This is a genomic window from Dietzia sp. KRD202 (assembly GCF_017168155.1).
Classification (GTDB): Bacteria; Actinomycetota; Actinomycetes; order Mycobacteriales; family Mycobacteriaceae; genus Dietzia; species Dietzia kunjamensis.
Window position 1 is genome coordinate 121,692 of record NZ_JABFAN010000019.1, and the last position, 57,671, is coordinate 179,362.

The window sequence follows — 57,671 nt, forward strand, 5'->3', positions numbered from 1 at the left end:
GGTGGGTCGGGGTGGTGACGACTTCGACGACGACGGCGAGGTCATCCGCGGCGGAAGCGACGCTCTATCCCGGTCCACGACGAGTCGTAGTCGGGTTGACGGTGGCCGGCGACCATGGCGGAGTCGGTCACCGCCAGGGCCAACCTGGTCTCGAACATGAAGGGCAGCGAGCCGGTGAGCTTCTGCGGCACCAGGTCCGCCTCGCCGGCCATCTCGAAGATCTCGCGGTCGGCACCGTGCGCGGACCACTGGTTGTGCAGTGACGCCCCGCCCGGGACGAATCCCTCGGCCTTGGAGTCGTGGGAGCCGCGGACCAGCCCCATGAACTCGGACATCTGGTTGCGGTGGAAGTGCGGAGGCCGGTAGGTGTCCTCGGCCACGACCCAGCGGTCGCCGAACACCGCGAAGTCGGCATTCGCCTGCCCCTCGAACGGACCCGGTGAGGTCAGGACCGTGAACACGGACGGGTCCGGGTGATCCCACAGCGCGGTGTTGAGGGGGCAGAAGTCGTCGAGGTCGAACACGTACGCGGCGTGGTTGCCGTGCCAGGCCACCACGTCGAGCGGGGAGTGGTCCAGCTCGACCGACCACCAGCGACCCCCGAACCGCTGCCACAGCTCGACGGGGTCCTCACGGTCCTCGTACCAGGCGGTGGGGTAGCGGAAGTGGCGGGCGTCGGCCAGGCCGTTCGCGCCGATCGGGCCGAGTTCGGGCAGGGTCAGTGCGGCACCGTAGTTCTCCAGCACGTAACCCGAGGCGGTCTCACCGAGCAGGTCGACGCGGAACCGCACGCCCCGGCAGATCACGGCGAACTCGCCGGGGGAGACCACGAGCCGTCCGAACTCGGTGAGCAGCATGATCGGCCCGGCCTGCGGCACGATGAGCAGCTCGCCGTCGGCATCGACCATGTAGCGGTCGGTCATCGACGCCGAGGCCGCGTACCAGTGGATGCCCACGCCGGTGCGCTGTCCGACGTCGCCGCAGGTCCCGTAGGTCTGGATCCCGTCGAGGAAGTCGACCCCCGGGGCGGGCACCGGCGGCGGGTTCCAGCGCAGCCGGTTGGGGGAGGCGATCCCCGCGGCCGAGGGTGCGGCCTGCCAGCCGTCGAGCCCGGCGCGCCGGCGGAAGGCGGTGTGGGCGACCGACGGCCGGATGCGGTAGCTCCAGGTGCGGCGCGTGACCGCCCGCGGCTCTGTGAAGGCGGTGCCGGAGTGCTGCTCCGCGTAGAGGCCGAGGGGGGCGCGCTGCGGCGAGTTCTGGCGACGTGGCAGCGCGCCCGGTTCGGCCTCCGTCTGGTGGTGGCCGGCGAAACCGTGCAGGTAGTCGAGTCGCGGGACGCCCGAGGCTGAGGTGCTGTCGGGGCTCACGACAGCGCGACCATCTCGTGGAGGGTCTGTCCGGTGTGGGTCTCCTGCCTACCGTCGATGGTCACGGTGAGGTCGAAGTCGGAGCGGAACCGGAAGTATCCCGGGTGCCCGACGGCCTTCTTGACCAGCTTGTTCAGTGGCGGGCGACCCACCACCGGAACATCGGAGAGCAGATCGTGTGCGTGGACGATCTCCCGCACGGTGAGGGTGAGGTCGATCTTCCCCGGGACCTCGAGGCGCAGGAACGACGGGTACGAGCGGTCGGCGACGGCGTCGAACACCGCCGGCCCCTCGGTGATGTCCACCTCGCCCTCGGACAGCACGACCTCGCGCCCCCGGGCCACCATGATCGGCTGGGACCAGTGGGAGCCGTAGCGCCCGGTGGTCTGCACCATGGCGTAGACCAGAGAGATCTCGTCGGTGTAGAGGCGCCCCCAGTACCACTTGGAGATGATGCGCTTCATGTCCCCGACGCCCCAGTTGTGGTCGTGGTACCCGCGGCCGCTCACCTGCTCGGCACGGCCGTCGACGCTGACGGTGCCCTCGACCCGGGCCCGGGGCGCGCCCACGCACCAGGCGAAGTACTCCCGGTCCGTGTAACTGGTGCGGCCGCGACCGGGCATCCACGGCGGCACCTCCGCATGGAAGGTCAGGTCCACGCCGATGCCGTCCTGCTCGGCCTTCACCCGGTAGACGGGCAGACCGTCCACCTCGTCGACCAGGACCGCACTGTGGTGGGCGATCGCGACGTCGACCTTCTCGGTGGAGACGCTGAGCTCGGCGTCGGAGTGGTGTCGGTTGGACTCCCTCCGCTGACCGTCCGGGGAGTAGAGGTGGATCTCCACACCGGGTCGGCGCCGGACGAGCTCGCGGCTCTGCAGCATGACCACCACGATCCGGCCGTCGTCGAGGTGGGCGTCGAAGTACCAGTGCTCGAACGCCTGCTTGTCGGAGTCGAGGTGGGCGGCATTGTCCGCGGGCACCACGTCCGTGAGGTGACCGTCCCGGCGACCGGGACCGTTCCACGCCTCGACGATGTTCAGGGACGGGCCTTGCAGGAGGGTCATGGGGATCTCTCTCGGTCGGGGAGCAGGGGAGCAGGGGAATCGGTGGGCCGGGGCCGGCACCGGGGCCGGTTCGGGTCCGGTCGGCACCGGGCCACGGGATCAGCGCCGCAGGGCGCCGGAGGCATCGAATGCGGCCTCGCGGCCGGCCATCTGTGCGCGGTACCAGTTCTCGCGGTGCCAGCACATGACGCGCTCGTGCACCCGGCCGACGGGAGGCACCCGCCGGGCGATCTCGACGGCGGTGATGAGCGGGAACCGGGCCACCGGGATGAGCGCCCACGGCAGCGCGGCGGGCATCCGGTACTTCCGGCGTGTGCCCGGGGCCATGAACATCGCCGAGTAGACCGAATTGATCCGGAAGTTGTAGTGCTCACGGAGGCGTTGCAGGCCGGTGTGGCCCTCGCGGGGTGCGAACGCCTGCGGGTAGGACTCGATGAGTTCGCGCCCGTGTCCCCCCGAGTCGTGGGAACGGGAGAGCATCGCCATCAGCAGCATGCGGACGCTGTCGGCGATGGTCTCCGGGTACCACCGCATACGCACCCCGAGCAGGTGGCCCATGTACTTCTGGAAGTGGATCAGGGCCCGGATCTCGCGCAGGCTGGTCTGGTAGCCGAGCGTCCAGAGACCGAACCCCGGGGTGACGGAGCCGGCGATGAGCGTGAGCACCATGTAGGACTGGCTGATCGGCAGCCCCCACTTCTCGATGTCCCACTCCCCGTGCGAGGCGACCCGTGAGCGGACCGAGACGTGCATGACCCGGACCTTCATCGCCGTGGCCCGACCCTGCGAGCCGGGTCGGAGCAGCGCCCCCGGTTCGGACACGTCGATCCAGAACCGGCAGGTCTCGAGGAAGCGCCGTAGGGCGTTGTCCCCGGCGTACCCGCCCGCCAACGACAAGGGGGTGGCCACCGCCGACTCCGTGTAGATCTCCAGGGTCTCGGCGCCGGCGAAGCTGAACAGCATGGTCCCCCAGCGCCGCCAGATCCTGGCGCCCTCCTCGATCAGGGCCGGGTCGACCCAGTCCGGGACGGTCTCGAACTCCGCGAACAGCTCCCGCATGGAGTCCGGCACGTCGTCGAGCGAGTCGATGCCGTCCGCGAGGGCCCGGTCGAGCATCCGCCTGGTCTCCTCGGGCCCCGTCTCGCCGTGGTACACCTCGTCGACGAACCGCTCTGCGACGGGATCGCCGGAGAACAGGTCCTCGCAGACGGCGGCCGCCTGCTCGTCGGTGGGCAGGAGGTCGAACCCGGTCACCCTGAGTATCGCGGAGCGCAGGCGACGGAACGCGGGGTTCTCGCGGCCCTCCCAGTAGGCGAACCGGGTGGGGCAGCGGACGCCGTCGGGCACGGCGGCCCGGTCGGAGTGGATGCCGACCTCGTCGCCCACGTCGATGGTCACGGAGTCGTGGCTGGTTCTGGTCATGACAGTCCTTCCTCGTCCTGCGCGGTGTGGGGTGCGGGTGAGCGACCGAGCCTTCCGTCCATCCACCCGAGGAGCCCGGCGATGACACGGTCGAGGCCGTCCGGCTGGTCGACCAGGTAGTGGTTGAGGTGGCGCATCTCCACCAACTCGACCTCGGGGTCCGCCGAACAGGCGGCCATGAGCCGGGAGTCCTCGGCGAACGCGGCCTGGTCGCCGAGCAGACTCACGACGAGGGTCGGTTCCGTGATGCGGGGCAGGTCGGAGAGGGCGTCGGCGGCGGTGTGTTCCGGGCTCCAGGTACTCAGCCAGCTGCGGGCGGTGACGAAGCGGGCGAGCCCGCCGGCCGCGGTGTTGGCCGCCTTCGGATCGCCGTACATCGATCCCGCCTCGCGATCGCTGGGATCCAGGGTGAGGTCGAGGAAGCGGGGGTCGGCAGTGGTCCGGTGGACCACGAACCCGCGGTCGGATCCGCCGTCCTTCTCGAGACGCGCGAGGGCCTCGACGGCCCGTCGGTCGATCCGGCGCATCCGCTCCGCCTGCGCCGCGCGGTAGCGCGCCACCCACTCCGGGTCGAACGGCGCGGTGCGGCCGGGGGCGAACAGGTCCAGCTCCGGGTCCACCGACCAGGGGTCGTCCTCATCGGTCACCGCCGGGTCGATCCAGTGACTCAGGACCCGTGCCCGGCCGGGGTGCGCACCGACCAGCATCAGCGCGTCGGCGGCCTCGACGCCGTCGGCGCGCGACTGGTGGAACGTCGCCAGTGAGCCCCCGCCGGAGAAGCCCAAGAGGACGATCTCCTCGAAACCCAGCTCCTCACGCATCCACCGGATGCCGGTGCCCAGGTCCGCCGCCGCCCGCTCCATGAGCAGTGCGGGTTCGTTGTTGGCGTACCGGGTGTTGAGGCCCATCGCGGGCTGGCCCGCCCGTGCGAGGGCGGCGAGCAGGAAATGGCTGAGGAAGTTCGACGCCGGGTGGCACATGATGACTCCGCGGCGACGGGAGGATCCCGGGAGCTCCACGAGGTTGGCGTGCAGTGTCGGGTAGTGGCGCGACAGTCCGGAGTGCATCTCGATCCGGCCGTCGGTGGCCGGTTGATAGGGGATCCGTTGGAAGTGGTCGACGGGCCGGCTCTGGCTCTCGGTGGGAGTGGTCTCGGCTGGCATCAGGTCACCGTCCTGTAGCGGAGCATCATGTCGTGGTCCTCGTGGTCGAGGATGTGGCAGTGCCAGACGTATCCCTGCAGCGTGTCCTTGCGGTGGTGGGCTGCCGGGGGAGCGACGGACCCGATGTAATCGCCTCCGAGGCGGTCAACCCGCGGTTCCGCTCCGTGGGCGTGCACGTTTCCGTGTCCCCCGGCCTCGTGTCCGCCGAGGGACACCGCTGCCGGGAAGGTCGCGTCGGGGTCGAATCCGAGGTCGTCGGCGGTCGGGAAGTGGACCAGGACCCTGGTCACGGAGTTGGGGTCGGCGATGACGGTGTCCTTCATCCCCGTCTCCCACGGCTCGGGCGCACGGACGGGTCCCACCACGAAGGGATCGGGGTCCGGTGTCCACTTGATCCCGGTGGGAGGTTGGGGCTGCCGCAGACACATCGCGATGGTGTCGACCGCCTGGCGGGACAGCACCCGGAAGTGCACCAGGTGGATATGGATCGGGTGCGGATCCGGGGTGGCGTTGACGATGTTCCACATCTCCACCGACCCCTGGCGTGGCATCTCGATCTGCTCACTGGACCACCGCAGGTTGTTCAGACTCATCATCGACGGTGGAATCCGAATGTCGCTGGGCTGGCTCAGAGAGACGTTGCGCACCGCCGGTGCGCGGGTGACCGGCGCGAGTGCCGGGGGCTGGCCGGTGCCGCCGCGCAGGGTCGACGGGACGGGTCCCGTGTGGCCCCTGGCGTTCGTGGCCCGGAACCGCATGAGACTCCCGAGCTTCACCGCTCCGATCTGGGCGGCCTGGGGAGCGGCCTCCTCCGAATTGAGCAGCTCCACGGTCTCGCCTGGCGCGAGACCCGAGAAATCGACGAGCACGTCCGCCCGTTCACCCGGGCCCAGCCGGAATCCGTCCACCCTGGCGGGCGCGGCGAGCAGGCCGCCCTCCATCCCGATCACCCACATGGCCAGCGGCCGGGACAGGTGCAGCATCCAGTTGCTGAACGATGCGGCGTTGACCATGCGCAGCCGGTAGAGCCCGCGGGCGACCTCCGCACTCGGCCAGATCACCCCGTTGACCAGTCCGACGTCGCCCACCGCCCCGCCTTCCCAGTGCCCTTCCGGGACGATCGGGGTGGAGCGCATGGACGCCGCGCCGTCCGGGCGGACGATCTTCTCCTGCAGGACGAGCGGGATCTCGAACTCGCCGGCGGGCAGTCCCAGCGGATTGTCGGGACGTCCGGTGTCGAACCGGTCGCGTAGGAGGTAGCCGCCCGCGAGACCGCCGTAGACGTTGAGGCGGGTGATGGCCATGGCGTGGTCGTGGTACCAGAGCCCGGCCGCCTCCTGCCGGTTGTCGAAGTGGTGGACGTGGCCCTGCCCGGGGAGGGACGACTGCTCCGGGTGGCCATCGCTGGCGGGCTCGGTGACCCCGCCGTGCAGGTGTAGCGACGTGGGTACCCGGGTACGCACCGACTCCGACAGTCCGTGCAGGCTCGCGTCGATGTCCGCGGCGTGTGGGTGGGCTGAGATCTCATTGCGGTAGGTCAGCGTCGTCCGCACTCCGGCGTGTGCCTCGATCACCGGACCCAGGTAACCGGCCGCGCCGTAACCCAGGGTCATCGTCGGCGGGAGATCCCGGTGGAACCGGTGGGTGCCCGTCCGTGCGGCGAGCTCCAACGACTCACCCCGCAGGACATCCGGGCGTGGGAGCTCGTCCACGTAGGCCTCGAGGGCGGGCGAGTGGAACAACAGCGGGCTCGGGCCGCGCGAACCCGCGCCGAGCGAACCCGGGCCGACCTGCGCGCGGGTGGCGGATGCGCCGACCAGTCCCGTGCCCGCCACCCCGGCTGCGGTGCCGAGTAATCGCCGCCGCGTCACCACGGGCCCCCGAGCGCCGCCACCGAACCCGACCATGAGACCTCCCGTTGCTATGACGCGAGTCACAGTACCCTACGGTATGGTTTGGAGGTGGGGTTCACCGAGCGACCGGGGGAGAGATGGCCCGACGGGACATGAGCCGACTCCTGAGGGTGATAACCGTGTGCGTGGCACTGCTTCACGCGGGGTCACCACCGGCGACGGCGGACACGGCGACAATGGGGCGCCGGGCGTGCACGGGCCCCGAGGTGCTACTGGTCCACGACCTGGCGGGGACAGCAGGGGACTGGGACCTGCTCGCCGATGACCTCCGGTCGGCCGGGTGGTGCCCCGTCGCCGTCGACTGGGGACGCCCCCGGCCGGGTGACGTCCCGCTCCCCGTCGGAGGTCTGACCGGCGTGGACGCGGCAGCGGTCGACCTCGCCCGCGACAGGGGTTGGATATCCGCGAGCGCCGATGCGGATGCTGGCGCGGCCGTGCCCGTTCCCGGGATCGCCACCGCGCCGTCGCAGGAGCCTGTGGCGGTGGTGGCCAAGGGGGTCGGCGGACTCGTGGCCCAGCGCGCCGTCCAACTCGCCGTCGGACGCACCGGCCGGGCCGAGCCGCCGATCAGTGCCCTGGTCACGGTGGGGCCGGTGTGGAACGGAACCAACGTGCTGGGGATCGCCGACGTCGAGAACCTCAGCCGCGCACTGGGGACCTACGACGCGGTCCTCGCCTGGGAACGCACCTGGATGGACCCGATCTGCGAGGGGTGTCGGGAGGCCGTACGTGGCTCGGACCTGCTGGTCCGGCTCCACGCGGACGGCCTCCGGACGCGCGGGGTGGTCTATACCGACATCGTCTCGACGGTCGACCTGCTCGTGCACCCACCGCTGGAACAGTCCCCGCCCGGCACGGAGGTGCGGGTCGTCCGGCCGTTCGCGGGCGGCCGGCCCGTGTGGCACGGCGAGCTCGGGCGGGACCCGGACTCACGCGGTCTGGTCGTGGAGGCTCTGGGTCCGACGTAGGCTGACGACGATGACGACACGACACGGTGCGGCGGGCCGATGACCCAGGGGTCGACGTGGTCCGCCCGGCCGACCGGTCCGCGCACGGGGCGCCTCTCGGCGGAGGACTGGGCCCGCGCCGGGTTGGACCTGCTCATGACCGAGGGCAGGTCCGCGGTCAAGATCAGCAGACTGTGCGCCGACTTCGGCGTCACGAAGGGTAGCTTCTACTGGCATTTCGCCGACTTCGACGCGCTCATGGCCGCCATCGCCAGGCTCTACTTCTCGCAGGAGATGGACGCCGCCCGTGGTCTGGTCACCATGGAGGAGATGCCACCCGACGCACGGCTGGAGACCATGAGCGCGATGCTCGTGGAATCCCGCGCCTGGGAGGGGGAGGCCGCGATCCGCGAATGGGCCAGGGCGGACGAGACCGTCGCCGAGGCGGTTGCCGAACTGGACCAACGCATCCTGCGGGTGGTCCACGACGCGTTCGTCGAACTCGGGTTCTCCGAACGGGGGGCGAGGATCCGCGCCGGCGTCTTGGTGTACGCCGGCATCGGGTTCGTCTACGGGCGCTCAGCGCTGCCCGTGCCCACCGTGGAGGAGATCCACGACGTGCTGGCGCTGCTGGTGAAGCCCGAGACCTGACCTCCGGGGCCAGGTCGGGGAGCGCGGGTCAGACCGCCACCCGGACCGTGAGCCCCCTCCGCTTGATCCGCGCCGAGAACTCGGTCACGGTGCCGCAGTCCTCGCCGTCGATCTGGAACGCGGCCGGTTTCTCCAACACGCGGGCGGTGATCCTCACGCCCTGGCGGAAATCCAGTGGCCGGGTCCGATGCTCTTCTTTCCCGCTCTCCGGGGTGGAGTTCCTCCGCAGTATCGGCTTGAGCCGGTGCTGGAACGTGTGATGGGCCAGCACCGCACCCGCCTGCGCCCACCCGAGAGGGCCCTTGGCGCGCAGAGCGAGAACGTCCAGGAGTCCGTCGTCGATGACGGCGTCGGGCAACAGCACCATCCCCGCCTGCAGCATCCCGCAGTTGGCCACCAGGAGGGTGCGCGCGCGGGTCTGGATCGGCGATCCGTCGTCGAGGGCGTACTCGACCCGGATCCGGTGGCCGCGCAACAGCGTGTTGGCGAACGCGCCGACGTACGCGAGCCAGCCCACCCGTGCCTTCAGTTTGTCGTCGGTGCCCGCGATCATGTCGGCGTCCATCCCGGCGCCGAGCATCACGAGGAACACGTCATCGTGGGACACGCCGTCGCCGTCGGTGTAGTGGACCTCGCCGAGGTCGATCGCGCGGCTCCGACCGCTCATGGCGACACGCAACGCACGGTCGACATCGTCCAACGGGACGTCGAGGTTGCGGGCGAGCAGGTTCCCGGTTCCCAGGGGGACGACTCCCATCGGCACCGAGGTGCCGAGCAGGCCCTGCGCCACCGACCGTACGGTGCCGTCGCCGCCGCACGCGATCACCAGTCCGACACCGTCGGCGGCCGCCCGTGCCGCCTGACCGGTGCCCGGGTCCTCCTCGGTGGTCTCGTAGAAGACGGGATCCGTCCACCCGTGCCTGGACGCCCGCTCCTCGGCGAGGCGGCGGACCTCGTCGATTCCGACCTTGGTGGGGTTGTAGACGACGGCGAGGCGAGACGGGGCTGGGGACACCGCACCAATGTGTCAGAAAGCCGACCGGCCCGCCATTCGTCGCCCCCGGGCGGATTTGGTATGCGACGGCGGCCGCCTATATCCTTGGGTCCGAAGTTTGAACGCCTGGGAGCTCTGCTCTCGGGCACCTGATCAAGTTTCACCGAAGACCGCAGGTCGCCGCTCCCGCCGGGGGTGGTCGAAGGGTCCGGGAGCGCCCGGACGGCCCGCGCAGGAGAACACCGGTCAGCGTCGGATGTGCCGTGGGTCCCCAGGGGCCCGTGCCAGCTCCTCCACGCCCCGTGCCACCTGCGCACGGGGCGTTCGTGTTTTCTCGGGCGAGATGATGCAGAAAGGAGGCGAAACATGGCAAAGCCCGCAAAGGTCCAGGCCGTCGAGGAGATCAAGCAGCACTTCCAGAACTCCACGACCGCCGTGGTCACCGAGTACCGCGGACTCTCCGTCCCGCAGGTCACCGAACTGCGCAAGACGCTGGGTGACGCGGCCACGTACACCGTGGCCAAGAACACCCTGGTCAAGCGTGCGGCTGAGGAAGCCGGAGTCGAGGGTCTCGATGACCTCCTGTCCGGTCCCACCGCCATCGCGTTCGTCACCGGTGAGGTCGTGGACGCCGCCAAGGCGCTCAAGAACTTCGCCAAGGACAACAAGGCGCTCGTCATCAAGGGCGGTGTCATGGACGGCTCACCGCTGTCCGCCACCGAACTCGACAAGATCGCCGATCTCGAGTCCCGCGAGGTCCTGCTCGCGAAGATGGCCGGTGCCCTCAAGGGTAACCAGACCAAGGCCGCCGGCCTGTTCAACGCGCCCGCTTCGCAGCTGGCACGTCTGTTCGCGGCGCTCGAGGACAAGAAGAACTGATAACCCCACATGCTTCCGGGCCGTCTGACGGCACCGGGACCAACAGAAAGGACGCCACCATGGCGAAGCTCAGCAACGACGAGCTGCTCGAGGCCTTCAAGGAGATGACTCTTCTGGAGCTCTCCGAGTTCGTGAAGCTCTTCGAGGACACCTTCGAGGTCACCGCGGCCGCTCCGGTCGCCGTCGCCGCTGCCGGCGCCCCGGCTGCCGGTGGCGAGGCCGCCGCCGAGCAGGACGAGTTCGATGTCGTCCTCGAGTCGGCCGGCGACAAGAAGATCGGCGTCATCAAGGTCGTGCGCGAGCTCGTGTCGGGCCTGGGCCTCAAGGAGGCCAAGGATCTCGTCGAGTCCGCCCCCAAGGCGATCGTCGAGAAGGTCGACAAGGAGGCCGCCGAGGCCGCCAAGACCAAGCTCGAGGAGGCCGGCGCGACGGTCACCCTCAAGTGATCTGACGCACCACCGCTTCACCAGGGACGGCCCGGCGATATCGCCGGGCCGTCCCTGTCCCATTTGCGTTCCACTCGCGCCATTTCCCCACGCCCGCCTGCTCTCCGGCTGCGGTAGCGGAACACTTTTGGTCGGGATGTAACAAAGCACGCCTCCGGAGCGGTAGTTTACAGTGACCGTGGCCACAGATCAGGGCCGCAGTGAGGAGTGGTTGACGTGGGTGTCGAGGTTTCCGTCGAGGGTCTGACCAAGTCCTTCGGTTCGCAGAAGATCTGGGAGGACGTCACGTTCACCCTTCCCGAGGGCGAGGTCAGTGCGCTGCTCGGTCCGTCGGGTACCGGCAAGTCGGTGTTCCTCAAGTCCCTTATCGGGCTGCTGCGCCCGGAGCGCGGCAAGATCATCATCGACGGCACCGACATCCTGCAGTGCACCGCCAAGGAGCTCTACGAGATCCGCAAGCTGTTCGGCGTCCTGTTCCAGGACGGCGCACTGTTCGGGTCCATGGACCTCTACGACAACGTCGCGTTCCCGCTGCGCGAGCACACGAAGAAGTCGGAGAGTGAGATCCGTGACATCGTCATGGAGAAGCTCGAGCTCACCGGTCTCACCGGGGCGGAGGGCAAACTGCCCGGCGAGATATCCGGCGGTATGCGTAAGCGCGCAGGCCTGGCCCGCGCCCTGGTGCTGGACCCGGAGATCATCCTCGTCGACGAGCCCGACTCGGGTCTCGACCCGGTCCGCACCACCTACCTGGCTCAGCTGCTCATCGACATCAACGCCCAGATCGACGCGACGATCCTCATCGTCACGCACAACATCAACCTCGCCCGCACCGTGCCGGACAACCTCGGAATGCTCTACCGCAAGAAGCTCGTGATGTTCGGACCCCGCGAGGTGCTGCTCACCAGCGAGGAACCGTCCGTCCGCCAGTTCCTGCGCGGCTCCAAGCTCGGTCCCATCGGTATGTCCGAGGAGAAGGACGACGCGCAGATGCGCGAGGAGATGAAGCATGCGGAGGCCGGGCACAACGACGGATCCCCGGGCGAGGACGAGCTCAAGGGAGTGCCGCCGCAGATGCAGCCGACTCCGGGCAGCCCGGAGCGCAAGGGTGAGGTCCGGCGTGAGGAGAGGGTGGCCGAGATGCTCGACACGCTGCCGGAGGGTGCGCAGCAGGCCATCCGCGAGGAATGGGCCTCTCGCGGTCACGGCAACGGTAAGGTCGCCGCGTCGGCGCCTGCAGGGGCCACCTCGTCGCAGTCGGACGCGGGCTCCAACTCGTCCGGAGTGGACGAGCACTACGGGTCCGACGAGAACTGACGCGTCGACCGAACCGGGGGGATTTGATGGCGGAGAGTACGACCCAGCATCCAGAAGGACGGGCCGGTATGTCACCGGCCGATGTCGGAGGAGGCTTCCGGGCCGCGGTGGGCGGGGCCGGCGAGGTATTCCGACTGTTCCTCGACGTGCTACGAGGGGTCTTCAGGCGACCGTTCCAGTTCCGTGAGTTCATAGAGCAGTCCTGGTTCATCGCCTCGGTGACGATCCTCCCGTCGGCACTGGTGGCGATCCCGTTCGGGGCCGTCGTGGCGATGCAGACCGGGTCGCTCGTCCAGCAGCTCGGCGCCGAGGCCTACACGGGGGCCACCGGCGTCCTCGCCGTCGTCCAACAGGGTGCGCCGCTGGTGACCTCACTGCTGATCGCGGGCGCCGCCGGTTCGGCGGTGGCCGCCGACCTCGGTGCCCGGACCATCCGCGAGGAGCTCGACGCGATGCGAGTCCTGGGGATCGACCCCATCCAGAGGCTCGTCGTCCCGCGGGTGCTCGGCATGATGCTCGTCGCGGTGCTCCTGAACGGACTCGTCTCCATCGTCGGGATCTCCGGCGGTTACGTGTTCAACATCATGCTGCAGGGCGGCACACCGGGCGCCTACCTGATGTCCTTCGGTGCCCTCGCCCAACTGCCCGACTTCATCATGTCCTCGATCAAGGCCCTGATCTTCGGACTCATCGCCGGCGTGGTCGCCTCGTACTGCGGGATGAACCCCAAGGGCGGCCCCAAGGGGGTCGGCGACGCCGTCAACCTCGGCGTGGTCCTCACATTCCTCCTGCTGTTCTTCGCCAACCTCATCTTGACGGCGATGTACCTGCAGATCGTTCCCCCGAAGGGGTCGTAATGGCGATCCATACCGATGTCGGACCCACGAGGGCCCGGCTGAGGGCCCTTGTCCGTGGCCCGGTCAGTTCGTTCGACTCTCTGGGCGACCAGCTCGCCTTCCATCTCCGGGCGATCCGCTGGATCCCTCAGACGATCGTCCACTACCGCCACGAGGTGCTGCGCCTGATCGCGGAGGTGACCTTCGGCGTCGGCACGCTGGCGGTGCTCGGCGGGACCATCGGCGTCATCGTCATGATGAGCGGGTTCACCGGGGTCGTCGTCGGCCTGCAGGGGTACGCAGCCCTCGACCAGATCGGTAGCTCGGTCCTCACCGGGTTCCTGTCTGCCTACGTCAACACCCGCGAGGTCGCCCCCATCGTGGCGTCACTCGCCCTGTCCGCCACCGTCGGCTGCGGCTTCACGGCCCAACTCGGCGCGATGCGGATATCCGAGGAGATCGACGCCCTGGAGGTCATGGCGATCCCGAGCGTGCCCTATCTGGTCACCACCCGGGTGATCGCCGGATTCATCGCGGTCATCCCGCTGTACGTCGTCGGCCTGCTGTCCTCCTACCTCGCCACGAGGGGCGTCAACACCATCGTGCAGGGCCAGTCCACCGGCTCGTTCGACCACTACTTCTACCTGTTCCTGCCACCGGAAGACGTGATCTACTCGTTCGTCAAGGTGATCATCTTCGCGTTCGTGCTGGTGATGATCCACTGCTTCTACGGCTTCACCGCCACCGGCGGTCCGGCCGGCGTCGGCGTGGCTGTGGGGCGGGCCGTCCGCACCACGATCGTCGTGGTGGCGATCCTCAACTTCTTCGTCGGACTCGCCCTCTGGGGCACGACCACGACTGTGCGGGTGGCGGGATGAACGAACTCTCGGCGCTCTCGAAGCGGCTGCTGGCCGCCCTGTTCATCGTCATCGTGCTGGCCTTCGTCGGCACGACCATCGCGATCTACAACCGCGCGTTCACCGCGTCGGACACCGTCACCCTGAACACCGACCAGCTGGCCTACGCGCTGCCGAACGACGCCGACGTCAAGGCGCGCGGTGTCCTCGTGGGCCGCGTCTCCGGTGTCGAACCCGACGGGGACCGCGTGCAGATCAACATGGAGTTCGACCCGGCGCTCATGGAACAACTGCCGGCCAACGTCAGTGGCCGCCTGCTCCCCAAGACGTTGTTCGGTGAGCGGTTCGTCGACCTGGGGTTCCCCGATCAGCCCGTGGGGACGCTCGAACCGGGAGCGACCATCGAGCAGGACACCCGCGGCAACGCGATCGAGTTGGGGCGCGTCCTGGACGGGCTACTCCCCGTTCTCGAGGCGGTCCCGCCGGAGAAACTGGCGGGCACGCTCGGCGCGATCAACCAGGCGTTGTCAGGCCGTGGGGACGAGATCGGCGCCAGCCTGGTCGAGATCGGACAGGTCTTCGACGGCATCAACCAGGAGTTGCCCGCTCTGGAATCCGGGCTGGAGGATCTGGCGACATTCTCCCAGACCTATTCCGAGGCGCTGCCTGATCTCATCAACGCTCTGGACGCTCTGCGCACCACCGGCGACACGGTGGTCCAGCGCCGCCCCGACATCGCCGACGGACTGCGGCGGATCAGCGAGTCGTCCGAGGTCCTCACCGGTTTCCTCGCCGCGAACCGCGACGACCTCATCTCCCTGGCGGTGGACTCGCGCACCTCCCTGGAGTACCTGGCTGAGTATTCGCCAGCACTGCCGTGCTCGGTGGGGAATTTCATGACTCTTCTGGACCGGTCCGACGCCATCCTGGGCGTGGGCACCGAGCACCCCGCCATCCGGGTGACGCTCGAGCTCGTCAATCCCAGAGGGCGTTACGTGCCCAACCAGGACGAGCCGCGGTTCTTCGACACCCGCGGTCCCCGCTGTTACGACCCGGCGCAGGAGCCGTTCATCTTCGGCGGGGCCCCCGGCGGGGCGATCGCCGACGGGAGCTACCAGATCCCCACCCGCAATCCGGGGCCCGCGTTCATCCCGACTCTGCCCAATCCGCTTCTCCGGGACGGGCCGGTTCCGGCACTCCGTAACCGTGGCTCGGTTCCCCCGGCTCCCGGGCGGGCGGTGCCCGAGCAGCCCAATATGCCGTTTCCGTCAACCGTGACCGCGGGTCAGGACACCGACGTGGTGGCTATGGCCTACGCCGGCTCGCCGCTGGAGACCGACACCGTCCGAACCGTCCTGGGGGTCGCGTCCTCGCGCGGCGCGCAGGAGATCCCTGCCTGGATCGGCCAGATCGGCGCCCCGGCGCTTCGCGGAACGGAGGTCGGTTTCCGATGAACGCCAAACTGAAGGCCCTATTCCGTGGCGGCCTGCTGGGGTCATTCGTCAAACTGGTGGTCTTCATCGTGGTCACAGTGCTGCTCAGTTCGGTCCTCGCCGTGACCATCAGGGGCGGCACCCGGGCGGAAGGTACGGAGTACTCTGCGATCTTCTCCGACGTGACCATGCTGGAGGAGGGCGACGACGTCCGGATAGCCGGCGTCGTGGTGGGCAACATCACCGGGATGGAGATCCACGAACGCGACCTGGCTAAGGTGGACTTCACCCTGGTCGGCGACCGCACGCTGCCGGCCAACGTGCACCTGGCACTGCGGTTCCGGAACATGATCGGCCAGCGGTACCTGAACATCTCCCGGGAGCCCGGACCCGTCCAATCGGCCCTGGAGGAAGGGAGCACGATCGGAATCGAGAAGACCTCGCCCGCGGTCGATCTCACGGCGCTGTTCAACGGTTTCCGCCCGCTCTTCACGACCCTGCAGCCGGAGGACGTCAACGCGCTCGCCGACTCGCTGGTGCGGGTACTGCAAGGGGAGGGCGGCACCGTGACGAGCCTGGTCCGCCAGACTGGTGAGCTGACCAACCACCTGGCCGATCGGGATCAGGTGATCGGCGAAGTCATCGACAACCTCACCCGGGTCCTCGAGACCATCAACGAGCGGGACGTGCAGTTCCAGCAGCTCGTGGTGACCACCAGGCAACTCGTCGAGGGACTCGCCGACGAGCGCGCCGCTATCGGCAGTTCGCTCGACTCGATGGCGGATCTGACCTCGTCGGCGGAGAACATCGTCACCGCCACGCGGCCCGCCGTCACGGATTCGCTCGACCACCTCAAGGTGGTCAGCGACCAGATCACGACGAACCGCGACACGCTCAGCGAGGTTCTCATCAACCTGCCGCGCAAGACCGACAACCTCATCAGGATGGGTTCGTTCGGGTCCTGGCTCCAGTTCTATCTCTGTGGACTCGACGTGGTGCACGGCCCGGGCACCAACGTGCCCAACCTTCTTCCGAGCGGCGGTCCCACGATCAATCATCCGGTGTACACCAACGTCGCGCCCCGGTGCCACGCAGGGGGAATCCCATGAGCAAGCGCAGTGCGAACGAGCCGAGGTTCAGCAACGCCACCATCGGAGCGATCGGGGTCCTGGTGATCCTCGCCCTGACCGCCGTGTCGTTCAGACTCGACGCGCTACCGATCGTCGGGGCGGGACCCAAATACACAGCCTACTTTTCCGAGGCCGCCGGGCTAGCGGACGGTAGCGAGGTCCGCGTGGCCGGCGTCAAGGTTGGCGTCGTGACCGACGTGGCGCTCGACGGCGACAAGGTGGCCGTGGGCTTCCGGGCCAAGGACGCCTGGCTCGGCGACGACACCCGGGCGAGCATCCAACTCAAGACCGTGCTCGGCCAGAAGTACCTCGCGCTGAGCCCGGCGGGAACCGGGGAACTCGACACGTCGGAGCCGATCCCGCTTGAGCGGACGGTGGCCCCGTACGACGTGGTCACAGCTTTCTCCTCCGCAGCGGAGACGCTCGACGAGATCGATGACGCCAAATTGGCAGCGAGCCTGGACACCCTCACCGATACGATGCAGGCGTCGCCCGAGGAGTTCCGGGGCGCGGTCGACGGCATGGCGCGTCTGTCGCAGACCGTGTCCAGCCGGGACGCCGAATTGCGGAACCTACTCGAGGCCACGCGTACGAGCTCCCAGATCGTGGCGGACCGTAATGACGACTTCCGGCGCCTGATCATCGGCACCGGACAGTTGTTGGGCGAACTCAACGACCGCGCCGAGAGTCTCAAGCTGGTGTTGGCCTCCACGCGCGGACTGTCGATCGAACTCCGCCGGTTCGTCGCGGAGAACGAGGCCGAGTTCAAGCCGACCCTGGATAGTCTCGACTCCGCCCTGGCGGTGTTGACCGACCACGAGGAAGAGCTGAGGGCATCCATCCACAACCTCGGGCCCTTCTATCGGCTGTACTCCAACATTCTGGGCTCGGGCAGATGGTTCGACACCGTGGTCACCAACCTCGTCCCGCCGGGTATTCCTGAGCCGCCCTTCTATCCCGGCGCCCGCGCGCCGGCCAGACAGAGTGGGATCAACTGATGCACAAGAAGATGCCGTACTCGTTCGTCGGGCTGCTGCTCGTCGTCGTCGTGGCCGCCGTGACTGTGATTTTCCTCGCCGTCACGGGGTTCGGACGCACCAGCATCACCGCCACCTTCCCGACAGCCGTCGGAATATCGGAGGGCTCCGATGTCCGGATCCTGGGGGTCACGGTGGGTTCCGTCGACAAGGTGACCCCGATGGGGGAGACCGTCGAGGTCGAGTTCCACGTCCGCCGGGGCGTGGACGTCCCGGCGGACGCCAAGGCGGTCCAGGTGACGCCCTCGGTCGTCCCTGACCGTAACGTCCAACTACTGCCCGCCTACTCAGGCGGCCCCAAGATGGAATCGGGCGCGCACATCCCCCTCGAGCGGACCGCGACACCGGTCGAGGTGGACAAGCTCTACGCCTCGGTGGAGGAACTGACCGATGCTCTCGGCCCGGAGGGTGCCAACAAGGACGGCGCTCTCGACCGGTTCGTCACCGCGTCCGCGGACACGCTCGGAGGCAACGGTGCCGCACTCGGGCGGTCGATCGACGAGTTGTCGCAGGCCGCGACGACGCTGGCGGATTCGAGTCAGGACATCAGCGAGACCGTGGTCAATCTGCAGTCGTTCGTCACGATGCTCGCGCAGAACGATGCCCAGGTGAGGCAGTTCAACTCCCAGATGTCGACCTTCAACCAGACTGTCGCTGGTCAGCGCGAGGACCTCCAGGGCGCCCTCGCCGAACTGAGCTACGCCCTCGCGGACGTCGCGCGTGTCGTGCGGGACAACCAGGACGTGATCCGCAGCAATGCGGACCGTTTGGTGAGACTCAGTCAGATCACCGCGGACCAGAGGGGCGACATCGAGGAGATCCTCAAGACTGCTCCGTTGGCTCTGTCCAACCTCATCGGCGCCTACGACCCCGAGGCCGGGCTGTTGTCCTTACGTCTCGGCATCCCGGAGTTGCAGGACCCGGCCGGCGTCCTGTGCCAGCTCATGACACTTGGCCGCCTGAACCCCGGGGACCAGATGCTGGCCGAACTCGACAACCTCCGGCGCGCCGATATCGAGGCCTGCGAGGCTCTCGCGCCGCAGCGCAACGCCGATCTACAAGCGTCGAACCCGGATCTGCCGTTGGGCATCCTCGCTGGCGAGATGAATCAGTCTGTCCCGGTTCCCGGGACGGTCCAGGGCAATCGCGGGTGGCCGATGACGCCCGCCTCGGAAGGGGGACGGGGATGATCCGGCCGACCACGCCCATCCTCGGTCGCGCCGTCCGCGCGGTCGGTGCCAGCGCGCTCGTGGCCGCCGTCGCGGCCGGGTGCTCGTTGAATCTGGAGGACTACACTCTGCCGGGTGGCGCGGACCTGGGTGAGGACCCCATGCACGTGGCCGTCCGCTTCGACGATGTGTTGGACCTGGTCCTGCAGTCGTCGGTCAAGGTCAATGGTCTTGACGCCGGTCGCGTGTCCGGTATCTCGCTGGCGGAGGACGGGTGGACCGCAGAGGTGGACATCGTCCTCCGCGGCGACATGGAGCTCCCCGCCAACGTCGAGGCCTCGATCCAGCAGACCAATCTCCTTGGCGAGAAGTTCGTGCAGCTCAGCCCGCCGGAGGACGAGCCGCCCACCGGAGAGCTGTCCGGCGGTGACGTCATCGCCAGTTCGGACACCCGCACGGCTACCGACATCGAGCAGGTTCTCGGCGCGCTGTCGCTGTTGCTCAACGGCGGCGGCGTGGACCAACTGCAACCGATCGTGGCCGAACTGCGCAAGGCCACCGACGGCCGCGAGGAGGATCTCACCCGGACCCTGCGATCGGCGGAGGAGCTCATCGGGGGCCTGAACCGGCAGCGCGACAGCATCACCGAAGCCCTCGAGGGCGTGAACCTCATGACGTCGCGTGCCAACGATCAGCGCCAGCAGATCGAGGCGGCGCTCGACGAGCTGCCCGCCGGGGTGGCGGTGCTCGAGGAGCAGCGCTCGCAGTTCGTGGAGATGCTGCGCCGGGTCGACACACTGGGCCAGGTCGGCTCGGAAGTCCTGCTCACCAGCAGGGAGGACCTCATCGCCGACCTGCGGGCGCTGCGCCCTGTGCTGCAGTCCCTCGGCGAGTCGACTCCGGAGCTCATCGAACTGATCGGTTTCGTCCCCACCTTCCCGTTCCCGGACTCGTCTATCCCGGCGACCGTCGGCGGCGCGGCCAACATCTTTCTCTCCGTGGACGCGACGATCTCTGAGACGCTCCGGAATCTGGGGGCGAATCAGGGCGAACCGGTGGTTCGCCGTCCGAACACCACGAGCGGGCCCTACGTCGTGGACCCGCAGAACCCGTGGGTCGGCGACAACGGCCCGGACCGGCGGACGACCATCGTGCTGCCGCTCCTGCCGGTCCCGCCGGTCATGGACCGGGCGGTGGTGCCCAAGCCCGCACCAGGAGTCTCGGAGTTCTCCGAGAACTACCTGCCCGAACCAGGAGAGCCAGGAAACCGATGAGCAAGACACTCCGCACCCAGCTCATCGCCTTCTGTGTGATCGCCGCGGTCGGGATCACCTATGTAGGTGCCAACTACGTTCGCTTACCTTCGCTGTTCGGGATCGGCCAGTACCAGGTCTATCTGGACCTACCCGAGACCGGCGGGGTGTTCACCAACGCGGCCGTCAACTACCGCGGCACGGCGATCGGACGGGTGGGCGAGCTCTCGCTCACCGACGACGGTGTGCGAGTCGAGCTCGACCTCGACTCGAGCGCCCCCGACGTCCCGGCGGACACCGAGGCCGTGGTCGCCAACCGCTCCGCCATCGGAGAGCAGTACGTGGACTTGCGACCCAACAGCAGCTCGGCGCCGTATCTCGAGGACGGGGACGTGGTCTCCGCCGGACGTGAGGCGTTGCCGGTACCCGTCGAGAACCTGTTGGCCTCCGTCGACGACCTTTCCCGATCGGTCCCCTTGGACGATCTCGAGGTGACCGTCGATGAACTCGGCAAGGCGTTCCAGGGCCGGGGACCCCAACTGGAGCGACTCTCGGACTCCCTCATCCGGATTTCCGAGTCCGGTATCCGCACCATGCCGCAGTTGCAGACGCTGATCCGCGACGGGGCGACCGTCCTGGAGACGCAGGCCGACCAGTCCGGTGAGATCGTCAGTTTCTCCCGCGATCTCAGGACGGTCACCGAGGCGTTGCGTGACTCGGACTCCGACCTGGAACGGCTGATCACCACGGGACCGGAGTTCGCCGACGAGACCCGCTATCTGGTGGAGAACTCCGGCGCCCCGCTCTCTGGAGCCGTGCGGAACCTGTCGGCGACGATGAAGACGATAGATCCACTGGCGCCGTCGTTCAAGGTGCTCCTGCAGCTGTTGCCGGCACTGGCCGCCGGCGGGATGTCCGTCGCCCCGGGGGACGGGACAATCCACTTCGGTCTGTCCCTCGAGACGAACAACCCACCAGCGTGTACGCAGGGGTACGAAGGTACGTGGGAGATCATCGACCAGATGAAGGCGCAGGACCCGTCCTTCGACTGGCAGGAACAGAACTTCCCGCCCAACTACGACGCGCAGTGCACCGTGCCCTTCGGCAGCCCCACCGCGGTCCGCGGTGCCGACCGGGTGGAGTACGCGCACCCGGACGTGCCGCAGCCGTGGGACACCAAGCCCAAGATCGACCCCGACAAGGCCAACCTGTCCGTGGCGGCCACGCAGCTCGCGGTCCTGCAGGGGCTGATTCCCCGGTGACCGCGCGGCCGGGCGGCGACCCGGCGGACGGCGGGTCCGGTAGCGTCACCGCCATGAGTTCGCAGGGAACGGAGGGGGGCGCGCGCCGCCCCGCGGGGACGGGGACCGTGCCGAGATGGCTGGTGGTCCTCGCGGCGATCATCCTCGTGGCGGGGCTGGCGACGTTGGGGGTGTTCGGGGTGCGTTACGCCCAGGCGCGGTCGGCACAGGAGGTGGCGTCCGAGCGCGAGGCGGCCGCCGACGTCGCCGCCCAGGTGATCATCAACGCGTTCAGCTTCGACCACCGGAACGTCGACGATTCGCTGGAGCAGCTGGCAGAGGCCTCGACCGGCGAGTTCCTCACCGAGCAGGAGCAGTGGGCCGACGATGTGCGGACGCGCGTCGTGGAGCAGAAGGCGGTCACCACGGCCACGGTCTCGCACACCGCTGTCGAGACCCTGGACCTCGAGGCCGGCGACGCCGCCGTCCTGGTGGTGTTCACCGCCCACTCCGAGCGGGAGGGCCAGGATGACATCACCGGCCGTCAGGCGATGCGCGTGGACCTGACGCGAGAGGACGGCACCTGGAAGGCCGACGCGGTCAACCAGGTGGGCGTGACGGTCCCGGTGGGCGAGTCCAGCCGGTCCGTGGAGGAGCTCAACACGCCGGAGGAACAGGACGCCCCGGCCACCGAGGAGGAGTCGACCCCCGCGCCGACCACCTCCGCCGGACGATGACGAAGGACGACAGTCGCTGATGCCACCGATCAAGAGGACACAGAAGTCGGTCACTCCGGCGCCGCGTAGGCGACTGGCCGGACACGCCGGACAGACCCGACCCGAGGGCGGGAGCGCCGCGCGCCCCACGACGTGGGACGGACGAGACGACGACGACGAGGTGGGCGGCACCGGAACCCGGGCGGATCGCGGGGAGCGGCGTGCCGGCCGACGTCCCGGTGGGCGGACGATCGCGTACTCCGCCATCGCGGTGGGGCTGGTCGCCGCGGCCGTCGGGGCGTTCCTGGCGACAGAACCCGGCGTCGACGTGGACAACAGGGCGTTCGTTGACCGGAAGGCCACCGAGGAGGTCCTCTCGGCGGCGACGACCAACGTCCAGCGGCTCGTGGCCATCGATCACGAGACCCTCGACGAGTACCACGATTCCCTGGGGGAATTCCTCACCCCGAAGCTCGTGAACGAGCTGGACGAGAACTGGCCCGCGTTGCGTGACAGCTACGAGCAGTCCGCGACGAGCGTCGACGCGGAGGTCCGCGAGGCCGGTCTGGCCTACCTGCAGGGTGACAAGGCCGAGGTGTTGCTGGTCCAGGATGTGTCGATGACCAGGGACGGCGCGGCTGCGGGAAGCACCAGCGGCACCTATCTCGTCGGTCTGGACAAGATCGACGGCGTGTGGAAACTGTCGAGGATCCCGGATCTGCCCTCCTGACGAGGGCGGGTCTGGACCCGATCCGGCAACCGACCGGGTCGGATCCTTGACGAAAGTGCTTTCACCCGTCACCCTTTAGGTGCATCGGGCGAGTGCCGCAGAAGTCGAGTGCGACGCGGCCCGGGTGCGACGTCCCGACCGGGGCCGATGAGGCGAGAGCCACGAGGGCAACCAGCGCAGAGACGGACGCCGCACCACGCACGGGACCAGCCTCCGGGGGACACTCCGTTGAAGGCTGGACTTTGTCGCCGCCTTCCGCTAGATTAGGTCGTTGCGCTGGCTGCTATTTGCCCTCCCGTCCGTCCGTGACGGCTCACTCCCGGTTCCACCGGGTGCTTTCCGAGCCCTCGATATCGCGGCGGACCTGGGTGGATACCCGTCGGCGGACCGCTCGCAGATACATCTGTGGTCACCGCCCGTGGTGATCACGTGAGGTGCTGGAAGGACCCATCTTGGCAGTCTCCCGCCAGACCACGTCAGTCTCCACCGTTCCCGGTGCGCCCCGGAGGGTTTCGTTCGCGAAACTCTCCGAGCCGTTGCCGGTCCCGGGGCTGCTCGACCTCCAGACGGAGTCGTTCGAGTGGTTCATCGGCTCGGAGGAGTGGCAAGAGAGGGCCGCCTCGCGCGGTACCACGAACCTCGAGGGAGGCCTGGAGTCCATCCTCAAGGAGATCTCCCCGATCGAGGACTTCTCCGGATCGATGTCGCTCTCGTTCTCGGAGCCCTACTTCGAAGAGGTCAAGGCGTCCCTCGAGGACTGCCGCGAAAAGGATCGCACCTACGAGGCGCCCCTGTTCGTCACGGCCGAGTTCGAGAACACCGAGACCGGTGAGATCAAGTCCCAGACGGTCTTCATGGGTGATTTCCCCATGATGACCGACAAGGGCACGTTCATCATCAACGGCACCGAGCGGGTCGTCGTCTCCCAGCTCGTCCGGTCGCCGGGCGTGTACTTCGATCGCTCGCGCGACAAGTCCACGGAGAGGGACGTCCACTCCGTCAAGGTCATCCCGTCGCGTGGCGCGTGGCTCGAGTTCGACGTCGACAAGCGCGACACCGTCGGCGTCCGCATCGACCGCAAGCGTCGCCAGTCGGTCACCGTCCTGCTCAAGGCCCTCGGTTGGACGACCACCGAGATCAAGGAGCGTTACGGCTTCTCGGAGATCATGATGTCCACGCTCGAGAAGGATACGGTCGAGGACACCGACCAGGCCCTGCTCGAGATCTACCGCAAGCTGCGCCCGGGCGAGCCGCCGACCCGCGAGTCCGCGGAGGCGCTCCTGGAGAACCTGTTCTTCAAGGAGAAGCGCTACGACCTGGCCCGCGTCGGTCGTTACAAGGTCAACCGCAAGCTCGGTCTGCCCGACCCCGAGGGTGACGCCACCACGACGCTCACCCGCGAGGACATCGCCGCCACCATCGAGTACCTCGTGCGCCTCCACGCGGGCGACGACTCGATGCAGGTGGCCGGTGGCCGCGAGGTGCCGGTCGAGGTCGACGACATCGACCACTTCGGCAACCGTCGTCTGCGTACCGTCGGCGAGCTCATCCAGAACCAGGTCCGCGTCGGCCTGTCCCGCATGGAGCGTGTCGTCCGCGAGCGCATGACCACGCAGGACTCCGAGGCGATCACCCCGCAGTCGCTGATCAACATCCGGCCCATCACGGCGGCGCTCAAGGAGTTCTTCGGAACTTCCCAGATGTCGCAGTTCATGGACCAGAACAACCCGCTGTCGGGTCTGACCCACAAGCGTCGTCTGTCCGCGCTGGGCCCCGGTGGTCTGTCGCGTGAGCGCGCCGGGCTCGAGGTCCGCGACGTGCACGCCTCGCACTACGGCCGCATGTGCCCGATCGAGACCCCCGAGGGTCCGAACATCGGTCTGATCGGTTCGCTCTCGGTGTACGCGCGGGTCAACCCGTTCGGTTTCATCGAGACGCCGTACCGCCGCGTCTACGAGGGCGTCGTCACCGATCAGGTGGACTACCTCACGGCCGACGAGGAGGACCGCTACGTCGTGGCGCAGGCCAACTCGGAGATCGACGCCGACGGCCGCTTCGTCGAGGACCGCATCCTCGTGCGCAAGAAGCACGGTGACGTCGAGATGGTCGAGCCGGGCGATGTCGACTACATGGACGTCTCGCCGCGACAGATGGTCTCCGTGGCCACCGCGATGATCCCGTTCCTCGAGCATGATGACGCCAACCGTGCCCTGATGGGGGCGAACATGCAGCGGCAGTCCGTGCCGCTCGTGCGTTCCGAGGCGCCGCTCGTCGGCACCGGTATGGAGCTGCGCGCGGCCGTGGACGCCGGCGACGTGGTCGTCAACACCGCCCCGGGCATGGTGGAGGAGGTCTCGGCCGACTTCATCACCGTGATGGACGACGACGGCGGGCGTCAGACCTACCGCCTGTCGAAGTTCGCGCGCTCGAACCAGGGCACCTGCTCCAACCAGCGTCCGATCGTCGACGAGGGTGACCGCGTCGAGGTCGGGCAGGTCCTGGCCGACGGCCCCTGCACCGAGAACGGCGAGATGGCGCTGGGCAAGAACCTGCTCGTCGCGATCATGCCGTGGGAGGGCCACAACTACGAGGACGCGATCATCCTCTCGCAGCGCCTGGTGGAGGAGGACGTGCTCACGTCCATCCACATCGAGGAGCACGAGATCGACGCCCGCGACACCAAGCTGGGCGCCGAGGAGATCACGCGGGACATCCCCAACGTCTCCGATGAGGTCCTGGCGGACCTCGACGACCGCGGCATCGTGCGCATCGGCGCCGAGGTCCGTGACGGCGACGTCCTCGTCGGCAAGGTCACCCCGAAGGGTGAGACCGAGCTGACCCCGGAGGAGCGTCTGCTGCGCGCCATCTTCGGTGAGAAGGCGCGCGAGGTGCGCGACACCTCGCTCAAGGTGCCCCACGGTGAGTCCGGCAAGGTCATCGGCGTCCGCGTCTTCTCGCGGGACGACGACGACGACCTGCCCCCCGGCGTCAACGAGTTGGTGCGCGTGTACGTGGCGCAGAAGCGCAAGATCCAGGACGGCGACAAGCTCGCCGGTCGTCACGGCAACAAGGGCGTCATCGGCAAGATCCTCCCCGCCGAGGACATGCCGTTCATGCCCGACGGCACGCCGGTGGACATCATCCTGAACACGCACGGTGTCCCGCGTCGTATGAACATCGGTCAGATCATGGAGACCCACCTCGGCTGGCTGGCCAAGGCCGGCTGGGAGGTCCCGCGTGAGGCGGACGGCTCCCTGCCCGACTGGGCGACCAAGCTGCCGGAGGAGATCCACAGCGTCGAGGCCGGTACCAACACGGCCACGCCCGTCTTCGACGGCGCGGCGGACACGGAGATCACCGGTCTGCTCGGCTGCACCCTGCCGAACCGTGACGGCGAGCGCATGGTGCAGGCCGACGGCAAGGCGACCCTCTTCGACGGTCGCTCCGGCGAGCCGTTCCCGTACCCGGTGTCCGTGGGCTACATGTACATCCTCAAGTTGCACCACCTCGTGGATGACAAGATCCACGCGCGTTCGACCGGTCCGTACTCGATGATCACCCAGCAGCCGCTCGGCGGTAAGGCCCAGTTCGGTGGCCAGCGTTTCGGTGAGATGGAGTGCTGGGCGATGCAGGCCTACGGCGCCGCGTACACGCTGCAGGAGCTGCTGACCATCAAGTCCGACGACGTCGTGGGCCGTGTGAAGGTCTACGAGGCGATCGTCAAGGGCGAGAACATCCCGGAGCCGGGTATCCCGGAGTCCTTCAAGGTGCTTCTCAAGGAGCTGCAGTCGCTCTGCCTCAACGTGGAGGTGCTCTCCAGCGACGGCCAGGCCGTCTCCCTGGGTGAGGGCGACGACGACGATCTCGACCGCACCGCCGCGAACCTGGGGATCAACCTCTCGCGCGACGAGTCATCGGCGGCCGACGAGCTGGCCCAGTAGGCGGGAGGGCGGCCCACGCCGCCCGAACCCCGCACCCGACAGATTCGAGTTCCACCTCGGCGGGCCCCACACCGGCCCCACCCCGCGAGGGGCCCGCCATCATCCCACCCGGGAAAGGACGCCTACGTGCAGGACGTCAACTACTTCGACGAGCTGGTCATCAGCCTCGCGACGGCCGAGGACATCCGTAACTGGTCCTACGGCGAGGTCAAGAAGCCGGAGACCATCAATTACCGCACCCTCAAGCCGGAGAAGGAGGGCCTGTTCTGCGAGAAGATCTTCGGCCCCACCCGGGACTGGGAGTGCTACTGCGGCAAGTACAAGCGCGTGCGCTTCAAGGGCATCATCTGTGAGCGCTGTGGCGTCGAGGTGACCCGCGCCAAGGTCCGTCGCGAGCGCATGGGCCACATCGAGCTCGCCGCGCCCGTCACCCACATCTGGTACTTCAAGGGCGTCCCGTCGCGTCTGGGCTACCTGCTGGACCTGGCGCCCAAGGATCTCGACAAGATCATCTACTTCGCCGCCTACGTCATCACCGGCGTCGACACCGAGCTGCGTCACAACGAGCTGAGCACCCTCGAGGCCCAGGTCCTCGAGGAGCGCAAGATCATCGAGGACGAGCGCGACTCCGACATCGAGGCCCGCGCGCGGAAGCTCGAGGCCGATCTCGCCGAGCTCGAGGCCGAGGGGGCCAAGGCCGACCAGCGCCGCAAGGTCAAGGACGGCGGCGAGAAGGAGATGAAGAAGATCCGCGAGTCGGCCCAGCGCGAGCTGGACCGTCTCGACGAGATCTGGACCACCTTCACGAAGCTCGACGTCAACCAGATCATCGTGGACGAGGGCATCTACCGCGAGCTCGAGGACCGCTTCGGCGAGTACTTCGAGGGCGGCATGGGCGCCGAGGCGATCCAGGCGCTGCTGCTGAACTTCGACCTCTCCGCCGAGGCCGAGTCGCTGCGCGAGATCATCCGCAACGGCAAGGGTCAGAAGAAGATCCGCGCCCTGAAGCGGCTCAAGGTCGTCTCCGCGTTCCTGCAGTCGGGCAACCACCCGGCCGCGATGGTCCTCGGGGCCGTCCCGGTGATCCCGCCGGAGCTGCGTCCGATGGTCCAGCTCGACGGTGGCCGCTTCGCCACCTCGGACCTCAACGACCTCTACCGTCGCGTGATCAACCGCAACAACCGCCTCAAGCGTCTGATGGATCTAGGTGCCCCCGAGATCATCGTCAACAACGAGAAGCGGATGCTGCAGGAGTCCGTCGACGCGCTGTTCGACAACGGCCGTCGTGGCCGGCCCGTCACGGGCCCGGGCAACCGCCCGCTCAAGTCGCTCTCGGATCTGCTCAAGGGCAAGCAGGGCCGGTTCCGTCAGAACCTGCTCGGCAAGCGCGTCGACTACTCCGGTCGTTCCGTGATCGTCGTGGGCCCGCAGCTGCAGCTGCACCAGTGTGGTCTGCCCAAGCTGATGGCGCTCGAGCTGTTCAAGCCCTTCGTCATGAAGCGTCTGGTGGACCTCAACCACGCGCAGAACATCAAGTCCGCCAAGCGCATGGTCGAGCGTCAGCGCGACCAGGTGTGGGACGTGCTCGAAGAGGTCATCGCCGAACACCCGGTGATGCTCAACCGTGCGCCCACGCTGCACCGCCTCGGCATCCAGGCGTTCGAGCCGCAGCTCGTCGAGGGCAAGGCCATCCAGCTGCACCCGCTCGTGTGTGAGGCCTTCAACGCCGACTTCGACGGTGACCAGATGGCCGTGCACCTCCCGCTGTCCGCGGAGGCGCAGGCCGAGGCGCGCATCCTCATGCTCGCCTCGAACAACATCCTGTCGCCGGCGTCGGGTCGTCCGCTCGCCATGCCGCGTCTGGACATGGTGACCGGCCTGTACTACCTCACCCGTCTGGACGAGGGTGCGACCGGCTCGTACATCCCGGCCTCCGAGGACACCCCCGCCGTGGGCGTGTACTCGACGCCGTCGGAGGCCATCATGGCCGTCGACCTCGGCGTGCTGGACATCCACGCCCCGATCCAGGTCCGACTGACGCACCAGCGTCCGCCGGCCGACGTCGAGGCCGAGCAGTTCCCCGAGGGCTGGACGCAGGGCCAGGAGTGGCTGACCGTGACCACCCTCGGTCGCGTGATGTTCAACGAACTGCTCCCGGCGGACTACCCGTTCGTCAACGAGCAGATGCCCAAGAAGCGTCAGGCCGTCATCATCAACGACCTGGCCGAGCGCTACCCGATGATCGTCGTGGCGCAGACGGTGGACAAGCTCAAGGACACCGGTTTCTACTGGGCCACCCGCTCGGGTGTCACCATCGCCATGTCTGACGTGCTGGTCCCGCCGGCCAAGAAGGAGATTCTCGCCTCGTACGACGCGAAGGCCGCGCGCCTGGAGTCGCAGTACGACCTCGGCAAGATCACCGACGAGGAGCGCAAGTCGGACCTGGTGAAGCTCTGGCAGGAGGCCACCGACGAGATCGGTCAGGCCATGGAGGAGAACTATCCGGACTCCAACCCGATCCCGACGATCGTGAAGTCGGGCGCGGCGGGCAACATGACCCAGATCCGCTCGCTCGCGGGCATGAAGGGTCTGGTGACGCGTCCGAACGGCGAGTTCATCCCGCAGCCGATCAAGTCCTCGTTCCGCGAGGGCCTGACCGTGCTCGAGTACTTCATGAACACGCACGGCGCCCGTAAGGGTCTGGCCGACACCGCCCTGCGTACCGCCGACTCGGGTTACCTCACCCGTCGTCTCGTCGACGTCTCGCAGGACGTCATCGTGCGCGAGACCGACTGTGGGACGTCGAAGGGTGTCGAGACGACCATCGCCCGCCCGGTGATGGACGTCCACGGCAGCCCGACCGGGTCCCTCGAGCGCGACGAGCACGTCGAGACCTCGACGTTCGCCCGGACGCTCGCGGAGGATGCGCTCGACGCCGACGGCAACGTGATCGTCGCCGCGGGCACCGACCTCGGTGACCCGAACATCGAGGCGCTGATCGTCGCCGGCATCGAGAAGGTCAAGGTCCGGTCGGTCCTCACCTGCACCACCGGTACCGGCGTCTGTGCGACCTGTTACGGCCGCTCGATGGCCACCGGTCTCCTGGTGGATATCGGCGAGGCCGTCGGCATCGTCGCCGCCCAGTCGATCGGTGAGCCGGGCACCCAGCTGACGATGCGTACCTTCCACCAGGGTGGCGTCGGTGACGACATCACCGGCGGTCTCCCGCGCGTGCAGGAGCTCTTCGAGGCCCGCGTGCCCAAGGGCAAGGCGCCGATCGCCGAGGAGGCGGGCCGGATCCGTCTCGAGGAGGAGGAGCGCTTCTACACGATCACGATCGTGCCGGACAACGGTGCGGACGAGATCGTCTACGAGAAGCTGTCGAAGCGCCAGGGCCTGGCCCATATCGAGCTGGAGGACGGCTCCTCCCGCCCGATCGCGGACGGCGATCACCTCGAGCGCGGGCAGGCCCTCCTCGAGGGCCCGGCCGATCCGCACGAGGTGCTGGCCATCCTCGGCCCCAACGGTGTCCAGAAGTTCCTCGTCGACGAGGTGCAGAAGGTCTACCGTGCGCAGGGTGTGTCGATCCACGACAAGCACCTCGAGGTCATCGTCCGTCAGATGATGCGTCGAGTCGCGATCAACGACTCGAACAGCACCGAGTTCCTGCCCGGTGCGCTCGTGGAGCGTGCCGAGCTCACGGCGGAGAACCGCCGCGTGCTCACCGAGGGCGGCTCGCCGGCCTCGGCGCGTCCGGTCCTCATGGGCATCACCAAGGCCTCGCTGGCCACGGACTCGTGGCTCTCGGCTGCCTCCTTCCAGGAGACCACCCGCGTGCTCACCGACGCCGCCATCAACAAGCGGTCGGACAAGCTCGTGGGCCTCAAGGAGAACGTCATCATCGGTAAGCTCATCCCGGCGGGTACCGGTATCAACCGCTACCGGAACTCGACGGTCGAGCCCACCGAGGAGGCCCGCGCCGCCGCGTACTCCATCCCGGACTACGGCGATGGTTTCTACGGTCCCGAGGACGGGTTCGGGGACGCCACCGGCGCCTCGGTCCGCCTGGACGACCTGGGCTACTGAGCAGGCCCCACGGCGACGAACCGACCGTGGAGTAACACCGACACCGGACCCCCGAGCGCCTCTCGCGCCGGGGGTCCGGTGCGTTCGTCCGGCCGTGTGTGGGACCGGGGCGAACGTGTTCTAGACTTTCCCGATGTGCCCGTCGCCGCCCGCGACACCCGCCGACGGCGGGCCGACGACCATGAAGGAGGCGATCGAGAAGTGCGGATCGCGCTGCTCTCGTACCGGAGCAAGCCACACGGCGGGGGCCAGGGCGTCTACGTCCGTCACCTCAGCCGCGAGTTGGCAGCACTCGGACACACGGTCGAGGTGTTCTCCGGTCAGCCCTACCCGGAACTCGACCCGGGCCCCACTCTCACCGAGGTCCCGAGTCTGGACCTGTACAACGACGCGAACCCGTTCCGCACGCCGCACCCGCGGGAGATCCGCGACCTCATCGACGTTCTCGAGGTGGTCACCATGTGGACCGCCGGGTTCCCGGAGCCGCGGACGTTCAGCATGCGGGCCGCGCGCACACTCCGGGAACGTCTAAACGACTTCGACGTGGTGCACGACAACCAGTGCCTGGGATCCGGCCTGCTGGACCTGGAGAAGGCGGGTTTCCCCGTCGTGGCCACGGTGCACCACCCCATCACGCGGGATCGCGCGCTGGCCATGAAGGAGGCCCCGCTGCGCAAGAAGATCACCACGTGGCGCTGGTTCGGGTTCCTGGGCATGCAGATGCGGGTCTCCCGCAAGCTGCAGGAGATCATCACGGTCTCCAGCAACTCCGCCGACGACATCGCCACCGACTTCGGCGTGGACCCGGACCGCATCGTCACCATCCCGCTGGGCGTGGACACCGACCGGTTCCACCATCGTCGCGTGCGCGAGCCCGGCCGCCTGGTCTGCGTGGCCAGTGCCGATCAGCCGCTCAAGGGGGTGCCGGTCCTGTTGCGCGCGCTGGCCAGGGTCCGCGAGGAGCACCCGGGCGTGCGTCTGACGCTGGTGTCCAAGCTCAAGCGCAAGGGCGAGGCCGCCAGGCTGCTCGACAAGCTGGGCCTGCGGGACGCGGTGGACCTGGTGTCCGGGGTCGACGACGACGAGCTCGCCGATCTCGTCGGGTCGGCCGAGATCGCGGTCGTGCCGAGTATGTACGAGGGATTCTCCCTGCCGGCGGTGGAGGCCATGTCCAGCGGCTGCGCACTCGTCGCGACGCGTGCCGGCGCGCTGCCGGAGGTCGTCGGCACGGACGACTCGGCGGCCCGCCTGGTCGAGCCGGGCGACGTCGACGCGTTGGCCCGTGAGATCAGCGCGCTGCTGTCCGACCCGGCCGAGCGGCAACGCCTCTCGCAGGGCGGCCGTGCCCGGGTCATGGAGCGCTACAGCTGGGCCGCCGTCGCCCGCCGGACCGTCGAGGTCTACGAGGCGGCGATCGCCCGGGTCCGCGGCGACGCGCTGCCGGACCTGACGGCCGGGCCGGTCCTCGGGCCGGATCAGACAGAGATCGACGAGCACGTCACCGACGACGTGCCCGAGGTGCTCCCGGAGTCCGGTGAGTACACCATCCGTGAGCAGGAGGACGCCGCATGCTGACCGCTGATTTCGACCGTCTCGGGGTCACCCCCGGTATGCGAGCCATCGACGTGGGGGCCGGCCTCGGTCGTCACACCTTCGAGCTCTACCGGCGTGGCGCGGACGTCACGGCGTTCGACCAGAACGCCGACGAGATGCAGCAGGTCTCCGACATGCTCGCCGCCATGGAGGCCGAGGGCGAGGGGCTGCCCTCCTCGAAGGGGGAGGCCGTCACCGGGGACGCGCTCAACATGCCGTACGAGGACGCGACCTTCGATCTGGTGCTCATCTCCGAGGTGCTCGAGCACGTCCCGGAGGACACCAAGGCCATCGCCGAACTCGTGCGGATCCTCAAGCCGGGCGGCGTCGCCGCGGTGACCGTGCCGCGTGAGTGGCCGGAGAAGCTCTGCTGGAAGCTGTCCGACGCCTACCACTCCAACCCGGGTGGGCACTGCCGGATCTACACCGCCGAGGAGTTGGGGTTCAAGCTCCGCGCGGCGGGGCTGGAGGTCACCGGCACCGGGTTCGCCCACGCGCTGCACGCCCCGTACTGGTGGCTCAAGTGCGCGGTGGGCACGGAGAACGACGACCACCCGTTGCCGAAGGCGTACCACAAGCTGCTCGTCTGGGACCTGATGAAGGGGCCCTGGGTCACCCGGACCGCCGAGAAGGTGCTCAACCCGGTGATGGGCAAGTCCATCGTGTTCTACCTGCGTAAGCCCGTGGAGGCCTGATCGTCCGTGCAGACGCCCAACACCGGAGTCACCAGCCATCGTCCGGTCCCCACCGTGCCCGGGGTCCTCGACGCCGACGCGGTCCGCGCCACCGGCGAGTGGCTCGCGTCCGTCCAGAAGCCCAGCGGTGAGATCCCGTGGTTCACCGGCGGTCACACCGACCCCTGGGATCACGTCGAGTCGGCGATGGGCCTGTCCGTCGCGGGCCAGTGGGAGGCCGCCGAGAGGGCGTACGGGTTCCTCCGGGACACCCAGCGGGGCGACGGGTCGTGGCCGATGAAGTGGCAGGACGACCACGTCGCCGACGGCGACGTCGACTCCAACTTCTGCGCGTACGTCGCGGTGGGCGTGTGGCACCACCACCTGGTGAGCGGCAGGCCCGGTTTCCTCGAGTCGATGTGGCCGACGGTGCGCCGGGCACTCGACCTGGTGTTGACGTTCCAGGGGCCCGAGGGGCAGATGTGGTGGGGCGCCGGTCCCGAGGGCTTCTGCGAGGAGGCGCTGGTCACCGGCTCGTCCAGCATCCACCACGCGCTGCGCTGCGGCGTCGCGATCGCCGAGGAGCTCGGCGGGAGCGCGCCGGACTGGGACGCCGCCGCCGACCGGTTGGGCCATGCGCTGCGCGCCCACCCCGAGCTCTTCACGCCCAAGGACGAGTTCTCCATGGACTGGTACTACCCGGTCCTGGCCGGCGTGATGGTGGGGGAGCAGGCGCAGGCGCGGCTCGACTCCCGGTGGGACGACTTCGTGGTGGACGGACTGGGCATCCGCTGCGTCGACCACCGGCCGTGGGTCACCGGGGCCGAGACGTGCGAGCTGGTGCTCGCCCTGGAGGCGGCCGGGCGACACGATCAGGCGCTCGCGCAGTTCACCAACATGCAGCACCTGCGGGACACCGACGGTTCCTACTGGACCGGACTCGTCTTCGCCGACGGCAAGCGGTGGCCGGTCGAGCTGAGTACCTGGACAGCGGCCGTCATGCTGCTGGCGGCGGACGCCCTCTCGCGCACCACCCCGGGCAACGAGATCTTCCGCTACGTCTCGCACCACACCATGCAGCGTCTGCAGTCCCAGCCGGGCGATCCGGCCGAGTGCGTGGCGGGCGAGGTCTGCCCACCCGCCGCCGTCGTGCGCTAGTCTGTGGCGACACCGCCGCTGGACACCTGTCTGATCAGGTGTCAGGCGGTGGGTCGACGCAGCGCACGAGGGAGAACGCATGGAATTCGGACTGACCCTGTTCACCAGTGACCGGGGCATCCGGCCGACCACGGCCGCCGTGGCCGCCGAACGCGCCGGGTTCTCCGCGTTCTACGTTCCCGAGCACACGCACATCCCGGTGCGGCGCGAGGCCGCGCACCCGGGTACCGGCGGCGCCGAGCTCCCCGACGAGCGGTACAGCCGCACCCTGGACCCGTGGGTCGCCCTCGGCGCCGCCGCGGCTGTCACGTCGACCATCCGTCTCGGAACCGCCGTGTCCATCCCGGTGGAGAGCGACCCCCTCACGCTGGCCAAGACCATCGCCTCGGTCGACCACCTCTCCGACGGGCGCACCGTGCTCGGCGTGGGGTACGGCTGGAATCTGGACGAGATGGCCGACCACAACGTGCCGCCGCAGCGTCGGCGCACCATGCTCCGCGAGTACCTCGAGGCCATGCGGGAGCTGTGGACGCACGACGAGGCCGAGTACCACGGAGAGTTCGTCGACTTCGGTCCCAGCTGGGCCTGGCCCAAGACCGCCCGCACGCCCGGCCCGCTCACCCTCGTGGGAGCGGCCGGCACCGAGAAGAACCTCAAGTGGATCTGCCGCAGCGCCGACGGCTGGATGACCACCCCGATCTCCCAGGACATCGCCGGCAGCGTACGGACCCTGCGGGAACTGTGGGCCGAGGCCGGCCGGGAGGGCGAGCCCTACATCGTCGTCCTCGACGGGAAACCGGATCACGAGAAGATCGACGCCTACCGCGAGCTCGGCGTCCACGAACTCGTCTACGGCACCCCGGACCGGACCGAGGACGAGGTCCTGGCCTACATCGACCGCCTCGCCGGCAAACTCGGCCTCGACGCCCTGGTCTGACGCGGGCGGGGCCACCGGGAGCGCCCCGCCGGGGTCATGCAGGCGGGCTCCCGTGATCGGAGCAGCCGGGCTCCCGGGAGCGCCCCACCGGGACTCCGCACGCCGGTACCGTCAGGGTATGGACACCAGCGCGCCCGCCGCCCCCGTCGTCGTCGTCACCGGAGCCGGGGGAGGCCTCGGGGCCGCCACCACCGCGCTCTACGCCTCCCGGGGCTGGCACGTCGTGGCCGTCGACCTCCAGGCGCCGCCCGGCGGTGACCGAATCACGCCCCTCGCCGCCGACGTCACCGACTCCGCCTCGCTCACCGCCCTGTCCGACCGGGTCCGACGCGAGCACGGCCGCCTCGACGCGCTCGTCACGTTCGCGGGCGTCCTCGGGATCGGGCCGCTGGCCGAGACCGATCCGGACCGGGTGCAGCAGGTCCTGGACGTCAACGTCATGGGCACCGTGCGCACCGTCCACGCCCTGTGGGACCTCCTCCGGGAGACCCGCGGGAGGGTGGTGCTCATCAGCTCCGAGACCGGCCCGCAGCACGGCATGCCGATGAACGGCGCCTACGCCATGAGCAAACACGCGATCGAGGCCTACGGTGACGCGCTGCGGCGCGAGCTGATGTTCCTCGGCCTGGACGTCGTGCTCGTCCAACCGGGTCCGTTCCGCACCGGGATGACCGCCTCGATCCGGCGGCGCTTCCAGGAATCGACCGCCCCCGGTTCGCCGTTCGCCGCGATGGCCGCGGTGATGGGGGAAATGGCCGCCGGCGAGGACGACAAGGCCACCGACCCGTCCGTGCTCGCGGAGGCCGTGTGGACCGCCGGTACCACAACGCGCCCCCGTCGCCGCTACGCCGTGCGATGGGACCTCGGCCGACGTCTCCTCGACCATCTGCCGGTGGCGGTCGTGGACAAGGCGCTCGTCCTGGCGCTGGGCGGGAAGATCAACGCCAAGAAGCTGGAGCTGCGCCGCGAGGCCGTCGACGCCCGGGCCGAGATGAGCGAGGTCGTCGAATGAGCAACCTCGACCCCGACCCGCCCGAGATCGAGTGCGAGGCCGGCGGTGCGCCGGGCGGGCCCCGTTCGGAGGACGCACAGCCCGGCGGGGCCGCCGTGGAGATCATCACCTCCCGCGAGGTGCCCCTGGGCGGGCCGCGGGCGATGACGGTCCGCCGGACGCTGCCGCAGCGCCAGCGCTCGCTCATCGGTGCCTTCTGCTTCGTCGACCACTACGGACCCGACGACGTCTCGGCCACCGGCGGCATGGACGTGCCCTCACACCCGCACACCGGCCTGCAGACCGTGAGCTGGCTCTTCGAGGGCAGCGTCACCCATCACGACTCCGGGGACAACCATGCGGTGGTGCGCCCGGGGGAGGTCAACCTCATGACCTCCGGCGCCGGCATCTGCCACACCGAGGTCTCGACCCAGGACACCACCGTCCTGCACGGCGTGCAGCTGTGGACCGTGCTGCCCGAGGACCACCGCGAGAGCAGCGGCCGCAGGTTCGACCACCACGTGCCCGACCCCGTCGGATTCGCCGGCGGATCGGCGCGGGTCTTCATGGGGTCGCTGCTGGGCTCGTCGTCATCGGTCACCACCTACACCCCCCTCGTCGCCGCGGAGCTCCGACTCGACCCCGGCGCCGAACTGCGACTGGACGTCGACCCGGACTTCGAGCACGGCCTGCTCGTCGACTCCGGTGACCTGACCCTCGAGGGCGTCGACGTCGAGGTCAGCCATCTCGCGTACACCGGCGTCGGCGAGACCACGCTGACGATCCGCAACACCGGCACCACCGCCGGGCGGGCGGTCCTCATCGGCGGCACCCCGTTCGAGGAGGACATCATCATGTGGTGGAACTTCATCGGCCGGACCCACGACGAGATCGCGGGCTACCGCGAGCAGTGGGAGGCCGGATCGGAGCGCTTCGGACGCGTGGACGGCTACATCGGCCACGACCCGCGGGGGCTGACCCGGCTGCCCGCGCCCACCCTGCCCACCACCACCCTCAAGCCGCGGGTCAACCCGGACCCGCGCGCAGTCGGCCCCGATGTGAGAGGACACCGCAGATGACCGAGTACACCGACAAGACCGGCGCGACCGTGACCGTGAAACGAGCCGACTCGATCGAGGCGTTCGAGGTCCGGGACGCCTCCGGCGAGCTCGCCGGCCACGCCGATTTCCGCGACCACGCCGGCCAGCGCGTCTTCCACCACACCGTGGTCGACGAGGAGTTCGGTGGCCGGGGCATCGGCACCGCCCTCGTGCGCGGCGCCGTGGAGGCCACGCGCGAGGAGGGGATCACCATCGTGCCCGTGTGCTCGATGGTGGAGGGGTTCCTCGGCAAGAACGCGGACGAGTTCGCCGGCGCGTACCGGGAGGCCACGGACGCCGACCGGGCGCGATTCGGCGGGGAGGACGGCTGACATGGGGGTCCCGCAGTTGGACCGCACCCAGCGCGAGGTCTACAAGCAGTTGGTCCGCACCGCCGTCGCCTCGCGGGAGGCCTCCGGCGAGGCCGGGTTGGAGGAGTCGCTGCTCGAACTGGTCAACGTGCGTGTCTCGCAGCTCAACGGTTGCGCGGCCTGCCTGGCCACCCACGTGCCGGCGGCCCGCAAGGCCGGCGTGTCCCAGGACCGGCTCGACCTGCTGCCCGCGTGGCGGGAACTCGACGCCTTCGGTGACCCGGAGAGGGCGGCACTACGACTGGCCGAGACGCTGACCCGACTGGACGACGTCGAGGAACGCGTCGCCGCGACCTCAGCGGCCGCCGACCACTTCTCCGACGAGCAGCTCTCGGCGCTCGAGTGGACGATCGTGCTGATCAACGCCTTCAACCGGGTGTCGATCGCCAGCCACCACCAGCCGGGGATCGAGGACTGACCGGGCCCGGATGCGGTGCGGGGGTGCGTGGTCAGCCGGTGGCGACCGGGCGGTCAGCGGGTGGCGACCGGCACCATCGCCGCCCGGTCGGAGCGGACGATCTCCTTGCCGAACGGGAAGCACGTGACCGGGATGAGCTTGAGATTGGCCCACGCCAGGGGCAGGCCGATGATCGTCATCGCCTGCGCGACGGCGGTGGCGACGTGGCCGATCGCCAGCCACAGTCCGGCCACCAGGAACCAGATGACGTTGGCGATCGTGCTCACCCCGCCGGGACGGCCCCGGTCGACGACCTCCCGGCCGAACGGCCACAGCACGTAGGCGGCGATCCGGAAACTCGCGACCCCGAACGGGATCGTGATGATGAGGATGCAGGCGAGGATCCCGGCCAGCACATAGCCGAGGAACAGCCAGATGCCCGCGGTCAGCAGCCAGATGATGTTGAGGACGAGGGTCAACACTGCACGCATGATGCCACCCTATGCCGGAAGCGGAAGTGGCATCGCAGGGCTACGGTGGGCGGTGTGAGCGATAAGCCGAACGTGCAGACCCTCGGCGAGCTGCGCGCCGCCGGATACACCAGCCGCAGCCTCCGCGAGGAGCTGCGCGAGAACCTGCTCGCGGCCCTGGCCGCCGGACGCGATCCGTGGCCCGGCATGCACGGCTTCGACACGACGGTGATCCCTCAGGTCGAGCGGGCGATCATCGCCGGCCACGACATCGTCCTCCTCGGCGAACGCGGCCAGGGCAAGACCCGCCTGCTGCGCACGCTCGTCGGATTGTTGGACGAGTGGTCGCCCGTCGTGGCCGGATCCGAGCTGGGCGAGGACCCGCTCGCGCCGATCACCGAACCCACGCGCGAGCGGATCGCCCGTGAGGGCGATGCGCTGCCCGTGCAGTGGCGCCACCGTGACGAGCGCTATGTGGAGAAGCTGTCCACCCCGGACACCTCCGTCGCCGACATGATCGGCGACGTCGATCCCATGAGGGTGGCCGAGGGCCGCCGACTGGGTGACCCGGAGACCATCCACTACGGGTTGGTGCCGCGCGCGAACCGCGGGATCGTGGCCCTCAACGAGCTGCCCGACCTGGCCGAGCGGATCCAGGTGGCGTTGCTCAACGTCATGGAGGAGCGGGACGTCCAGATCCGAGGCTACGTCCTGCGCCTGCCGCTGGACGTGCTGGTGGTGGCCTCGGCCAACCCGGAGGACTACACCAACCGCGGTCGGATCATCACTCCGCTCAAGGACCGGTTCGGCGCCGAGATCCGGACCCATTACCCGCTCGACCTGGCCGACGAGATCGAGGTCGTGCGGCAGGAAGCCGAGCTGACCGCCGAGGTGCCGGACCCGCTGATGGAACTGCTCGCCCGGTTCACGCGCGAGCTGCGCACCTCCGACTCGATCAACCAGGCCTCCGGCGTCTCCGCCCGCTTCGCCATCGCCGGCGCGGAGACCGTCGCGGCGGCGGCCCGTCGGCGGGCGGCCGTGCGGGGCGCCGACGACCCGGGTGAGTCCGTGGCACGGCTCGTCGACGTGGACGCCGCCGTCGAGGTCCTGCGCGGCAAGATCGAGTTCGAGCCCGGCGAGGAGGGGCGCGAGACCGAGATCCTGCGGTACCTGCTGCGCATCGCCACGGTGGACGTCGTCCGCGGACTGTTCCGGGGGATCGACATGACCCCGCTGGTCGACGCGTTTGACGGGTCGGTGACCCTCACGACCGGCGCGAGCGTCATCGCCGCCGAATTCCTCGCAGCCCTGCCCGAGCTGTCCGAACCGGGGCTCTACGACGAGATCGCCGACAGGGTCGGTGCGTCGAACGTCGGCCAGCGGGCCGGCGGGATCGAACTGGCGCTGGAGGGGCTCTACCTCTCACGGCGTCTGTCCAAGGAGACCGGGGACGGCGCCGCCGTCTACGGCTGACACCATCGGCGGCTGCCGTGCGCCGCCGGAGCAGGAGGTGCGCGATGTCGCGACCAGAGCCCCGCGCCCGCTACGGGCGCTACATCGGCGGGCCGGACCCCCTCGCGCCCCCGCTCGACCTGTCCGAGGCGCTCGACGCGGTCTCCGAGGGCGTCATGGCCGGGTACTCCCCGGAGCAGTCCATGCGGGAGTTCCTCCGCACCGGCGGCCGCGACCAGACAGGCCTCGACGAGCTGGCCGGACGCATCCAGCGTCGACGTCGCGATCTGCTGCAGCGGAACCACCTGGGCGGCACCCTCGAGGAGGTCTCCCGGCTGCTCGACGAGGCGCTGCTCGCCGAGCGGGGACAGCTCGCCCGCGACACCGCCATGGATCCGATGGACCGCACCCTGCGGGAGATGACCATCGAGAACCTGCCCGACTCGCCGGCCGCCGCGGTCGGGGAACTCAAGGACTACGACTGGGCCTCGTCCGACGCCCGCGAGGCGTACCGCCGCATCCAGGACCTCATGGGCGCCGAGGTGCTCGACGCCCGATTCGCCGGGATGAAACAGGCGCTGGAGAACGCGACCGACGCCGACCGGGCGGCGGTGTCGGAGATGCTGTCGGACCTGACCGAACTGCTCGACAAGCACGCCCGCGGTGAGGACACCCCCGAGGACTTCCGGGAGTTCATGGACAAGCACTCCGACGCGTTCCCGGAGCAGCCGAAGGACGTCGAGGAGTTGATCGACACCCTCGCCGCGCGGGCGGCCGCGGCCCAGCGGATGATGCGCTCGATGACGCCGGAGCAGCGGGAGGAGCTCATGGCCCTGTCGCAGCAGGCGTTCGGTTCGCCCGAGTTGATGGAGCAGCTGGGCCGGTTGGACGGGCTGCTGCAGTCCCTGCGTCCGGGCGAGGACTGGGACGGCTCGGAGGACTTCGAGGGCTCCGAGGGGTTGGGGATGTCCGAGGGGACCGCGGCCATGGCCGAACTCGGGGACCTCGACCGGCTGGCCGAACAGCTCTCCCGGAGCGACAGGTCCCCGCTGTCCGAACTCGACCTGGAGGCGGTGGCCCGCCATCTCGGTCGCGAGGCGGCGGTGTCCGTGCAGACGCTGTCGCGGCTCGAACAGCAGATGCGCGAGTCCGGGTACCTCAGTCGCCGACCGGACGGGAACCTCCGACTCTCCCCGGCCGCGCTGCGCAAACTCGGGAGATCACTGCTCCGCGACGCCGCACAGCGGTTGTCCGGCCGGACCGGTGCGCGCGAGACCAGGCTGTCGGGGGCCGCGGGGGAGCAGACGGGGTCGAGCCGGGCCTGGGAGTTCGGTGACGTCGAGTCCTGGGACGTGCCGAGGACCGTGGGCAATGCGATCTCCCGGATCGCCGCGGAGGGGGGCGAGACGGGTGCGGGGATCCGGCTCCTGCCCGAGGACATCGAGGTCAGGGAGACCGAAGCGCGGACCCAGGCCGCCGTGGCGTTGCTGGTGGACACGTCGTTCTCCATGGCCATGGAGGGGCGGTGGGTCCCGATGAAGCGTACGGCCCTGGCCCTCCACCACCTGGTGAGCACCCGTTTCCGGCAGGACCGGCTGCAGCTCATCTCGTTCGGCCGCTTCGCCCAGACCCGGACAGTGGAGGACCTGCTCTCCCTGGACGCGCAGTACGAGGCCGGCACGAACCTGCATCATGCGCTCCTGCTCGCCGGGCGGTACTTCCGTGAGCACCCGACGATGCAGCCGGTGTTGCTCATCGTCACCGACGGCGAACCCACCGCCCACCTGCTCAGCGGCGGGGAGCCGTGGTTCGCCTACCCGCCGGACCCCGACACCATCCGGATCACCGTCGACGAGTTGGACCGGGTCGCCCGCACCGGGGCGCAGACGACCTTCTTCCGGCTGGGCGACGACCCGGGTCTGTCCCGGTTCCTCGACGCGCTGGCCCGGAGGGTCGACGGCACGGTGGTGGCGCCGGACGTCGACGACCTGGGCGCAGCCGTGGTGGGGCGGTTCCTGCACTCACGGCGCGGCCGGCCCTCACCCGGCGACCCGTGGAGCGCCGGCGGTCGCTGGGCGGTGTGACCCGCCCCGCCGCTGCCCCGACCGCCAGACTCGGGCACCCCGCAACCGCGAGATCCGCTACTCCGAATCCGGATCCGCTACTCGAATCGGGGTAGCGGATCCGGATTCCGGGTAGCGGATCCTTGGAGGTGCGGGTCAAGGGGCGTGCGGGGCTCAGGGCATCGGCGCGCCGACCTCGCCGGAGTCGCGGCGCAGCACGCGCAGCGAGTCCACGGCCCGGACCTCGGTGAACTGGCCCGACTCCAGCGCGCGGCAGTAGATCTCGTACGGGGGACGGCCGCCGTCCTCCGGGTTCGGGAACACGTCGTGGATCAGCAGCGCCCCGCCGATCTCGACCCATGGGGCCCAGCCCTCGTAGTCGGCCTGCGCCGCCTCGGAGGAGTGGCCTCCGTCGATGAAGACGAATGACGCGGGCCTGCCCCAGACGCGGGCCACCTGGGTCGACGTCCCCACCGCCGCGGTCACCACGTCGTCGAGCCGGGCGTCCCACATGGTGTGGCGGAACGCGCCGAGTGTCTCCAGGCGGCCGGTGTGCGCGTCCACCAGCGAGGTGTCGTGGTACTCCCAGCCGGGCTGGTGCTCCTCGGAACCGCGGTGGTGGTCCACGGTGACGATGCTGCCGCCGGTCACGCGGGCGGCCGCGCCGAGGAACACGGTGGAGCGGCCGCAGTAGGTGCCGATCTCCACTCCCACACCGTCGCCCAGGAACTCGCAGGCGATGTCGTACAAGGTGATGCCCTCCTCCAGCGGCATGAAGCCGGGGGCGGCGAGCGCTACGGCGAGCAGCGCGGGTTCGATCTCGGGTGCGGTCATGGGTTTCAACCTAGCGCCCGCCCCTCAGCTCTCGGCGCGGCGGGCGGCCTTGCGGGCACGCGCCACGTGCGGGCCCACGACGTTGCCGAGTTTGGTCCCGTTGGGCCAGCCCGCGTAGTAGCAGAGGAACACCACGATCTCCTCCAGTTCCTCGGGCGTCAGCTCGTCGTTGCCGAGCGCCGCCCCCACCTGGATGTCCGCGATGTCGGTGTTGCCCTGGGCCGTCAGCGCCCCCAGGAGCAGCAACCGGCGATCGCGGTGACTCAGGCCCGGGCGGGACCAGATCCTGCCGAACAGGTGGTCCGCGGTCTCGGCGAAGTAATCACCCGGCCCGTCGGACATCTCGAAGCCGTACACCTCGGTCATCATGGCCAGACCGTGCTCGCGCTCCGGGCTCATCCCGGCGTCCGCGGCGTCGCTCATCGGTTCTCCTCGTCGTCGTCGTGGTCGTCGTCGTGGTCTCGTCCGGTCCCGCCCGCATCGCCGGAACCACCGCCCGCCGCACGGACGTCCGCGCAGCGGGCGAGTTCACCCGGCCCGACACCGAACCCGGTGCCCAGGTCGCGCAGCGCGATGGTGCCCAGGGGCAGGTCCACGCCCAGCCGGTCGGCCAGGCCCAGGGCGAGGGACAGGTCCTTCTCGCCCAGGCCGCGGACGTGGGTGAACACGCCGTGCCAGAAGTCGTCGGCCGCGATCGGCGCGGTGGTGTCCCGCAGCATCACGGCCCCGGCGCCGCCGGTGATGGCGTCGGTGTGGCGGACCACCCGGCCCAGCTTGGTGATGTCGATGCCCGCGGCCTCGGCCAGCCGGGAGGCCTCGGCGGTGGCGGTGAACGAGATGAAGTGCAGGAGGTTGCGGGCCAGTTTCATCCGCGTGCCCGCACCCACTTCCCCGGCGTGCACGGGCATGCCCGCCCACAGCGCGAACACCGGCTTGCACGCCTCGTAGACCTCGCGCGGTGCGCCGACCATCACGGCGAGCTGACCCGATTCCGCCCCCTGCGCGCCACCCGACACCGGCGCGTCCACCAGGTGGACCCCGGCGGCCGCACACACCTCGGCCAGCTCAACAGCCGTCGAGTCGGCGATGGTGGAGTGGACCGCGATCACGGTCCCCGGTGCGGCGGTGCGCAGGATCCCCTCGGGTCCGTCGACGACGTCACGCACCTGGGCGTCGTCCAGCACCGTCACCGACACCAGGCGCGCCGTGCGGGCGACCTCGGCACCGGTGGCGGCGGCGGTTGCGCCCTCGGCGACGAACGGCTCGGTCGCCTCCGGGCGCACGTCGCACACCACGAGCCCGCCCGGCCAGGCCAGGAGGCGATTCGCGATCGGCGCACCCATGTTGCCCAGGCCGATGAACCCGACCGGCGCGGGGGAGTCGCCGGGACCGCCGGGGCCGATCGCGGGCGCGGCGTTCTGTTCGGGGGACGGGGCGGGGTCGGCCTCGGCGTGGTGCCCGCTCATGACCGGATGATCTGTCCGCCGTCGACGTTGAAGATCTGCCCGGTGATCCACGACGCCTCGTCCGACAGCAGGAACAGCAGCATCCCCACCAGGTCCTCCGGCTGACCCATGCGCTTGATGGGCAGCTTGTCGACCATCTCCTTGACGATCGACTGCGGGGTCGAGGAGCGGTTGGCCTCGGTGTCGATCGGCCCGGGAGCGATGGCGTTGATGCGGATGTTCGAGCCGCCCAGCTCGGTGGCGAGCTGCTGGGTGAGGCCGTTGACACCCACCTTGGCCAGCCCGTAGAAGCCCGAGTACAGCCACGCCGCGGTGGAGGACTGGTTGACGATCGCGCCACCGCCGGCGGCGGTCATCTTCTCCCAGCAGGCGCGGACCATGAGCAGCTGACCGTTGAGGTTCACCGACATGAACTTCTCGTAGTAGTCCCACGGCACGGTGATGAGGAAGTCGAGCTTCATGCCGCCGAAGATCGCGGCGTTGTTGACCAGGATGTCCAGGCGGCCGAACTCCTCGACCGCGGCCTCGGCACAGGCGTTGGCCGAGTCGGGGTCGGAGACGTCCGTGTGCCGGAAGACCGCCCGGCCGCCTGCGGCGACGATGTCCGCGGCGACGCGCTCCCCGTTCTCGGTCGACACGTCGGCGACCACCACGTTCGCGCCCTCGGCCGCGAGGGCCTTGGCGTACTCCTCGCCGATGCCGCCGGCGGCTCCGGTCACGATGGCGGTCCTACCGTCGAAACGTCCCATGTCGTGTGTCTCTTCCTGTCGGCGTGGTGATGCTGGATGCGGTGGTGCTGGATGGGGTGGTGCTGGTGAGTGGTGCCGGGCCAGTGGTGCCGGGTGCCCGGGCTCTCCGGTGCTGTCCGGGGCCTCAGGCCGGGGTGGCGACGGACTTGATCTCGAGGTACTCCTCGAAGCCCTCGCGGCCCATCTCGCGGCCGATGCCCGACTGCTTGTACCCGCCGAACGGCACGTCGGCGCCGTACCACTGGCCGCCGTTGACGCCGAGGGTGCCGGTGCGGATGCCGGCCACGACCTTCTCGATCCGCTCGGGGTCGGTGCCCCACACGGCTCCGGACAGTCCGTAGGGGGAGTCGTTGGCGATCCGGATCGCATCGGAATCGCCATCGTGGGGGATGACCACCAGGACGGGGCCGAAGATCTCCTCCTGTGCCACCCGCGCCGAGTTGTCGAGACCGGAGATGAGGGTCGGCTCCACCCAGAACCCGCGCTCCATGCCCTCGCCGGTGGGGCGGCCGCCACCGATCTCGATGGTGCCGCCTTCCTCCACGGCCAGGGCGATGTAACCCTCGATGCGCTCGCGCTGGACGGCGGAGATGACCGGGCCGCAGAAGGCACCCGGGTCGTTGGGGTCCTTCGGCGCGAACGCCGCCATGGCGCCCTTGGCCGCCTCGACCGCCTCGTCGTACCTCTCGCGGGGCACGACGAGGCGGGTGGTCAGTGCGCAGCCCTGTCCGGCGTGCGTACACGCGTTGAGGGCCGTCATGAAGCACGCCGAGTTCAGGTCGGCGTCGTCCAGCACAACGGCGGCGGACTTGCCGCCGAGCTCGAGGAAGACCTTCTTCAGCGTCTCGGCGGCGGCGGCCATGATCTTCTTGCCGGTCGCGGTGGATCCGGTGAAGGAGACCAGGTCGACGCGCGGGTCGGTGGTCAGCTGTTCGCCGAGGCCGTGGTCGGACGACGAGACCACGTTGAGTACGCCGGCGGGGATGTCCGTCTCCTCGGCGGCGATCCGGGCCACGGCCGCGGCGATGAGCGGGGTGTCGGGGGCGGGCTTGAGCACCACGGTGCAGCCGGCGGCCAGCGCGGGGCCGATCTTGGCGAAGTTGATCTGGTTGGGGAAGTTCCACGGGGTGATGGCGCCGACCACGCCGACCGCCTCGCGCCGGGTCGAGCGGTTGGAGCGCACGCCCATGATCTCGGACTCCCCGAGCTCGGTGACCCACTCGTAGGCCTCCACCAGGTCGGCGAGCCAGCCCAGGTCCGCGACGGGCCCCTCCAGCTGGGGGCCGGTCGTGAACATGTGGGGCGCGCCGACCTCGGCGATGGTCAGTGCCCGCAGCTCCTCGATGTGTCCCTGAAGTGCGTCGCGGAGCTGGCGCAGGCACCGCGCACGGAACGCGTGGTCCCGGGACCAGTCGGTGGTGTCGAACGCGGTGCGCGCGGCGGCGATGGCCGCGTCCATGTCCTCGCGCCCGGCGTCGGCGGCCCGGCCGATGACCTCCTCGGTGGCGGGGTTGAGGACGTCGAACGTGGCGCCCCCGGTCGCGGGTCGCAGCTCACCGCCGATCAGCAGGGGGGCGGTGTCGGTGATGCTCGTCGTCACTTCGGAGCCTTCCGTCGCGGTGGATCGATTCAGCGGTGGATCGATGCCGAGGTGGATCGATCCAGAGTGGGTGGACAGCTGTCTAGACGATAGTCCGTACGGTGGTGTACTGTCCAGACACATGTCCAGTGATCTTCGGTTCGAATCGACGCGGCGCAGGCTCAACGGCCAGCAGGCCGAGACCGTCGACCGCCTGACCAGCGCGGCGGTCGAGGTGCTGCGGGAGAAGGGTCCGGGAGGCCTGGCCGTCCGTGCCGTGGCCGCCAGGGCCGGCGTCGCACCGGCGACCGCCTACACGTACTTCTCCTCCAAGGGCCACCTCATCGCGGAGGTGTTCTGGCGCCGTCTGGACGACCACGTGACCGAGGCCGCCGACGGTGGCTCCGCCGCCGACCGGGTGGTCGCCGTGTTGCGCGACGTCGCGCTCCTCCTCGCCGACGAGCCGGAACTGTCGTCGGCCGTCACCGCCGCCCTGTTGGGCGACGACCCCGAGGTCTCCCACCTGCGGGTACGGATCGGCGCCGATATCCGACGTCGCCTCGTGGCGGCGTTGGGGGAGCGGAACGACGACGAGGTGGTCCAGGCGCTGGAGATGGTCTACGCCGGGGCACTCGTCCGGGCGGGCATGGGCTACGGCTCCTACTCGGACATGGCAGACGCGATCGAATCCGCAGCACGACTGATCCTGAGGTGACGCCCGAGATGACCACCGCGACGCCCGCTCCGCTCGTGTTCAGCCCGTACGACTACGCGGTGCACGAGGATCCCTACCCGTTCTACGCCCGTCTCCGCGCCGAGGCGCCCGTCTACCACAACCCGGACCTCGACTTCTGGGCGCTGAGCAGGCACGCGGACGTCCGCGAGGCGTTCCGCGCGCCGGACGTGTTCTCCAACGCCATGGGGGTCTCGCTGGACCCCGCCGCGTACGGGCCGCACGCCTACAAGACGATGTCCTTCCTCGCGATGGACGATCCCCGCCACGCCCGCCTGCGCAAACTGGTGAGCAAGGGGTTCACCTCCAGGCGCGTGGACGCCCTGTCCGAGGGGATCTCGAGGATCTCGCGGCAGTACTGGGACGAGTGCCTGGCACGGTCCCGAGACGGGGAGACCATCGACTTCGTCGACGACTACGCGGGCAAGCTGCCCATGGACGTCATCTCGGATCTCATGGGCGTACCGGAGGTCGACCGGGCCGAACTGCGTCGGCTGGCCGACCTCGTCATGCACCGCGAGGAGGGCGTGCAGGACGTGCCGGAGGACTCCATGGTGGCCGCGCTCGACCTCATCACCTACTACCAGGGGATGGTCGCCGAGCGTCGTACCGCCCGGACCGGGGACCTCACCTCCGCACTGCTCGACGCCGAGATCGACGGCGAGAAGCTGGACGACGACGAGATCCTGTCCTTCCTGTTCCTCATGGTGGTGGCCGGCAACGAGACCACGACCAAGCTTCTGGCCAACGCCCTGTTCTGGGGCCACGAGTACCCCGGCCAGTCGCGGGCCGTGCTCGACGATCCCGCCCTGGCACCGGCCTGGGTGGAGGAGACGCTGCGCTTCGACACCTCGAGTCAGATGGTCCTGCGCACCACCACCGAGCCCGCCACGGTCCGGGGTGTCACCATCCCCGCCGACCAGAAGGTCCTGTTGCTCATCGGGTCCGCGAACCGCGACGAGGAGGTCTTCGACCGCGGCGACGCCTTCGATCTCGCGCGGGACACCACGGCGAGCCTGAGTTTCGGTCAGGGACCCCACTTCTGCCTGGGGGCGCACCTCGCCCGGCTCGAGGGCCGCATCGCGCTGGACATGATCGCCCGCACGATCACCGGCTACGAACTGCTCCCCGGGGCCGAGCGCGTCCACTCCTCCAACGTCCGCGGCTTCGCCCATCTGCCCATGCGGGTCGAGGTGGCGCGCTGATGAGCCTGCGGTTCCCGTCCCACCCGGACGCCTCCGAACGCCCCGCCCTGGTCACCGGCGCCTCCTCGGGCATCGGCCGCGCGAGTGCCGAGTCCCTCGCGGCACTCGGGCACCCGGTCGTCGTGGGCGCGCGCCGCGCGGATCGGCTCGACGACCTGGTGCGCACCATCCGCGAGGCAGGGGGCGAGGCCACGGCTCGGGAGGTCGATGTCACCGACGCCGACTCCGTCGCCGGGTTCGTCGTCGCGGCTGCCGATGCGTACGGCCCCGCAGAGGTGCTGGTCTCCAGCGCGGGGAGCCTGAAGATGGCGCGGGTCTGGGAGATGGACCCGGACGACTTCGCCGCCCAAATCGACATCCACCTGCTCGCCGTCCACCGCCTGCTGCACGCGGTACTGCCCGGCATGATCGACCGCCGCCGCGGGGACGTCGTGCTCATCGGCTCCGACGTGGCCTACACGGCCCGGCCTCGCTCCGGCGCGTACGTGGCGGCCAAGGCCGGACTGGAGACCATGGCCAAGCAGGCCCGCCGGGAGCTCGAGGGCACCGGGGTGCGGCTCGGCGTGGTCCGGCCCGGTCCGGTGATGACCGAGATGGGCACGGAGTTCGACCAGGACACGGCCGAGGCCGTCATCAACGAATGGGTGAGGCACGGATTCGGTCGTCATCCCCGGATGTGCAAACCCGCCGACCTCGCGCGCGGGGTCACCGCCATGGTGTCCATGCCCCGCGGCGCCCAGATCACCGAGCTGGAGATCCAGCCGGAGGCCCCCATCGAGGAGGACTACTCGTGACCAGCATCGACAGTTCCACAGACGAGCCCACCGACTTCTCGGGCCTGGACGAGCCGCAGCGCGTGTCCGGCGGAGAGGGCGAACTCGGCCACATGGACGAGCTACGCACCGACCCGATCAGCCTGTTCTGGCGGGTCCGACAGGAGTGCGGCGACCTGGGCGTGTTCCGGATCGCCGACCGCGACATCTGCCTGGCCTCGGGTGCCGCCGCGAACGAGGCGTTCTTCCGGGCGCCCGACGAGGCGCTGGACCAGGCGGCCGCCTACCCCTTCATGACCCCGGTGTTCGGTGAGGGCGTCGTCTTCGACGCCAGCCCCGAGCGCCGCTCGGAGATGCTCCACAACACCGCGCTGCGCGGTGACCACATGCGCCAGCACGCCGTCACCATCCCGCACGAGGTCCAGCGCATGGTGGCCGAGTGGGGCGACGAGGGCGAGATCGACCTGCTCGAGTGGTTCTCCGAACTCACCATCTACACCTCGTCGGCGTGCCTCATCGGCCCCAAGTTCCGCGAGCAGCTCGATTCCCGGTTCGCCCACCTGTACCACGACCTGGAACAGGGGACCGACCCCCACGCCTACATCGACGCCTACGCCGACATCCCCGCGTTCCGCAAGCGTGACGAGGCCCGCGCCGGGCTGGTCGAGCTCGTCTCCGCGATCATGGACGACCGCGTCGCCAACCCGCCCGCCGACAAGGAGGACCGGGACCTGCTCGACGTGCTGGTCTCGGTGAAGAACGACGACGGCGCGCACCGGTTCACCCCGGACGAGGTCACCGGCATCTTCATCTCGATGATGTTCGCCGGGCACCACACGACCTCGGGGACGAGCGCCTGGATGCTCATCGAACTGCTCAAGCATCCCGAGTACCTCTCGCAGGTCGTGGCGGAACTCGACGAGGTGTACGCGGACGGGGCCGAGTACAGCTTCGGCGCACTGCGGCAGATGCCCAAGGTGGAGAACGCCCTCAAGGAGACGCTGCGGCTGCACCCGCCGCTCATCATCCTCATGCGCGTCGCCCAGGAGGACGTGCGGATCGGGGACTACGTCGTCCACGCCGGCCAGACCGTCGCCGCCTCGCCGGCGGTGTCCAACCGGCTGCCGGAGGACTTCCCCGACGCGGACGCGTTCGACCCGGACCGGTACGCGGAACCGCGGCAGGAGGACATCGTCAACCGCTGGACGTGGATCCCCTTCGGCGCCGGCCGGCACCGCTGCGTGGGGGCGGCGTTCGCCCAGCTGCAGATCAAGGCCATCTTCTCGGTCCTGTTGCGGGAGTTCGAGTTCGAGCTCGCCCAGCCGGCGGAGAGCTACCACAACGACCACTCGAAGATGGTCGTCCAGCTGGCCCAGCCGTGCACCGTCCGCTACCGGAGGAGGCAGCGCTGATGGGCGGGGAGTCGCCGATGCGGGTCGAGGTCGACTTCGACCTGTGCCAGGCCCACGCCGAGTGCCAGGCCGAGGCGCCCGAATGGTTCACGGTGCCCAAGGGGCCCGAGGCGAAGGTACGGGCCAAGCGGGGCCGGATACCCGACAGCCAACTCGAGGCCGTCAAGGCCGCCGTCAAGTACTGCCCGACACAGGCACTGCGCCTGGTCGACACCCCAGACCCCACGCAAGAGAGCCCCAGGAGTGAGTGACGTGACCCGATACGACCGCGCCGAGATCGCCGAGTTCGTGGAGCGCTGGATCGAGGCCAACGCGGTGTGCGAGCGGAACAAGGACTGGACGCCGCTGGCCGACTTCTACGCCGAGGACGCCACCTACGGGTGGAACTACGGCACCAAGGACGACTTCATGGCGGTCGGCCGGGACGAGATCCGCGACATCGCGCTCGGGCAGGAGATGGCCGGACTCGACGGCTGGGAGTACCCGTACATCCGCACGATCATCGACCCGGAGACCGGGGACGTGTTGTGCCTGTGGAAGCAGATCGCGCGCGACACGGTCGACCCCAAGACGGGCGAGCCGTACGAGGTCCACGGTCTGGGCGGATCGTGGTTCCTCTACAACGGGAACCAGCAGTGGGCGTGGCACCGCGACTTCTTCGACTTCGGCAACGTCGTCGACCTGTTCATGCGCATGTACGAGGCCGACGCACTCACCGATTCCATGAAGCAGCGGTTCGAGGCGGCCGGCGACAAGCCGGCGGGCTGGTACCGCATCGAGGACAGCCCGGCCCCGCTGTGGCCGGTCTCCTCCCCGGAGGAGGTCTGAGTCCCGTGAGCATCTCCCCGCCGCCCGATCCCCTGGACGCCCTCGACCACGCCACGCTCGCCCGGCTCCTGCCCGACCTGCTGCTCATCGGCCAGCTCATCGACCGGGCCGGCATGCCGGCGCTGCTCGGCGAGTTCGGCGTCGACGGCATGAGGGACGTCGCGATCGAGGAATGGCAGGCCGCCAGTCCCCACTACGCCCGCCGGATGAAGGACGCGCTGTCGATCACCGGCGACGGCGTCGCCGAGATCTTCAAGGGCTTCCAACTGGACGTGGGCGCCCCGCCGGAGTTCATGGACTTCCGGTACGCGGTGACCGACCACGACAACGGTGAGTTCTGGCTGGACCACTGTGGAGCCCTCATGGACGTCGAGCCGATGGGGGACCGGCTGGTCACCACCATGTGCCACGACATCGAGGACCCCACCTTTCCCGCCACCGCGCTGGCCACCAACCCGCTCGCGGTCGTCGAACCCATCCACCGCCCGCCCCGCGCCCCGGAGGGCCGCACCCCGCACTGCCACTGGCGGGTGCGGATCGACCCGGACGGCGAGCCGTTCCCGGTGCCCGGACCCGCGCTGGAATCCGCGTCCAGCCGGATCATCGACTTCCGGTTCGACCCCCCGGCGCCCCGGGACACGACCGGCGAGGGCCCGCGCGACGACTACGCGGGACCACTGCTGACCGACCTGGTCTTCACCGAGTTCACCTCCGCCGCACTCATCCGGATCACCCGCGAGGTCTATCTCCAGATGCACCTGCTCGCCGTCGGTTTCCACCAGTCGGTGCGGCGTCGGTCGGACACCGAGACGGCGGACCGGCTCCTCGCCTACCAGGCCACCGGCATCGCCGGTGTCGCGGCGGGACGGATCCGCGAGGTCCTGGGCGTGGGCCCCGACGCGCTCGGCCTCGCCACCGTGCTCGATCTGCACCCGATGGCGGGGCCGACCGCCTACACCGGCTACTCATCGGAGGTGTCCGCGGACGGTACCGAGCTGACGGTCCGCTGGGACACCACCGCCGACGGGTTCGCCGACGACACCTGGCTCCCGCTGCTCGCCCGCGACGGACTCCGGCCCCTCGCCGCCGCCGCGCAGGCGGTCGACCCGCACTGGACCGTGGAGCGAGTCCCGACGGACGGCTCGCACGTGGAGGCGGTCCTGCGGTTGGGCGACGAGCCGGCCACGGAGGGCGAGGAGGTCGCCGTCACCCGCATCAGCACCGGCGCGGCGTTCACCTTCCACCCGAGTAGCCCGCCCCGGAGGACCCCGCAATGGCACACACCCTGGCAGATCTCTTCGAGCACGCGGTCGACGCGTACGGACGCGACCGGCTCGCGGTGGTGGAGGACGACCGTCGGCTCACGTACGCGGACCTGGAGGCCGAGGCCAACCGGTGGGCGGACGGGCTGTCCTCCCGGGGGGTGGGGCCCGGCGATCACGTGGCGATCCACCTGCGCAACGGGGTGGACTGCATCGCGCTGTTCCTCGGCGTCCTCAAACTCCGCGCCGTGCCCGTCAGCATCAACTACCGCTACGCGGGAACCGAGCTGGGGTACCTGTACGACTACTCCGACTCCTGCGCCCTGGTCTTCCACCGCGAGTTCACCCCGGCGGTGGCGGGTGCGGTCGGGGACGCGGAGCGGCTGCGTCACCTCATCGTGGTCGAGGACGGGTCCGGGGCGGGGGAGCTGCCGGCCGGCACGCTCGACGCCCGGGAGCTCCTCGCCGCGGCCTCGCCGGACCGGGCGCCGGTGGAACGCAGCGCGGACGACCTCTTCCTCGTCTTCACGGGCGGGACCACCGGCAAGCCGAAGGGCGTGATGTGGCGCCAGGAGGACCTGTGGCGCAGCCTCGGCGGGGGCAGCGACTACTACACCGGGGAGCCGGTGCCCGACGAGTACCACCAGTCCCGTGCCGGCCTGGGCGGGGACCCCGCGCGCTACCTCGTGCTGCTCCCGCTCATCCACACCTCCGGGCTCATGCCCTCGTTCACCGCGCTGTTCTCCGGGGGCACGTGCCACTACCTGCCGCACTTCCGGGCGGACGACGTGCTCGAGGAGATCGAGAGCGAGAAGATCCAGATCGTCGTCCTCGCCGGCGACGCCATGGTGCGGCCGATGCTCGAACGGATGCGCGGCACCGGTGCCGACACCTCGAGCGTGTTCATGGTCAGCTCCGGCGCCGCCCTGTTCTCGCCGGCGGTCAAGGCCGAGCTCTTCGAGCTGCGCCCCGATCTCATGATCATGGACGCGTTCGGATCCTCCGAGAGCGGCTTCGGCGGACTGGGGGTCGTGACGAAGGCGAACGTCGACGACGGATCGCTGTTCACCGACCACGGCCCCCGCATCCCACGCGGTAGCGGCCTGCAACTGGTCGACGACTTCGACGAGCCGCTGCCCGACGACTCCACCGAGATCGGCTGGATCGTCAAGGCCGGCTACCAGCCCAGTGGCTACTACAAGGACGCCGCCAAGTCGGCCGAGACGTTCCGCGAGATCGCAGGGACCCGGCGGGTGTTCACCGGCGACCGCGGCAGGTACGACGGCCCGGACACGATCATCATGCTCGGCCGAGGCAGCCAGGTGATCAACTCCGGTGGCGAGAAGATCTTCGCCGAGGAGGTCGAGTCGGCGCTCAAGGCCGCCGAGGGCGTGCAGGACGCCGTGGCGCTGGGCGTGCCCGACGAGCGGTTCGGCCACCGGGTCGGGGCGGTGCTCCAGTGGGATGACGGCCACACCGGTGACTTCGCGGCCCTGGAGGAGGCGCTGCGCGCGACCCTGGCGGGGTTCAAGATCCCGGTCGCGTTCTGGGTCGTCGACAAGGTGGAGCGGCACCCCAGCAGCAAGACGGACTACGGGTGGGCCAAGCGGACCCTCGCCGCCCGTGGACCCGACCACGACCGCCGGCAGTGACCGCGCTCCACCTGGGCGGGCGGGCGTACGCCGTCACCGGATCCTCGCGCGGGATCGGGGCCGCGGTGGCCGAGGACCTGGCGGCCCGGGGTGCGGACGTCGTGCTCAACGGCCGGGATCCACGGGCGCTGGCCGAGCAGGTCGACGACCTCGCGGCACGGTCGACCGGCCGGATCCGCGGCGTCGCCGGGTCGGCGCACGAGCCCGCCGTCGCCGAGGAACTGCTCGCCCGGGCGAGGGAGGGGGACTCGGTCGTGGGCGGGCTCATCACGTGCGCCGGGGTGCCCGAACCGGCGGGGTCGTCGATCCTCACGGTGTCCCACGCCGACTTCGCCGACCTCATCGACGCCCACCTGGGCACGGTGTTCGCCCCCTGTCGCGTCTTCGCGCCACACCTGGTGGAGGCGGGAACTGGTGCGATCGTCACCACGTCGTCGTTCGCCTGGAAGGGCGACTACGGCGGGACCGGCTACCCGGCGGGCAAGGGCGCCGTCACCTCACTCACCATGGCGATCGCGGCGGAGCTGGCCGAGCACGGGATCCGGGCGAACGTCGTGTGCCCCGGCGCGCGCACCCGTCTGTCCAGTGGGGGGGCCTACGAGGAGCAGATCCGGGACCTGGGGCGCCGGGGAATGCTCGACGAGCTGAGTGTGGCCGGGGCACTGGACCCGGCGGGCCCGGAGTACGTCGCACCCCTCTACACCTATCTCGTCTCCGACCTCTCCGCGGGGATCACCGGGGGCGTCTTCGCCGGATCGGGCGGCTTCGTCGGACGATTCCCCACGCCGGAGGCCCAGATCCTGGCGTACCGCGATTTCCACTCGCATGCGCCGTGGACGCCCGAGGAGATCGACGGCTTCCTCCGGACGTGAGCCGCCTCGGGACCCGCGTCGCGTGGCGGCCGCCCGCGGACCGCGCACCGGACGGCGACGACCACCTCGTCGTCGTCGCCCGTCCTCGCACGCCCCGGACGGCGACCACCGTCAGCGCAGTGCGTCCTCGCGGAACTCACCGGGGAAGTCCACCGACGGACCGTTGTCGACCTCGCCGCGGCGCAGCTCCACCCGCCTGATCTTGCCGGAGATGGTCTTGGGCAGGTCGGTGAACTGCAGGCGCCGGACCCGCTTGTAGCCGGCCAGGTGGGTGCGCGAGTACTCGAAGATCTCGCGCGCCGTGGCCTCGGTGGGCTCCCAGCCGCCGGCCAGGACGACGAAGGCCTTGGGCACGCTCAGCCGCACCGGGTCAGGGGAGGGGACGACGGCGGCCTCGGCGACGGCCGGGTGCTCGAGCAGCACCGATTCCAGCTCGAACGGCGAGATCCGGTAGTCGGAGGACTTGAACACGTCGTCGGTGCGCCCGACGTAGGTGATGTAGCCCTCCGCGTCGCGGGACCCCACGTCGCCGGTGTGGTAGAAGCCGTCCGCGTAGGCGGCGTCGGTGCGCTCGGCATCACCGTGGTAACCGACCATCAGTCCAAGCGGGCGGGGATCGAGGCGCAGGCAGATCTCGCCCTCCGCGCCATCGCCGGCGAGCTCCCGACCGGTGGCCGGGTCGACCAGCACCACGTCGAAGCCGGGGCACGGGCGGCCCATCGAGCCGTCCTTGATGGGCTGGCCCGGGGTGTTGGCGATCTGCACGGTGGTCTCGGTCTGGCCGAACCCGTCGCGGATCGTCACCCCCCACGCGTCCCGGACCCGGCCGATGACCTCGGGGTTGAGCGGCTCGCCCGCGCCCACCGCCAGGCGGGGCGGGACCTGCAGCTGGGTCAGGTCGGCCTGGATGAGCATCCGCCACACGGTCGGGGGGCAGCACAGGCTCGTCACGCCGCAGCGGTCCATCTCGCGCATCATCGCCGCGGCGTCGAAGCGCGAGTAGTTGTAGATGAACACGCACGACCCCGCGATCCACGGGGTGAAGACGTTCGACCAGGCGTGCTTGGCCCAGCCGGGGGAGGAGACGTTGAGGTGGACGTCGCCGGGCTGGAGGCCGATCCAGTACATGGTCGACAGGTGACCCGCCGGGTAGGAGGCGTGCGTGTGCTCGACGAGCTTGGGCTTGCTGGTGGTGCCGGAGGTGAAGTACAGGAGCAGGGTGTCGTCGGCGTGGGTGGTGTGGGTCGGTTCGAAGTCGGGGGAGGCGTCCATCGCTCCGGCCAGGTCGGTCCAGCCCGCCGGCGCGCCGCCCCGCTCGTCCCCGCCGACCGAGATGCGCTGGTAGTCGCCGGAGATGTCGGCGAACCGTTCGGCCAGCTCGCCGCGCGCGATGACGTGCTTGATGCCGCCGCGCGCGATGCGGTCCCGCAGGTCGCCCTCGGCGAGCAGCGTGGTGGCGGGGATGACCACGGCACCGAGCTTGATCACCGCCAGCATGACGTCCCACAGCTCCACCTGGTTGGCCAGCATGAGCAGGATGCGGTCGCCGGGCTCGACGCCCCGCTCACGCAGCCAGTTGGCCGTCCGGTCGGACCGGACCCGCATCTCCTCGAACGAGTACTTGGCCTCGGTGGGGGCGCCGCCGCCGTCGTTCTCCTCGACGATCCACAGGGCGGGGTCGTCGTTCCCCTCGGCCTGGACGTCGAACCAGTTCAGTGCCCAGTTCCACTCGTCGAGCTCGGGCCAGGCGAATCCGTCCCGCGCGGCGTCGTAGTCCAGCGCGTGTGCCTGGAGGAAGTCGCGGGCGGCGCGGAACCGGACGGTGGCCTCGGTGGGCAGCGGGGGCATGGATGCTCCTGTCGACGGAACGTATGAGTGAGTCAGCTCACAGTAGAGCTGCCGCGAGGGCTGGCGGTACACCCGAAAGGGGAGGGTCCGGGGTCGACCGGGGCCCGGCTATGGATTACTAGGAGTTGCAAGTATATGGTGATGGGCATCACGGGACAGGGGTGAGCGGGCGAGAACAGCGCGCCGCCCCACTGAGGAAGGGACGTCCATGTCGGATCTCAGGCAGGTCGAGCACTACATCAACGGCGCGCGGGTCGCGGCCACCGGGGGGCGGAGCCAGGAAGTGCTCAACCCCAGCACGGGCAAGGCGCAGGCGGTCGTACCGCTGGCCACCACGGCCGAGGTCGACGACGTCATCGCCAAGGCAGCCGCCGCGCAGAAGGCGTGGGCCGCGCAGAACCCGCAGAAGCGCGCCCGCGTGCTCATGCGGTTCGTGGACCTGGTCAACCAGAACATGGACGAGCTGGCCGAGCTGCTCGCGATCGAGCACGGCAAGACCACGCCGGACGCCAAGGGCGACATCCAGCGCGGCCTCGAGGTCGTCGAGTTCGCGATCGGCATCCCGCACCTGCTCAAGGGCGAGTTCACCGAGAACGCGGGCACCGGCGTGGACGTCTACTCCATGCGCCAGCCGCTGGGCGTCGTCGCCGGCATCAC

At 69.6% G+C, this 57,671-nt stretch carries 50 protein-coding genes (1 of these 50 only partly in view); 36 read left to right on the forward strand and 14 right to left on the reverse strand.

Annotated features, from left to right (window positions below):
- Positions 1–41 precede the first annotated feature (41 nt).
- From hmgA to J1M64_RS16245, 5 genes are all read right to left on the reverse strand, one after another.
- A complete protein-coding gene (gene hmgA, locus J1M64_RS16225) occupies positions 42–1,367 on the reverse strand; it encodes a homogentisate 1,2-dioxygenase (RefSeq protein WP_206474847.1) in 1,326 nt (441 codons plus the stop codon).
- The gene (locus tag J1M64_RS16230; protein ID WP_163375571.1) at positions 1,364–2,434 is read right to left on the reverse strand and encodes a lipocalin-like domain-containing protein; all 1,071 of its coding nucleotides are present in this window, start codon (positions 2,432–2,434) and stop codon (positions 1,364–1,366) included. The genes hmgA and J1M64_RS16230 overlap by 4 nt, the downstream gene beginning before the upstream one ends.
- A 99-nt stretch (positions 2,435–2,533) precedes the next feature.
- The gene (locus J1M64_RS16235; protein WP_206474848.1) at positions 2,534–3,856 is read right to left on the reverse strand and encodes an oxygenase MpaB family protein; all 1,323 of its coding nucleotides are present in this window, start codon (positions 3,854–3,856) and stop codon (positions 2,534–2,536) included.
- The gene (locus J1M64_RS16240; RefSeq protein WP_163375573.1) at positions 3,853–5,019 is read right to left on the reverse strand and encodes an alpha/beta hydrolase; all 1,167 of its coding nucleotides are present in this window, start codon (positions 5,017–5,019) and stop codon (positions 3,853–3,855) included. Before J1M64_RS16240 ends, J1M64_RS16235 begins: the two co-directional genes overlap by 4 nt.
- Positions 5,019–6,926 (reverse strand): multicopper oxidase domain-containing protein, encoded by a 1,908-nt coding sequence (locus J1M64_RS16245; protein ID WP_163375726.1) that lies wholly within the window; start codon positions 6,924–6,926, stop codon positions 5,019–5,021. The genes J1M64_RS16240 and J1M64_RS16245 overlap by 1 nt, the downstream gene beginning before the upstream one ends.
- A gap of 131 nt (positions 6,927–7,057) precedes the next feature.
- On the opposite strand from J1M64_RS16245, the gene J1M64_RS16250 reads away from it, so the two are divergent.
- The gene (locus J1M64_RS16250; protein ID WP_163375574.1) at positions 7,058–7,900 is read left to right on the forward strand and encodes a lipase; all 843 of its coding nucleotides are present in this window, start codon (positions 7,058–7,060) and stop codon (positions 7,898–7,900) included.
- Positions 7,901–7,939: 39 nt separating this feature from the next.
- Entirely contained in the window at positions 7,940–8,530 is a 591-nt protein-coding gene (locus J1M64_RS16255; protein WP_119192186.1) for a TetR/AcrR family transcriptional regulator, read from the forward strand.
- Positions 8,531–8,558: 28 nt separating this feature from the next.
- Here the strand turns inward: J1M64_RS16255 and J1M64_RS20465 are convergent, their stop codons facing one another.
- Positions 8,559–9,545, reverse strand: coding sequence for a diacylglycerol kinase family protein (locus tag J1M64_RS20465; RefSeq protein WP_119192185.1), 987 nt, complete (start codon positions 9,543–9,545; stop codon positions 8,559–8,561).
- A 345-nt stretch (positions 9,546–9,890) separates the two neighbouring features.
- On the opposite strand from J1M64_RS20465, the gene rplJ reads away from it, so the two are divergent.
- The 23 genes from rplJ (at position 9,891) to J1M64_RS16375 (ending at position 37,837) form a co-directional block, all read left to right on the forward strand.
- Complete coding sequence (gene rplJ, locus J1M64_RS16265) at positions 9,891–10,403, forward strand: 50S ribosomal protein L10 (protein WP_007631803.1); 513 nt, start codon at positions 9,891–9,893, stop codon at positions 10,401–10,403.
- Positions 10,404–10,462: 59 nt separating this feature from the next.
- Positions 10,463–10,849 (forward strand): 50S ribosomal protein L7/L12, encoded by a 387-nt coding sequence (gene rplL / locus J1M64_RS16270; RefSeq protein WP_007631805.1) that lies wholly within the window; start codon positions 10,463–10,465, stop codon positions 10,847–10,849.
- Positions 10,850–11,065: 216 nt separating this feature from the next.
- Entirely contained in the window at positions 11,066–12,166 is a 1,101-nt protein-coding gene (locus J1M64_RS16275) for an ABC transporter ATP-binding protein (protein WP_096907023.1), read from the forward strand.
- A 68-nt stretch (positions 12,167–12,234) separates the two neighbouring features.
- A complete protein-coding gene (locus tag J1M64_RS16280) occupies positions 12,235–13,023 on the forward strand; it encodes an ABC transporter permease (RefSeq protein WP_206474849.1) in 789 nt (262 codons plus the stop codon).
- Positions 13,023–13,880 carry an ABC transporter permease gene (locus J1M64_RS16285; RefSeq protein WP_206474850.1) on the forward strand — a complete coding sequence of 286 codons (858 nt, stop codon included), beginning with the start codon at positions 13,023–13,025 and terminating at the stop codon, positions 13,878–13,880. The genes J1M64_RS16280 and J1M64_RS16285 overlap by 1 nt, the downstream gene beginning before the upstream one ends.
- The gene (locus J1M64_RS16290) at positions 13,877–15,313 is read left to right on the forward strand and encodes an MCE family protein (RefSeq protein WP_096907026.1); all 1,437 of its coding nucleotides are present in this window, start codon (positions 13,877–13,879) and stop codon (positions 15,311–15,313) included. The genes J1M64_RS16285 and J1M64_RS16290 overlap by 4 nt, the downstream gene beginning before the upstream one ends.
- Positions 15,310–16,401 carry an MCE family protein gene (locus J1M64_RS16295; protein WP_206474851.1) on the forward strand — a complete coding sequence of 364 codons (1,092 nt, stop codon included), beginning with the start codon at positions 15,310–15,312 and terminating at the stop codon, positions 16,399–16,401. Before J1M64_RS16290 ends, J1M64_RS16295 begins: the two co-directional genes overlap by 4 nt.
- A complete protein-coding gene (locus J1M64_RS16300) occupies positions 16,398–17,420 on the forward strand; it encodes an MCE family protein (protein ID WP_096907028.1) in 1,023 nt (340 codons plus the stop codon). Before J1M64_RS16295 ends, J1M64_RS16300 begins: the two co-directional genes overlap by 4 nt.
- Positions 17,420–18,649 carry an MCE family protein gene (locus tag J1M64_RS16305; RefSeq protein ID WP_096907029.1) on the forward strand — a complete coding sequence of 410 codons (1,230 nt, stop codon included), beginning with the start codon at positions 17,420–17,422 and terminating at the stop codon, positions 18,647–18,649. Before J1M64_RS16300 ends, J1M64_RS16305 begins: the two co-directional genes overlap by 1 nt.
- A complete protein-coding gene (locus J1M64_RS16310) occupies positions 18,646–19,902 on the forward strand; it encodes an MCE family protein (protein WP_063971834.1) in 1,257 nt (418 codons plus the stop codon). Before J1M64_RS16305 ends, J1M64_RS16310 begins: the two co-directional genes overlap by 4 nt.
- Positions 19,899–21,143, forward strand: coding sequence for an MCE family protein (locus J1M64_RS16315; RefSeq protein WP_096907030.1), 1,245 nt, complete (start codon positions 19,899–19,901; stop codon positions 21,141–21,143). Before J1M64_RS16310 ends, J1M64_RS16315 begins: the two co-directional genes overlap by 4 nt.
- A gap of 53 nt (positions 21,144–21,196) precedes the next feature.
- A complete protein-coding gene (locus tag J1M64_RS16320) occupies positions 21,197–21,859 on the forward strand; it encodes a hypothetical protein (protein WP_241261659.1) in 663 nt (220 codons plus the stop codon).
- A gap of 19 nt (positions 21,860–21,878) precedes the next feature.
- Positions 21,879–22,568: a hypothetical protein gene (locus J1M64_RS16325; RefSeq protein ID WP_206474852.1), complete on the forward strand. Its 690-nt coding sequence runs from the start codon at positions 21,879–21,881 to the stop codon at positions 22,566–22,568.
- 434 nt (positions 22,569–23,002) lie between these two features.
- On the forward strand, positions 23,003–26,509 hold the full coding sequence (locus J1M64_RS16330) for a DNA-directed RNA polymerase subunit beta (protein ID WP_069389561.1): 3,507 nt from the start codon (positions 23,003–23,005) through the stop codon (positions 26,507–26,509).
- 126 nt (positions 26,510–26,635) lie between these two features.
- A complete protein-coding gene (locus J1M64_RS16335; RefSeq protein ID WP_206474853.1) occupies positions 26,636–30,595 on the forward strand; it encodes a DNA-directed RNA polymerase subunit beta' in 3,960 nt (1,319 codons plus the stop codon).
- A gap of 201 nt (positions 30,596–30,796) precedes the next feature.
- Positions 30,797–32,170 carry a glycosyltransferase family 4 protein gene (locus J1M64_RS16340; RefSeq protein WP_206475028.1) on the forward strand — a complete coding sequence of 458 codons (1,374 nt, stop codon included), beginning with the start codon at positions 30,797–30,799 and terminating at the stop codon, positions 32,168–32,170.
- Positions 32,164–32,883 (forward strand): class I SAM-dependent methyltransferase, encoded by a 720-nt coding sequence (locus J1M64_RS16345; RefSeq protein ID WP_206474854.1) that lies wholly within the window; start codon positions 32,164–32,166, stop codon positions 32,881–32,883. The genes J1M64_RS16340 and J1M64_RS16345 overlap by 7 nt, the downstream gene beginning before the upstream one ends.
- 6 nt (positions 32,884–32,889) lie before the next feature.
- Positions 32,890–34,020: a prenyltransferase gene (locus tag J1M64_RS16350; RefSeq protein WP_206474855.1), complete on the forward strand. Its 1,131-nt coding sequence runs from the start codon at positions 32,890–32,892 to the stop codon at positions 34,018–34,020.
- Between the two features lie 79 nt (positions 34,021–34,099).
- Complete coding sequence (locus J1M64_RS16355) at positions 34,100–34,957, forward strand: LLM class F420-dependent oxidoreductase (protein ID WP_067716785.1); 858 nt, start codon at positions 34,100–34,102, stop codon at positions 34,955–34,957.
- A 118-nt stretch (positions 34,958–35,075) separates the two neighbouring features.
- The gene (locus J1M64_RS16360) at positions 35,076–35,969 is read left to right on the forward strand and encodes an SDR family NAD(P)-dependent oxidoreductase (RefSeq protein WP_206474856.1); all 894 of its coding nucleotides are present in this window, start codon (positions 35,076–35,078) and stop codon (positions 35,967–35,969) included.
- A complete protein-coding gene (locus J1M64_RS16365) occupies positions 35,966–37,027 on the forward strand; it encodes a pirin family protein (protein ID WP_206474857.1) in 1,062 nt (353 codons plus the stop codon). Before J1M64_RS16360 ends, J1M64_RS16365 begins: the two co-directional genes overlap by 4 nt.
- Positions 37,024–37,380 (forward strand): GNAT family N-acetyltransferase, encoded by a 357-nt coding sequence (locus tag J1M64_RS16370; RefSeq protein ID WP_206474858.1) that lies wholly within the window; start codon positions 37,024–37,026, stop codon positions 37,378–37,380. The genes J1M64_RS16365 and J1M64_RS16370 overlap by 4 nt, the downstream gene beginning before the upstream one ends.
- Position 37,381: 1 nt before the next feature.
- The gene (locus J1M64_RS16375) at positions 37,382–37,837 is read left to right on the forward strand and encodes a carboxymuconolactone decarboxylase family protein (protein ID WP_206474859.1); all 456 of its coding nucleotides are present in this window, start codon (positions 37,382–37,384) and stop codon (positions 37,835–37,837) included.
- A 53-nt stretch (positions 37,838–37,890) separates the two neighbouring features.
- On the opposite strand, the gene J1M64_RS16380 is transcribed toward J1M64_RS16375, so the two are convergent.
- Positions 37,891–38,307, reverse strand: coding sequence for a YccF domain-containing protein (locus tag J1M64_RS16380; RefSeq protein ID WP_096907041.1), 417 nt, complete (start codon positions 38,305–38,307; stop codon positions 37,891–37,893).
- Positions 38,308–38,352: 45 nt separating this feature from the next.
- Here J1M64_RS16380 and J1M64_RS16385 point away from each other — a divergent pair, with 45 nt between their 5' ends.
- Together J1M64_RS16385 and J1M64_RS16390 are read left to right on the forward strand one after the other, a co-directional pair.
- Complete coding sequence (locus J1M64_RS16385) at positions 38,353–39,759, forward strand: sigma 54-interacting transcriptional regulator (protein WP_206474860.1); 1,407 nt, start codon at positions 38,353–38,355, stop codon at positions 39,757–39,759.
- Positions 39,760–39,803: 44 nt separating this feature from the next.
- Positions 39,804–41,822 carry a VWA domain-containing protein gene (locus tag J1M64_RS16390; RefSeq protein WP_206474861.1) on the forward strand — a complete coding sequence of 673 codons (2,019 nt, stop codon included), beginning with the start codon at positions 39,804–39,806 and terminating at the stop codon, positions 41,820–41,822.
- Between the two features lie 153 nt (positions 41,823–41,975).
- On the opposite strand, the gene J1M64_RS16395 is transcribed toward J1M64_RS16390, so the two are convergent.
- The 5 genes from J1M64_RS16395 to J1M64_RS16415 all read right to left on the reverse strand — a co-directional run bounded on the left by J1M64_RS16395 (position 41,976) and on the right by J1M64_RS16415 (position 46,450).
- On the reverse strand, positions 41,976–42,635 hold the full coding sequence (locus J1M64_RS16395; protein ID WP_096907044.1) for a class I SAM-dependent methyltransferase: 660 nt from the start codon (positions 42,633–42,635) through the stop codon (positions 41,976–41,978).
- Positions 42,636–42,659: 24 nt separating this feature from the next.
- The gene (locus J1M64_RS16400; protein ID WP_240341248.1) at positions 42,660–43,058 is read right to left on the reverse strand and encodes a carboxymuconolactone decarboxylase family protein; all 399 of its coding nucleotides are present in this window, start codon (positions 43,056–43,058) and stop codon (positions 42,660–42,662) included.
- Positions 43,055–44,101 (reverse strand): NAD(P)-dependent oxidoreductase, encoded by a 1,047-nt coding sequence (locus J1M64_RS16405; RefSeq protein ID WP_206474862.1) that lies wholly within the window; start codon positions 44,099–44,101, stop codon positions 43,055–43,057. The genes J1M64_RS16400 and J1M64_RS16405 overlap by 4 nt, the downstream gene beginning before the upstream one ends.
- A complete protein-coding gene (locus J1M64_RS16410; RefSeq protein ID WP_206474863.1) occupies positions 44,098–44,850 on the reverse strand; it encodes an SDR family oxidoreductase in 753 nt (250 codons plus the stop codon). The genes J1M64_RS16405 and J1M64_RS16410 overlap by 4 nt, the downstream gene beginning before the upstream one ends.
- Positions 44,851–44,974: 124 nt before the next feature.
- Positions 44,975–46,450, reverse strand: a complete 1,476-nt coding sequence (locus tag J1M64_RS16415) for an aldehyde dehydrogenase (RefSeq protein WP_206474864.1) — start codon at positions 46,448–46,450, stop codon at positions 44,975–44,977.
- Between the two features lie 121 nt (positions 46,451–46,571).
- On the opposite strand from J1M64_RS16415, the gene J1M64_RS16420 reads away from it, so the two are divergent.
- From J1M64_RS16420 to J1M64_RS16445, 6 genes are all read left to right on the forward strand, one after another.
- Positions 46,572–47,144: a TetR/AcrR family transcriptional regulator gene (locus J1M64_RS16420; RefSeq protein WP_119192167.1), complete on the forward strand. Its 573-nt coding sequence runs from the start codon at positions 46,572–46,574 to the stop codon at positions 47,142–47,144.
- Positions 47,145–47,152: 8 nt separating this feature from the next.
- Positions 47,153–48,367 carry a cytochrome P450 gene (locus J1M64_RS16425; RefSeq protein ID WP_206474865.1) on the forward strand — a complete coding sequence of 405 codons (1,215 nt, stop codon included), beginning with the start codon at positions 47,153–47,155 and terminating at the stop codon, positions 48,365–48,367.
- Positions 48,367–49,161, forward strand: coding sequence for an SDR family oxidoreductase (locus tag J1M64_RS16430; protein WP_206474866.1), 795 nt, complete (start codon positions 48,367–48,369; stop codon positions 49,159–49,161). The genes J1M64_RS16425 and J1M64_RS16430 overlap by 1 nt, the downstream gene beginning before the upstream one ends.
- 92 nt (positions 49,162–49,253) lie before the next feature.
- Positions 49,254–50,552 carry a cytochrome P450 gene (locus J1M64_RS16435; RefSeq protein WP_206475029.1) on the forward strand — a complete coding sequence of 433 codons (1,299 nt, stop codon included), beginning with the start codon at positions 49,254–49,256 and terminating at the stop codon, positions 50,550–50,552.
- The gene (locus J1M64_RS16440; protein ID WP_371606999.1) at positions 50,552–50,803 is read left to right on the forward strand and encodes a ferredoxin; all 252 of its coding nucleotides are present in this window, start codon (positions 50,552–50,554) and stop codon (positions 50,801–50,803) included. Before J1M64_RS16435 ends, J1M64_RS16440 begins: the two co-directional genes overlap by 1 nt.
- Position 50,804: 1 nt before the next feature.
- The gene (locus tag J1M64_RS16445) at positions 50,805–51,380 is read left to right on the forward strand and encodes a nuclear transport factor 2 family protein (RefSeq protein ID WP_154828578.1); all 576 of its coding nucleotides are present in this window, start codon (positions 50,805–50,807) and stop codon (positions 51,378–51,380) included.
- A 193-nt stretch (positions 51,381–51,573) separates the two neighbouring features.
- Here the strand turns inward: J1M64_RS16445 and J1M64_RS20580 are convergent, their stop codons facing one another.
- Positions 51,574–51,984 (reverse strand): hypothetical protein, encoded by a 411-nt coding sequence (locus tag J1M64_RS20580; RefSeq protein WP_374220863.1) that lies wholly within the window; start codon positions 51,982–51,984, stop codon positions 51,574–51,576.
- A gap of 669 nt (positions 51,985–52,653) precedes the next feature.
- Here J1M64_RS20580 and J1M64_RS16455 point away from each other — a divergent pair.
- Positions 52,654–54,294, forward strand: a complete 1,641-nt coding sequence (locus J1M64_RS16455) for an AMP-binding protein (protein ID WP_206474867.1) — start codon at positions 52,654–52,656, stop codon at positions 54,292–54,294.
- A complete protein-coding gene (locus J1M64_RS16460; protein ID WP_206474868.1) occupies positions 54,291–55,166 on the forward strand; it encodes an SDR family NAD(P)-dependent oxidoreductase in 876 nt (291 codons plus the stop codon). The genes J1M64_RS16455 and J1M64_RS16460 overlap by 4 nt, the downstream gene beginning before the upstream one ends.
- Before the next feature lie 111 nt (positions 55,167–55,277).
- Here the strand turns inward: J1M64_RS16460 and J1M64_RS16465 are convergent, their stop codons facing one another.
- On the reverse strand, positions 55,278–57,014 hold the full coding sequence (locus J1M64_RS16465) for an AMP-binding protein (RefSeq protein WP_206474869.1): 1,737 nt from the start codon (positions 57,012–57,014) through the stop codon (positions 55,278–55,280).
- A gap of 208 nt (positions 57,015–57,222) precedes the next feature.
- On the opposite strand from J1M64_RS16465, the gene J1M64_RS16470 reads away from it, so the two are divergent.
- Positions 57,223–57,671 carry the beginning of a CoA-acylating methylmalonate-semialdehyde dehydrogenase gene (locus tag J1M64_RS16470; protein ID WP_067716738.1) on the forward strand. 1,078 nt of this gene lie beyond the right edge of the window, so only the first 449 of its 1,527 coding nucleotides appear in the window; its start codon is at positions 57,223–57,225; the stop codon falls past the right edge of the window.

What these genes read in the sequence shown, in the direction of transcription:
- J1M64_RS16360 (WP_206474856.1), top strand. Translation starts at nt 35,076, where the DNA reads ATGGACACCAGCGCGCCCGCCGCCCCCGTCGTCGTCGTCACCGGAGCC.
- J1M64_RS16325 (WP_206474852.1), top strand. Translation starts at nt 21,879, where the DNA reads ATGCCACCGATCAAGAGGACACAGAAGTCGGTCACTCCGGCGCCGCGT.
- J1M64_RS16305 (WP_096907029.1), top strand. Translation starts at nt 17,420, where the DNA reads ATGCACAAGAAGATGCCGTACTCGTTCGTCGGGCTGCTGCTCGTCGTC.
- J1M64_RS16280 (WP_206474849.1), top strand. Translation starts at nt 12,235, where the DNA reads ATGTCACCGGCCGATGTCGGAGGAGGCTTCCGGGCCGCGGTGGGCGGG.
- J1M64_RS16310 (WP_063971834.1), top strand. Translation starts at nt 18,646, where the DNA reads ATGATCCGGCCGACCACGCCCATCCTCGGTCGCGCCGTCCGCGCGGTC.
- J1M64_RS16430 (WP_206474866.1), top strand. Translation starts at nt 48,367, where the DNA reads ATGAGCCTGCGGTTCCCGTCCCACCCGGACGCCTCCGAACGCCCCGCC.
- J1M64_RS16400 (WP_240341248.1), bottom strand. Translation starts at nt 43,058, where the DNA reads ATGAGCGACGCCGCGGACGCCGGGATGAGCCCGGAGCGCGAGCACGGT.
- J1M64_RS16435 (WP_206475029.1), top strand. Translation starts at nt 49,254, where the DNA reads ATGGACGAGCTACGCACCGACCCGATCAGCCTGTTCTGGCGGGTCCGA.
- J1M64_RS16405 (WP_206474862.1), bottom strand. Translation starts at nt 44,101, where the DNA reads ATGAGCGGGCACCACGCCGAGGCCGACCCCGCCCCGTCCCCCGAACAG.
- J1M64_RS16255 (WP_119192186.1), top strand. Translation starts at nt 7,940, where the DNA reads ATGACCCAGGGGTCGACGTGGTCCGCCCGGCCGACCGGTCCGCGCACG.
- J1M64_RS16230 (WP_163375571.1), bottom strand. Translation starts at nt 2,434, where the DNA reads ATGACCCTCCTGCAAGGCCCGTCCCTGAACATCGTCGAGGCGTGGAAC.
- J1M64_RS20580 (WP_374220863.1), bottom strand. Translation starts at nt 51,984, where the DNA reads ATGATCCGGCTGGACGCGGATTCCAGCGCGGGTCCGGGCACCGGGAAC.
- J1M64_RS16235 (WP_206474848.1), bottom strand. Translation starts at nt 3,856, where the DNA reads ATGACCAGAACCAGCCACGACTCCGTGACCATCGACGTGGGCGACGAG.
- J1M64_RS16420 (WP_119192167.1), top strand. Translation starts at nt 46,572, where the DNA reads ATGTCCAGTGATCTTCGGTTCGAATCGACGCGGCGCAGGCTCAACGGC.
- J1M64_RS16240 (WP_163375573.1), bottom strand. Translation starts at nt 5,019, where the DNA reads ATGCCAGCCGAGACCACTCCCACCGAGAGCCAGAGCCGGCCCGTCGAC.
- J1M64_RS16425 (WP_206474865.1), top strand. Translation starts at nt 47,153, where the DNA reads ATGACCACCGCGACGCCCGCTCCGCTCGTGTTCAGCCCGTACGACTAC.
- J1M64_RS16410 (WP_206474863.1), bottom strand. Translation starts at nt 44,850, where the DNA reads ATGGGACGTTTCGACGGTAGGACCGCCATCGTGACCGGAGCCGCCGGC.
- J1M64_RS16375 (WP_206474859.1), top strand. Translation starts at nt 37,382, where the DNA reads ATGGGGGTCCCGCAGTTGGACCGCACCCAGCGCGAGGTCTACAAGCAG.
- J1M64_RS16390 (WP_206474861.1), top strand. Translation starts at nt 39,804, where the DNA reads ATGTCGCGACCAGAGCCCCGCGCCCGCTACGGGCGCTACATCGGCGGG.
- J1M64_RS16455 (WP_206474867.1), top strand. Translation starts at nt 52,654, where the DNA reads ATGGCACACACCCTGGCAGATCTCTTCGAGCACGCGGTCGACGCGTAC.
- J1M64_RS16290 (WP_096907026.1), top strand. Translation starts at nt 13,877, where the DNA reads ATGAACGAACTCTCGGCGCTCTCGAAGCGGCTGCTGGCCGCCCTGTTC.
- J1M64_RS16365 (WP_206474857.1), top strand. Translation starts at nt 35,966, where the DNA reads ATGAGCAACCTCGACCCCGACCCGCCCGAGATCGAGTGCGAGGCCGGC.
- rplL (WP_007631805.1), top strand. Translation starts at nt 10,463, where the DNA reads ATGGCGAAGCTCAGCAACGACGAGCTGCTCGAGGCCTTCAAGGAGATG.
- J1M64_RS16395 (WP_096907044.1), bottom strand. Translation starts at nt 42,635, where the DNA reads ATGACCGCACCCGAGATCGAACCCGCGCTGCTCGCCGTAGCGCTCGCC.
- J1M64_RS16355 (WP_067716785.1), top strand. Translation starts at nt 34,100, where the DNA reads ATGGAATTCGGACTGACCCTGTTCACCAGTGACCGGGGCATCCGGCCG.
- J1M64_RS16245 (WP_163375726.1), bottom strand. Translation starts at nt 6,926, where the DNA reads ATGGTCGGGTTCGGTGGCGGCGCTCGGGGGCCCGTGGTGACGCGGCGG.
- J1M64_RS16345 (WP_206474854.1), top strand. Translation starts at nt 32,164, where the DNA reads ATGCTGACCGCTGATTTCGACCGTCTCGGGGTCACCCCCGGTATGCGA.
- J1M64_RS16440 (WP_371606999.1), top strand. Translation starts at nt 50,552, where the DNA reads ATGGGCGGGGAGTCGCCGATGCGGGTCGAGGTCGACTTCGACCTGTGC.
- J1M64_RS16465 (WP_206474869.1), bottom strand. Translation starts at nt 57,014, where the DNA reads ATGCCCCCGCTGCCCACCGAGGCCACCGTCCGGTTCCGCGCCGCCCGC.
- J1M64_RS16380 (WP_096907041.1), bottom strand. Translation starts at nt 38,307, where the DNA reads ATGCGTGCAGTGTTGACCCTCGTCCTCAACATCATCTGGCTGCTGACC.
- J1M64_RS16295 (WP_206474851.1), top strand. Translation starts at nt 15,310, where the DNA reads ATGAACGCCAAACTGAAGGCCCTATTCCGTGGCGGCCTGCTGGGGTCA.
- rplJ (WP_007631803.1), top strand. Translation starts at nt 9,891, where the DNA reads ATGGCAAAGCCCGCAAAGGTCCAGGCCGTCGAGGAGATCAAGCAGCAC.
- J1M64_RS16300 (WP_096907028.1), top strand. Translation starts at nt 16,398, where the DNA reads ATGAGCAAGCGCAGTGCGAACGAGCCGAGGTTCAGCAACGCCACCATC.
- J1M64_RS16370 (WP_206474858.1), top strand. Translation starts at nt 37,024, where the DNA reads ATGACCGAGTACACCGACAAGACCGGCGCGACCGTGACCGTGAAACGA.
- J1M64_RS16285 (WP_206474850.1), top strand. Translation starts at nt 13,023, where the DNA reads ATGGCGATCCATACCGATGTCGGACCCACGAGGGCCCGGCTGAGGGCC.
- J1M64_RS16315 (WP_096907030.1), top strand. Translation starts at nt 19,899, where the DNA reads ATGAGCAAGACACTCCGCACCCAGCTCATCGCCTTCTGTGTGATCGCC.
- J1M64_RS16320 (WP_241261659.1), top strand. Translation starts at nt 21,197, where the DNA reads ATGAGTTCGCAGGGAACGGAGGGGGGCGCGCGCCGCCCCGCGGGGACG.